The 53842-nt window shown below is 64.4% G+C and carries 62 protein-coding genes, 5 tRNA genes and 2 pseudogenes (1 of these 69 cut by a window edge); 35 read left to right on the top strand and 34 right to left on the bottom strand.

Annotated elements, in window-relative coordinates:
* From AC5Y4D_RS23190 to AC5Y4D_RS23160, 7 genes are all read right to left on the bottom strand, one after another.
* A protein-coding gene (locus AC5Y4D_RS23190) for an NUDIX hydrolase (protein ID WP_500038318.1) crosses the window boundary here: on the bottom strand, positions 1 to 236 show its 5' portion. It extends 775 nt beyond the left edge of the window; 236 of the gene's 1011 nt are visible here — the first part of the coding sequence; it begins with the start codon at positions 234 to 236; the stop codon falls past the left edge of the window.
* Positions 236 to 1360, bottom strand: coding sequence for a glycosyltransferase family 4 protein (locus tag AC5Y4D_RS23185; protein ID WP_500038317.1), 1125 nt, complete (start codon positions 1358 to 1360; stop codon positions 236 to 238). Before AC5Y4D_RS23185 ends, AC5Y4D_RS23190 begins: the two co-directional genes overlap by 1 nt.
* On the bottom strand, positions 1360 to 2310 hold the full coding sequence (locus AC5Y4D_RS23180; RefSeq protein WP_499992891.1) for a phosphatidylinositol mannoside acyltransferase: 951 nt from the start codon (positions 2308 to 2310) through the stop codon (positions 1360 to 1362). Before AC5Y4D_RS23180 ends, AC5Y4D_RS23185 begins: the two co-directional genes overlap by 1 nt.
* On the bottom strand, positions 2310 to 2963 hold the full coding sequence (gene pgsA, locus AC5Y4D_RS23175) for a phosphatidylinositol phosphate synthase (protein ID WP_499992843.1): 654 nt from the start codon (positions 2961 to 2963) through the stop codon (positions 2310 to 2312). Before pgsA ends, AC5Y4D_RS23180 begins: the two co-directional genes overlap by 1 nt.
* The gene (locus AC5Y4D_RS23170; RefSeq protein WP_499946691.1) at positions 2960 to 3523 is read right to left on the bottom strand and encodes an ATP adenylyltransferase; all 564 of its coding nucleotides are present in this window, start codon (positions 3521 to 3523) and stop codon (positions 2960 to 2962) included. The genes pgsA and AC5Y4D_RS23170 overlap by 4 nt, the downstream gene beginning before the upstream one ends.
* The gene (thrS, locus tag AC5Y4D_RS23165; RefSeq protein WP_499992840.1) at positions 3507 to 5537 is read right to left on the bottom strand and encodes a threonine--tRNA ligase; all 2031 of its coding nucleotides are present in this window, start codon (positions 5535 to 5537) and stop codon (positions 3507 to 3509) included. Before thrS ends, AC5Y4D_RS23170 begins: the two co-directional genes overlap by 17 nt.
* 61 nt (positions 5538 to 5598) lie before the next feature.
* Complete coding sequence (locus tag AC5Y4D_RS23160) at positions 5599 to 6213, bottom strand: PaaI family thioesterase (RefSeq protein ID WP_500038316.1); 615 nt, start codon at positions 6211 to 6213, stop codon at positions 5599 to 5601.
* Positions 6214 to 6306: 93 nt separating this feature from the next.
* Between AC5Y4D_RS23160 and AC5Y4D_RS23155 the strand changes: the two genes are divergently transcribed.
* Positions 6307 to 6810 carry a DUF1990 domain-containing protein gene (locus AC5Y4D_RS23155; protein ID WP_500038315.1) on the top strand — a complete coding sequence of 168 codons (504 nt, stop codon included), beginning with the start codon at positions 6307 to 6309 and terminating at the stop codon, positions 6808 to 6810.
* Between the two features lie 3 nt (positions 6811 to 6813).
* Here the strand turns inward: AC5Y4D_RS23155 and AC5Y4D_RS23150 are convergent, their stop codons facing one another.
* The 6 genes from AC5Y4D_RS23150 to fdxA form a co-directional block, all read right to left on the bottom strand.
* Complete coding sequence (locus AC5Y4D_RS23150) at positions 6814 to 8034, bottom strand: alpha/beta hydrolase family protein (protein WP_500038314.1); 1221 nt, start codon at positions 8032 to 8034, stop codon at positions 6814 to 6816.
* 86 nt (positions 8035 to 8120) lie between these two features.
* On the bottom strand, positions 8121 to 9041 hold the full coding sequence (locus AC5Y4D_RS23145) for an NAD(P)H-dependent flavin oxidoreductase (protein ID WP_500038313.1): 921 nt from the start codon (positions 9039 to 9041) through the stop codon (positions 8121 to 8123).
* A 2-nt stretch (positions 9042 to 9043) separates the two neighbouring features.
* Complete coding sequence (locus tag AC5Y4D_RS23140) at positions 9044 to 9391, bottom strand: cupin domain-containing protein (RefSeq protein WP_499946696.1); 348 nt, start codon at positions 9389 to 9391, stop codon at positions 9044 to 9046.
* A gap of 11 nt (positions 9392 to 9402) precedes the next feature.
* Entirely contained in the window at positions 9403 to 9828 is a 426-nt protein-coding gene (locus AC5Y4D_RS23135) for a hypothetical protein (RefSeq protein WP_499992836.1), read from the bottom strand.
* Positions 9825 to 10481 (bottom strand): helix-turn-helix transcriptional regulator, encoded by a 657-nt coding sequence (locus tag AC5Y4D_RS23130; RefSeq protein WP_499992834.1) that lies wholly within the window; start codon positions 10479 to 10481, stop codon positions 9825 to 9827. Before AC5Y4D_RS23130 ends, AC5Y4D_RS23135 begins: the two co-directional genes overlap by 4 nt.
* A 12-nt stretch (positions 10482 to 10493) precedes the next feature.
* A complete protein-coding gene (gene fdxA, locus AC5Y4D_RS23125; protein WP_499946699.1) occupies positions 10494 to 10835 on the bottom strand; it encodes a ferredoxin in 342 nt (113 codons plus the stop codon).
* A gap of 52 nt (positions 10836 to 10887) precedes the next feature.
* Here fdxA and AC5Y4D_RS23120 point away from each other — a divergent pair, with 52 nt between their 5' ends.
* Entirely contained in the window at positions 10888 to 11490 is a 603-nt protein-coding gene (locus AC5Y4D_RS23120; RefSeq protein WP_499992832.1) for a DUF2249 domain-containing protein, read from the top strand.
* Positions 11490 to 12296, top strand: coding sequence for a class I SAM-dependent methyltransferase (locus AC5Y4D_RS23115; RefSeq protein WP_499992830.1), 807 nt, complete (start codon positions 11490 to 11492; stop codon positions 12294 to 12296). Before AC5Y4D_RS23120 ends, AC5Y4D_RS23115 begins: the two co-directional genes overlap by 1 nt.
* On the opposite strand, the gene AC5Y4D_RS23110 is transcribed toward AC5Y4D_RS23115, so the two are convergent.
* Genes AC5Y4D_RS23110 through pcaH form a run of 3 tightly spaced genes read right to left on the bottom strand, consistent with a single transcriptional unit; the run spans position 12293 to position 14821 of the window.
* Entirely contained in the window at positions 12293 to 13510 is a 1218-nt protein-coding gene (locus tag AC5Y4D_RS23110) for a lyase family protein (protein WP_500038312.1), read from the bottom strand. The two genes, AC5Y4D_RS23115 and AC5Y4D_RS23110, sit on opposite strands and share 4 nt — an antisense overlap.
* Positions 13507 to 14076 (bottom strand): protocatechuate 3,4-dioxygenase subunit alpha, encoded by a 570-nt coding sequence (gene pcaG, locus AC5Y4D_RS23105; RefSeq protein ID WP_499992826.1) that lies wholly within the window; start codon positions 14074 to 14076, stop codon positions 13507 to 13509. The genes AC5Y4D_RS23110 and pcaG overlap by 4 nt, the downstream gene beginning before the upstream one ends.
* Positions 14069 to 14821: a protocatechuate 3,4-dioxygenase subunit beta gene (pcaH, locus tag AC5Y4D_RS23100; RefSeq protein WP_500038311.1), complete on the bottom strand. Its 753-nt coding sequence runs from the start codon at positions 14819 to 14821 to the stop codon at positions 14069 to 14071. Before pcaH ends, pcaG begins: the two co-directional genes overlap by 8 nt.
* 211 nt (positions 14822 to 15032) lie before the next feature.
* Between pcaH and AC5Y4D_RS23095 the strand changes: the two genes are divergently transcribed.
* Genes AC5Y4D_RS23095 through phtC form a run of 5 tightly spaced genes read left to right on the top strand, consistent with a single transcriptional unit; the run spans position 15033 to position 18581 of the window.
* Positions 15033 to 16310 (top strand): aromatic ring-hydroxylating dioxygenase subunit alpha, encoded by a 1278-nt coding sequence (locus AC5Y4D_RS23095; RefSeq protein WP_499992889.1) that lies wholly within the window; start codon positions 15033 to 15035, stop codon positions 16308 to 16310.
* Positions 16307 to 16828 (top strand): 3-phenylpropionate/cinnamic acid dioxygenase subunit beta, encoded by a 522-nt coding sequence (locus AC5Y4D_RS23090; protein WP_499992823.1) that lies wholly within the window; start codon positions 16307 to 16309, stop codon positions 16826 to 16828. The genes AC5Y4D_RS23095 and AC5Y4D_RS23090 overlap by 4 nt, the downstream gene beginning before the upstream one ends.
* Entirely contained in the window at positions 16825 to 17076 is a 252-nt protein-coding gene (locus tag AC5Y4D_RS23085; RefSeq protein WP_500038310.1) for a dihydrodiol dehydrogenase, read from the top strand. The genes AC5Y4D_RS23090 and AC5Y4D_RS23085 overlap by 4 nt, the downstream gene beginning before the upstream one ends.
* Positions 17060 to 17866, top strand: a complete 807-nt coding sequence (gene hcaB, locus AC5Y4D_RS23080) for a 3-(cis-5,6-dihydroxycyclohexa-1,3-dien-1-yl)propanoate dehydrogenase (protein ID WP_500038309.1) — start codon at positions 17060 to 17062, stop codon at positions 17864 to 17866. The genes AC5Y4D_RS23085 and hcaB overlap by 17 nt, the downstream gene beginning before the upstream one ends.
* Positions 17859 to 18581, top strand: coding sequence for a 3,4-dihydroxyphthalate decarboxylase (gene phtC, locus AC5Y4D_RS23075; RefSeq protein WP_500038308.1), 723 nt, complete (start codon positions 17859 to 17861; stop codon positions 18579 to 18581). Before hcaB ends, phtC begins: the two co-directional genes overlap by 8 nt.
* On the opposite strand, the gene AC5Y4D_RS23070 is transcribed toward phtC, so the two are convergent.
* Positions 18569 to 19354, bottom strand: a complete 786-nt coding sequence (locus tag AC5Y4D_RS23070) for an IclR family transcriptional regulator (protein ID WP_500038307.1) — start codon at positions 19352 to 19354, stop codon at positions 18569 to 18571. The genes phtC and AC5Y4D_RS23070 overlap by 13 nt on opposite strands.
* 202 nt (positions 19355 to 19556) lie before the next feature.
* On the opposite strand from AC5Y4D_RS23070, the pseudogene AC5Y4D_RS23065 reads away from it, so the two are divergent.
* The 3 genes and pseudogenes from AC5Y4D_RS23065 to AC5Y4D_RS23055 form a co-directional block, all read left to right on the top strand.
* Positions 19557 to 20564: pseudogene (locus tag AC5Y4D_RS23065) on the top strand (PPE family protein); the annotation flags it as partial.
* Positions 20565 to 20606: 42 nt separating this feature from the next.
* Positions 20607 to 21422, top strand: coding sequence for a hypothetical protein (locus tag AC5Y4D_RS23060; protein WP_500038322.1), 816 nt, complete (start codon positions 20607 to 20609; stop codon positions 21420 to 21422).
* Positions 21423 to 21502: 80 nt separating this feature from the next.
* Positions 21503 to 22162 (top strand): DedA family protein, encoded by a 660-nt coding sequence (locus AC5Y4D_RS23055; RefSeq protein WP_500038306.1) that lies wholly within the window; start codon positions 21503 to 21505, stop codon positions 22160 to 22162.
* A 1-nt stretch (position 22163) separates the two neighbouring features.
* Here AC5Y4D_RS23055 and AC5Y4D_RS23050 read toward each other — a convergent pair whose 3' ends face one another.
* Positions 22164 to 22781: a TetR/AcrR family transcriptional regulator gene (locus tag AC5Y4D_RS23050; protein WP_499946711.1), complete on the bottom strand. Its 618-nt coding sequence runs from the start codon at positions 22779 to 22781 to the stop codon at positions 22164 to 22166.
* A 158-nt stretch (positions 22782 to 22939) separates the two neighbouring features.
* Between AC5Y4D_RS23050 and AC5Y4D_RS23045 the strand changes: the two genes are divergently transcribed.
* Complete coding sequence (locus AC5Y4D_RS23045; protein ID WP_499992812.1) at positions 22940 to 23359, top strand: anti-sigma factor antagonist; 420 nt, start codon at positions 22940 to 22942, stop codon at positions 23357 to 23359.
* Positions 23360 to 23368: 9 nt separating this feature from the next.
* On the opposite strand, the gene AC5Y4D_RS23040 is transcribed toward AC5Y4D_RS23045, so the two are convergent.
* Complete coding sequence (locus AC5Y4D_RS23040; protein WP_500038305.1) at positions 23369 to 24013, bottom strand: TetR/AcrR family transcriptional regulator; 645 nt, start codon at positions 24011 to 24013, stop codon at positions 23369 to 23371.
* A 151-nt stretch (positions 24014 to 24164) separates the two neighbouring features.
* Here AC5Y4D_RS23040 and AC5Y4D_RS23035 point away from each other — a divergent pair, with 151 nt between their 5' ends.
* Complete coding sequence (locus AC5Y4D_RS23035) at positions 24165 to 25271, top strand: carboxylate-amine ligase (RefSeq protein ID WP_500038304.1); 1107 nt, start codon at positions 24165 to 24167, stop codon at positions 25269 to 25271.
* A gap of 7 nt (positions 25272 to 25278) precedes the next feature.
* On the opposite strand, the gene AC5Y4D_RS23030 is transcribed toward AC5Y4D_RS23035, so the two are convergent.
* The 5 genes from AC5Y4D_RS23030 to AC5Y4D_RS23010 all read right to left on the bottom strand — a co-directional run bounded on the left by AC5Y4D_RS23030 (position 25279) and on the right by AC5Y4D_RS23010 (position 28169).
* Positions 25279 to 26046, bottom strand: a complete 768-nt coding sequence (locus AC5Y4D_RS23030) for a sulfite exporter TauE/SafE family protein (protein WP_500038321.1) — start codon at positions 26044 to 26046, stop codon at positions 25279 to 25281.
* A gap of 107 nt (positions 26047 to 26153) precedes the next feature.
* A complete protein-coding gene (locus AC5Y4D_RS23025) occupies positions 26154 to 27020 on the bottom strand; it encodes a hypothetical protein (RefSeq protein ID WP_500038303.1) in 867 nt (288 codons plus the stop codon).
* A gap of 121 nt (positions 27021 to 27141) precedes the next feature.
* Entirely contained in the window at positions 27142 to 27432 is a 291-nt protein-coding gene (locus AC5Y4D_RS23020) for a hypothetical protein (RefSeq protein WP_499946716.1), read from the bottom strand.
* Positions 27433 to 27435: 3 nt separating this feature from the next.
* On the bottom strand, positions 27436 to 27729 hold the full coding sequence (locus tag AC5Y4D_RS23015) for a putative quinol monooxygenase (RefSeq protein ID WP_499946717.1): 294 nt from the start codon (positions 27727 to 27729) through the stop codon (positions 27436 to 27438).
* A 373-nt stretch (positions 27730 to 28102) separates the two neighbouring features.
* A tRNA-Ser gene (locus tag AC5Y4D_RS23010) sits at positions 28103 to 28169 on the bottom strand.
* A 174-nt stretch (positions 28170 to 28343) separates the two neighbouring features.
* On the opposite strand from AC5Y4D_RS23010, the gene AC5Y4D_RS23005 reads away from it, so the two are divergent.
* The 3 genes from AC5Y4D_RS23005 (at position 28344) to AC5Y4D_RS22995 (ending at position 31289) form a co-directional block, all read left to right on the top strand.
* Positions 28344 to 29876, top strand: coding sequence for a rolling circle replication-associated protein (locus AC5Y4D_RS23005; RefSeq protein WP_500038302.1), 1533 nt, complete (start codon positions 28344 to 28346; stop codon positions 29874 to 29876).
* Between the two features lie 114 nt (positions 29877 to 29990).
* Positions 29991 to 30362, top strand: a complete 372-nt coding sequence (locus tag AC5Y4D_RS23000; RefSeq protein WP_500038301.1) for a hypothetical protein — start codon at positions 29991 to 29993, stop codon at positions 30360 to 30362.
* 180 nt (positions 30363 to 30542) lie between these two features.
* On the top strand, positions 30543 to 31289 hold the full coding sequence (locus AC5Y4D_RS22995) for a DUF5131 family protein (RefSeq protein WP_500038300.1): 747 nt from the start codon (positions 30543 to 30545) through the stop codon (positions 31287 to 31289).
* On the opposite strand, the gene tcmP is transcribed toward AC5Y4D_RS22995, so the two are convergent.
* Entirely contained in the window at positions 31279 to 32478 is a 1200-nt protein-coding gene (gene tcmP / locus AC5Y4D_RS22990) for a three-Cys-motif partner protein TcmP (RefSeq protein WP_500038299.1), read from the bottom strand. The two genes, AC5Y4D_RS22995 and tcmP, sit on opposite strands and share 11 nt — an antisense overlap.
* A gap of 209 nt (positions 32479 to 32687) precedes the next feature.
* Here tcmP and AC5Y4D_RS22985 point away from each other — a divergent pair, with 209 nt between their 5' ends.
* The 6 genes from AC5Y4D_RS22985 to AC5Y4D_RS22960 all read left to right on the top strand — a co-directional run bounded on the left by AC5Y4D_RS22985 (position 32688) and on the right by AC5Y4D_RS22960 (position 40863).
* A complete protein-coding gene (locus AC5Y4D_RS22985; protein WP_500038298.1) occupies positions 32688 to 34520 on the top strand; it encodes an N-6 DNA methylase in 1833 nt (610 codons plus the stop codon).
* Positions 34517 to 35767: a restriction endonuclease subunit S gene (locus AC5Y4D_RS22980; protein WP_122503306.1), complete on the top strand. Its 1251-nt coding sequence runs from the start codon at positions 34517 to 34519 to the stop codon at positions 35765 to 35767. The genes AC5Y4D_RS22985 and AC5Y4D_RS22980 overlap by 4 nt, the downstream gene beginning before the upstream one ends.
* Complete coding sequence (locus tag AC5Y4D_RS22975; protein WP_500038297.1) at positions 35764 to 38709, top strand: type I restriction endonuclease subunit R; 2946 nt, start codon at positions 35764 to 35766, stop codon at positions 38707 to 38709. The genes AC5Y4D_RS22980 and AC5Y4D_RS22975 overlap by 4 nt, the downstream gene beginning before the upstream one ends.
* On the top strand, positions 38709 to 39104 hold the full coding sequence (locus AC5Y4D_RS22970; protein ID WP_500038296.1) for a M48 metallopeptidase family protein: 396 nt from the start codon (positions 38709 to 38711) through the stop codon (positions 39102 to 39104). The genes AC5Y4D_RS22975 and AC5Y4D_RS22970 overlap by 1 nt, the downstream gene beginning before the upstream one ends.
* An 827-nt stretch (positions 39105 to 39931) precedes the next feature.
* A complete protein-coding gene (locus AC5Y4D_RS22965) occupies positions 39932 to 40249 on the top strand; it encodes a WhiB family transcriptional regulator (protein WP_500038320.1) in 318 nt (105 codons plus the stop codon).
* Between the two features lie 137 nt (positions 40250 to 40386).
* On the top strand, positions 40387 to 40863 hold the full coding sequence (locus AC5Y4D_RS22960; RefSeq protein WP_500038295.1) for a YbaB/EbfC family nucleoid-associated protein: 477 nt from the start codon (positions 40387 to 40389) through the stop codon (positions 40861 to 40863).
* Between the two features lie 10 nt (positions 40864 to 40873).
* Here AC5Y4D_RS22960 and AC5Y4D_RS22955 read toward each other — a convergent pair whose 3' ends face one another.
* The gene (locus tag AC5Y4D_RS22955) at positions 40874 to 41173 is read right to left on the bottom strand and encodes a WXG100 family type VII secretion target (protein ID WP_500038294.1); all 300 of its coding nucleotides are present in this window, start codon (positions 41171 to 41173) and stop codon (positions 40874 to 40876) included.
* Between the two features lie 5 nt (positions 41174 to 41178).
* Complete coding sequence (locus AC5Y4D_RS22950) at positions 41179 to 41469, bottom strand: WXG100 family type VII secretion target (RefSeq protein ID WP_500038293.1); 291 nt, start codon at positions 41467 to 41469, stop codon at positions 41179 to 41181.
* Between the two features lie 127 nt (positions 41470 to 41596).
* Here AC5Y4D_RS22950 and AC5Y4D_RS22945 point away from each other — a divergent pair, with 127 nt between their 5' ends.
* The 4 genes from AC5Y4D_RS22945 (at position 41597) to AC5Y4D_RS22930 (ending at position 45187) form a co-directional block, all read left to right on the top strand.
* Positions 41597 to 42940 (top strand): WXG100-like domain-containing protein, encoded by a 1344-nt coding sequence (locus AC5Y4D_RS22945; protein ID WP_500038292.1) that lies wholly within the window; start codon positions 41597 to 41599, stop codon positions 42938 to 42940.
* Positions 42941 to 43079: 139 nt separating this feature from the next.
* Positions 43080 to 43874 (top strand): pentapeptide repeat-containing protein, encoded by a 795-nt coding sequence (locus AC5Y4D_RS22940; protein ID WP_500038291.1) that lies wholly within the window; start codon positions 43080 to 43082, stop codon positions 43872 to 43874.
* A gap of 222 nt (positions 43875 to 44096) precedes the next feature.
* Positions 44097 to 44267, top strand: a complete 171-nt coding sequence (locus AC5Y4D_RS22935) for a hypothetical protein (RefSeq protein ID WP_500038290.1) — start codon at positions 44097 to 44099, stop codon at positions 44265 to 44267.
* A gap of 272 nt (positions 44268 to 44539) precedes the next feature.
* Positions 44540 to 45187 carry an HAD family hydrolase gene (locus AC5Y4D_RS22930; RefSeq protein ID WP_500038289.1) on the top strand — a complete coding sequence of 216 codons (648 nt, stop codon included), beginning with the start codon at positions 44540 to 44542 and terminating at the stop codon, positions 45185 to 45187.
* Here AC5Y4D_RS22930 and AC5Y4D_RS22925 read toward each other — a convergent pair.
* Positions 45180 to 46445, bottom strand: a complete 1266-nt coding sequence (locus AC5Y4D_RS22925) for a helix-turn-helix domain-containing protein (protein ID WP_500038288.1) — start codon at positions 46443 to 46445, stop codon at positions 45180 to 45182. The two genes, AC5Y4D_RS22930 and AC5Y4D_RS22925, sit on opposite strands and share 8 nt — an antisense overlap.
* Before the next feature lie 168 nt (positions 46446 to 46613).
* On the opposite strand from AC5Y4D_RS22925, the gene AC5Y4D_RS22920 reads away from it, so the two are divergent.
* The 5 genes and pseudogenes from AC5Y4D_RS22920 to AC5Y4D_RS22900 form a co-directional block, all read left to right on the top strand.
* Positions 46614 to 47033: a hypothetical protein gene (locus tag AC5Y4D_RS22920; protein ID WP_500038287.1), complete on the top strand. Its 420-nt coding sequence runs from the start codon at positions 46614 to 46616 to the stop codon at positions 47031 to 47033.
* Positions 47030 to 48355: a cell division protein FtsK gene (locus tag AC5Y4D_RS22915; RefSeq protein ID WP_500038286.1), complete on the top strand. Its 1326-nt coding sequence runs from the start codon at positions 47030 to 47032 to the stop codon at positions 48353 to 48355. Before AC5Y4D_RS22920 ends, AC5Y4D_RS22915 begins: the two co-directional genes overlap by 4 nt.
* Positions 48356 to 48419: 64 nt before the next feature.
* Complete coding sequence (locus tag AC5Y4D_RS22910; RefSeq protein ID WP_500038285.1) at positions 48420 to 48818, top strand: hypothetical protein; 399 nt, start codon at positions 48420 to 48422, stop codon at positions 48816 to 48818.
* Positions 48815 to 49048 (top strand): helix-turn-helix transcriptional regulator, encoded by a 234-nt coding sequence (locus AC5Y4D_RS22905; RefSeq protein WP_500038284.1) that lies wholly within the window; start codon positions 48815 to 48817, stop codon positions 49046 to 49048. The genes AC5Y4D_RS22910 and AC5Y4D_RS22905 overlap by 4 nt, the downstream gene beginning before the upstream one ends.
* Positions 49048 to 50211 (top strand): annotated as a pseudogene (locus tag AC5Y4D_RS22900) (site-specific integrase); the annotation flags it as partial. The gene AC5Y4D_RS22905 and the pseudogene AC5Y4D_RS22900, both read left to right, overlap by 1 nt.
* A gap of 38 nt (positions 50212 to 50249) precedes the next feature.
* Here AC5Y4D_RS22900 and AC5Y4D_RS22895 read toward each other — a convergent pair.
* Positions 50250 to 50321, bottom strand: a tRNA-Val gene (locus AC5Y4D_RS22895).
* A gap of 179 nt (positions 50322 to 50500) precedes the next feature.
* Between AC5Y4D_RS22895 and AC5Y4D_RS22890 the strand changes: the two genes are divergently transcribed.
* The 3 genes from AC5Y4D_RS22890 (at position 50501) to AC5Y4D_RS22880 (ending at position 50766) form a co-directional block, all read left to right on the top strand.
* A tRNA-Gly gene (locus AC5Y4D_RS22890) sits at positions 50501 to 50573 on the top strand.
* Between the two features lie 28 nt (positions 50574 to 50601).
* Positions 50602 to 50675, top strand: a tRNA-Cys gene (locus tag AC5Y4D_RS22885).
* Between the two features lie 16 nt (positions 50676 to 50691).
* Positions 50692 to 50766, top strand: a tRNA-Val gene (locus tag AC5Y4D_RS22880).
* Positions 50767 to 50813: 47 nt separating this feature from the next.
* Here AC5Y4D_RS22880 and AC5Y4D_RS22875 read toward each other — a convergent pair.
* The 5 genes from AC5Y4D_RS22875 to AC5Y4D_RS22855 all read right to left on the bottom strand — a co-directional run bounded on the left by AC5Y4D_RS22875 (position 50814) and on the right by AC5Y4D_RS22855 (position 53583).
* Entirely contained in the window at positions 50814 to 51029 is a 216-nt protein-coding gene (locus AC5Y4D_RS22875) for a ribosome modulation factor (protein ID WP_499946718.1), read from the bottom strand.
* Between the two features lie 94 nt (positions 51030 to 51123).
* The gene (locus AC5Y4D_RS22870) at positions 51124 to 51432 is read right to left on the bottom strand and encodes a DUF732 domain-containing protein (RefSeq protein WP_500038283.1); all 309 of its coding nucleotides are present in this window, start codon (positions 51430 to 51432) and stop codon (positions 51124 to 51126) included.
* A 206-nt stretch (positions 51433 to 51638) separates the two neighbouring features.
* Positions 51639 to 52274: a hypothetical protein gene (locus AC5Y4D_RS22865; protein WP_500038282.1), complete on the bottom strand. Its 636-nt coding sequence runs from the start codon at positions 52272 to 52274 to the stop codon at positions 51639 to 51641.
* A gap of 134 nt (positions 52275 to 52408) precedes the next feature.
* On the bottom strand, positions 52409 to 53365 hold the full coding sequence (locus AC5Y4D_RS22860; RefSeq protein ID WP_500038281.1) for an alpha/beta fold hydrolase: 957 nt from the start codon (positions 53363 to 53365) through the stop codon (positions 52409 to 52411).
* Between the two features lie 83 nt (positions 53366 to 53448).
* Positions 53449 to 53583, bottom strand: a complete 135-nt coding sequence (locus AC5Y4D_RS22855; protein WP_500038280.1) for a hypothetical protein — start codon at positions 53581 to 53583, stop codon at positions 53449 to 53451.
* A gap of 60 nt (positions 53584 to 53643) precedes the next feature.
* Here AC5Y4D_RS22855 and AC5Y4D_RS22850 point away from each other — a divergent pair.
* A partial coding sequence (locus tag AC5Y4D_RS22850) for a hypothetical protein (protein WP_500038279.1) occupies positions 53644 to 53842 on the top strand: 199 nt, incomplete at its 3' end.

The raw sequence follows: 53842 nt of genomic DNA, 5'->3' as shown, positions 1-53842 counted from the left end.
GCGCGTTCGGCGGCGTCGGCCAACTCAACCAGCCGCCTACCTTCGGGCGCGCTGCCGTAGGCGTCGATCGCGACCGCACGCGCCACCACCGCGCGTCGCGCCAGCGCACCGTCCAGCGCCTGCCAGGACAGGTCGTAGCGCACGTGCAACCGGTCCAGCCGGTTCGCGCGCTGATACCCCCAGGCAGCGAACGCCAACAGGACCACAACGACGAGCGCGGCGATCAGCCACGCCATCAGCTGGCCACCTGCACCTTGACGCCCGACCCGGCGACCGTCTCGTAGACGCGCATGATCTGGCTGGCCACCACCGACCAGTCGTAGCGGCGGACCGCCTCGGCGCCGGCCGTCACGTATCGGCCGCGCAACCCGTGGTCCCCCAGCACGGCGACCAACGCCTCGGCCAGCGCGCCGCTGTCGTCCACCGGGACCAAGCGCCCTACCGCACCGTCCTGCAGCACCCGCCGGAATGCGTCGAGGTCGCTGGCCACCACCGCGGTGCCGGCGGCCATCGCCTCCACCAAGACGATGCCGAAGCTCTCACCGCCGGTGTTGGGCGCGCAGTAGACGTCGGCGCTGCACATGGCCGCGGCTTTACCGTCCTCGTCCACCTGACCCAGGAACCGGATATTGTCGACGAATCCGCTTGCCTGAGAACGCAATTCGTCTTCGTCTCCGCGACCGACGATCAGCAGTTGCAGGTCGGGAAAGCGCTCCAGCACCGCGGGCATGGCGGCCAGCAACGTCGCCATACCCTTGCGGGGCTCGTCGTAGCGCCCCAGGAACAGCACCGTCTTGCCGGGTCGCGGGTAGCCGTCCAGCGCAGACGCGGACGCGAAGAAGTCGACGTCGACGCCGTTGGGGATCTCCACCGCGTCAGAGCCGACCGATTCCATCTGCCAGCGCCGGGCCAGGTCGGACACCGCGATCCGACCGATGATCTTCTCGAACCGGGGACGCAACATGCCGCCCAACACCGACATGGCCACCGACTTGGTGGTCGAGGTGTGAAACGTCGCCACGATCGGCCCCTCGGCGATGTTGAGGGCCAGCAACGACAGGCTCGGGGCGCTGGGCTCGTGCAGATGCAGCACGTCGAAATCGCCTTCGGCGAGCCACTTCTTGACCTTGCGGTGGGTGGCCGGCCCGAACCGCAACCGGGCCACCGACCCGTTGTAGGGAATGGGGACCGCCCTGCCGGCGGAGACGACGTAGTCGGGTAGCGACGTCTCCGACGAGACCGGCGCGAGCACGCTGACGTGGTGCCCGCGGGCGGTCATCACGTCGGCCAGTTGCAGTACGTGCGACTGCACCCCGCCCGGCACATCGAACGAGTAGGGGCAGACCATCCCGATCCGCATCAGCCGCCCTTCAACCACGCCCGACGGTCGTCCGACAGATCGGCCAACCACTGCGGTTGCAGCATGTGCCAGTCTGCGGGATGGGCGGCGATATTGCGCGCGAACTCGTCGGCCAGCGCCTGGGTGATGGCGCGGACATCGCCGCTGCTGGTGTCCAGCGGCGTCTGCATGTTGCAGGCCCAGTCGTTGCCTTCGAACCAGCAGTGCGACGGCAGCAGGGCGGCCCCGGTGGCGATCGCGAGCTTGGCCGGACCGGCAGGCAGCCGGGTGGGTTCGCCGAAGAAGTTGACCTCGACCCCGGTGCGGGTGAGGTCGCGGTCGGACATCAATGCCACGATCTTGTTGTCGCGCAAGCGATCACACAACGTCTCGAAGGGCGGCCGCTCCCCGCCGGAGTGTGGGATCACCTCGAAGCCGAGGCCTTCGCGGTAGTCGATGAAACGGCGATACAGCGACTCCGGTTTGAGCCGCTCGGCGACGGTGCTGAAGGTGCCGTGCGTCTGCGCCAGCCACAGCCCGTTCATGTCCCAGTTGCCGCTGTGCGGCAGGGCGAGCACGACGCCACGTCCCGCGGCCAGCGCCGCATTCAGGTTGTCCTGGCCGTGCGTCCCGACGTCGAGTTGCCGCGTCAGCTCGCGGTGGTCCATGGTGGGCAGCCGGAACGCCTCCCGCCAGTACCGGGCGTAGGACTGCAGCGAGGCGCGCATCAACGACTTCGGCACCCGGTCGGGCGGCACCCCGATCACCCGGGCCAGGTTCTTGCGCAGCTGCTGCGGCCCGCCGCGGCGGGCGGCGTAACGCGCACCGGCGTCGAATGCGTTGCGGGCGGCGAACTCCGGCAACGCCCGAACCGCCATCCAGCCGGTGGCGTACGCCCAGTCGGAGGCGGCACCGGTGACCAGTTCACGGGGCCGGCGACCGGGCAGACTCACACTTCCCGACGGCGGTATCACGGCTCACTCTTTCCCGGTAGCGCCAGGTGGTCGACGGCACCCGGCGAGGTTCGCACCGCGTACAACCGCTGCCCGCAGGTGATCACACTCAACACCGCCAGCACCCACATCGCGATCGGCAGGGCCGGCGGCCAGGCCACGAACGGGAAGTCCGATACTCCCGCACCGACCAGCACGATGATCAGCCGTTCGGGCCGTTCGATGAAACCGCCGTCGCCGCGCAACCCACTGGCCTCGGCGCGGGCCTTGATGTAGGAGATCACCTGCGAGGTCACCAGGCAGATCAGCGTCGCCACGGTGAGCCACTTGTCGTGCTGGTGGAACGCGATCCACCACAGCAACCCGCAGAACACCGCGCCGTCGCCGAGACGGTCGCAGGTGGCGTCCAGGACGGCACCGAATCGGGTGCCGAACCCGCGTTCCCGGGCCATCGCCCCGTCCGCCATGTCGAACAGCGTGAAGAACCAGACCACACATCCGCCGTAGAACAACTGACCCATCGGAAACAACACCAACGCGCCCGCCATCGAACCGACGGTGCCGACGACGGTGACGATGTCCGGCGTCAGACCGACCTTCAGCGCTGTCCGGGCCACCGGGTCGGTGGCGCGAGCGAAGAACGCCCGGGACAGAAACGGGAGTTTGCTCATGGCTGCCGTGCCCACTCCTCGGCCAGCAGCCGACGGGTTTCGCGCAACAACTGCGGTATCACCTTGGAGCCGCCCACGATGGTGATGAAGTTCGCGTCGCCGCCCCAGCGGGGCACCACGTGGATGTGCAGGTGCTCGGCCAGCGAGCCGCCCGCCGACGTGCCGAGATTGATGCCGACGTTGAAGCCGTGCGGACGCGACACGTTCTTGATGACGCGAATCGCCTTCTGGGTGAACGCCATCACCTCGGCGCTCTCCGGCTCCGTCAGGTCTTCCAGCTCCGACACCCTCCGGTAGGGCACCACCATCAGATGGCCGGGGTTGTACGGATACAGGTTGAGCACGGCGTAGACGAGTTCGCCGCGCGCCACCACCAGGCCGTCTTCGTCGGACATGGTCGGGATGTCGGTGAACGGCTGGGAGGGGTTGTCCTCGTCGCGCTTGAGCGGCCCTTCGGCCAGGTAGTTCATCCGATACGGGGTCCACAACCGCTGCAGGTGGTCGCGGCGTCCCACGCCGCGGTCGTGGATCGTGTCATCCTGCTCAGCCACCGTCGGCAACCTTCACCAGTTCCGCTGTCGGAGTGGCGTTTTGACGACTTGCGATCCAGTCCGCGATGGCCGCGACGGCCGTCTCCCGCGGCACCCCGTTGATCTGGGTGCGGTCGCCGAACCGGAAGCTGACCGCGCCGGCCTGCACGTCCCGGTCGCCGGCCAGCAGCATGAACGGCACCTTCTGGTTGGTGTGGTGCACGATCTTCTTGGCCATCCGGTCGTCGCTGAGGTCCACGTGCGCCCGCACCGCGTGCGACTTGAGTTGAGCGACAACGTCTTCCAGATAGTCGATGTGCTCGTCGGCCACCGGGATACCGACCACCTGGACCGGTGCCAGCCACGCCGGGAACGCACCGGCGTAGTGTTCGGTGAGGATGCCGAAGAACCGTTCAATCGACCCGAACAGCGCGCGGTGGATCAGCACCGGGCGCTGCCGGGTCCCATCGGAGGCGGTGTATTCCAGCTCGAAGCGGTCCGGCATGTTGAAGTCGACCTGCAGCGTCGACATCTGCCAGCTGCGGCCCAGCGCATCCTTGACCTGCACCGAGATCTTAGGACCGTAGAAAGCCGCGCCACCCGGGTCGGGCACCAGTTCCAGCCCGGAGGCCTCCCCCACCTCCCGCAGGACCTGGGTGGCTTCCTCCCACACCTCGTCGGAGCCGACGTACTTGTCCGGGTCCTTGGTGGACAGCTCCAGGTAGTAGTCGTCGAGGCCGTAGTCGGCCAGCAGGTCGAGCACGAAACGCAAGACCGACGTCAGCTCGTCGCGCATCTGATCGCGGGTGCAGTAGATGTGCGCGTCGTCCTGGGTCATGCCGCGCACCCGGGTCAGGCCGTGGATCACACCGGACTTCTCGTAGCGGTAAACGCTGCCGAACTCGAAGAGCCGCAACGGAAGTTCGCGATACGACCGTCCGCGGGCCCGATAGATCAGGTGGTGCATCGGGCAGTTCATCGGCTTGAGGTAATAGTCCTGGCCGGGTTTGCGCACCGAGCCGTCCGCGTTGAATTCGGCGTCGAGGTGCATCGGCGGGTACATGCCGTCGGCGTACCACTCCAGGTGGCCCGAGGTGAGGTAGAGCTGTTCCTTGGTGATGTGCGGGGTGTTGACGAATTCATATCCCGCCGCGGCGTGCTTCTGACGCGAATACTCCTCCAGCTCGCGACGCACGATCCCGCCGTTGGGGTGGAAAACGGCCAGCCCCGAACCGATTTCGTCGGGGAAGCTGAACAGGTCGAGCTCCACCCCGAGCTTGCGGTGGTCGCGGCGCTGCGCCTCGGCGATCAGTTCGAGGTGGTGGTCCAGCGCTTCCTGCGACTCCCACGCGGTGCCGTAGATGCGCTGCAGGCTGGCGTTCTGCTGGTCGCCGCGCCAGTACGCCGCCGAGCTGCGGGTGAGCTTGAACGCCGGGATGTGCTTGGTGGTGGGGATGTGCGGCCCGCGGCACAGGTCACCCCAAACCCGTTCGCGGGTACGGGGATTGAGGTTGTCGTAGGCGGTGAGCTCGTCGCCGCCGACTTCCATGACGTCGGGGTCGCCGGACTTGTCGTCGACGAGTTCGAGCTTGAACGGTTCGTCGGCGAGTTCTTCGCGGGCAGCGTCCTTGGAGGCATAGACCCGCCGGTCGAACAGCTGACCTTCCTTGACGATCTGGCGCATCCGTTTCTCCAGCGCCTGGAGATTTTCGGGTGTGAACGGCTCGGGGACGTCGAAGTCGTAGTAGAAGCCATCGACGATGGGCGGACCGATACCCAGCTTGGCTTCCGGGAACATGTCCTGCACGGCCTGGGCGAGCACGTGGGCGGCGGAGTGCCGGATCACGCTGCGCCCGTCTTCGGTGTTGGCGGCGACCGGGGTCACCTCCGTGTCGGCCTCGGGCACCCAGCTCAGGTCGCGCAGCTTGCCCTCGGCATCACGCACCACCACGACCGCGTCCGGTGTCCCGCGGCGCGGCAAACCCGCCTCGCCGACGGCGGCAGCCGCGGTGGTCCCGGCGGGGATCCGGATGGGGGCGCTCATGGGGTTTGGTCTCCAATACTGAATGCGAGGCGATCGCGGACAATGCTATCGGGGCGTCGCGTCAAGGCTGCCCCGGCTTGAGCCGCACGAACAGGGCGTCGGCTTCGGTGAGCAGGGTGTCGCCGTCGCGCAACCGGCCCGATACGAATATCTTGCGGCCATCCACGCTGTCGATTCCGGAGTCGAACTGCAACTCCTTTTCGATCGGCACGATGTTGCGGTAGTTGATCTTCAGGTATGCGGTGCGCTGGCGCTTGCTGCCGGTGAGCACCGATGCCGTCAGGCCCAGCACGGTGTCGAACAGCATGCCCAGCGAGCCGCCGTGCACGGCGCCGTTGCGTCCCAGGTGAAACCGGGCGAACCGGGCCCACCCCTCGATGCGGTCGTCCTCGGTCTTGCGAGCGTCCATCGGCACCGTCAGGACGTTCCCCCGCACCGGCAGGTCCATCCGGCGGCCCGACGGCGACAGCCATTCGTCGGCGTCGTAGGGAGCCAGCAACGCCGAAAGCTCTTCCAGCCGGTCGGCGGCCTGGCTGATGACGTCGTCGGGCGCGTCGACGGCGCGGGCGTGGTCCTGCAATTTGCGCACCGCATCGACGAACCTGCCGTAGTCCGGTCCGCCCTTGGTGGTGGGCTCGGGCGGGTTGAATCCGCCGCCGGGATGAGCGTGTGTCACCAGGACACCGTATTGGGCGAGTCATCGTCCCATGGCGGTGCAGGGTGCAGCGGCTCGCGGAGGATCTGCCCGGACACGTGGCAAGCTGGCCGGGTGGACCTGGATGCGTATACCGACCAGCAGCTGACCTATCCGGAGGTCGGCGCGACGGCCGCCGCCCAACTGCCTCCCGGGTACACCCATCTCGCCGCGTCCGCCCCGATCGGGACGGGCCGGGAGCGCTTCGAACAGGCCGCCGACGCCGTCATGCACTGGGGGATGCAGCACGGGGCCGGACTGAAGGTGCAGGCGAGTTCCGACGCCGCCACGGTGTCGTCGATCGTGGTGGTCAAGATGATGGGTGTGCTGCGCGCGCCGTGCCGCGTGGTCTATGTGGTCGACGAGCCCGACGTGCGCGGATTCGCCTACGGCACGCTGCCGGGCCACCCGGCCTCCGGCGAGGAACGCTTCGCGGTCCGTTACGACCCGGGCAGCGGGGCCGTCTATGCGGAGGTGTCGTCGTTCTCCCGGCCCGCGACCTGGTGGAGCAAACTGGGCGGACCGTTTGTCGTGGTGGCGCAGCGACTCATCGCCAAGCGCTATCTGCGCGGGGTGTGACGGCTAGCCGTCCAGCAGGCCCGACTGCTGCAGTGCGTCCCGGATGAACGCCTGCACCGGGCGGGAGCGGATGAAGCCGGCATGGCCCCCGCGGTACCAGACGATCTCGGGCTTGCCCCAGTGCTCCCACAGCCGCACCACCTGCTCACGGGGATGCACGACCTGGTCGGCGACACCGGCGTAGACGAAGCGGCCCCGCATCGGCACCAACGGGGTGAACGACAGCGGCGAGGTCATGGCGCCGATCGGCTCGGCCAGCTGCATCGTGTCGCGGCGCGGATCACCCCTGCGCAACCCGGCGTGCCGGCTCAGCAACTCGACCAGGTTGGCCGGCGGCACGCCCAGAATGGCGCAGGTCAGATCGGTTTCCAGACTGGACAGCAACGCCGCGACGTAACCGCCCAGCGAGATGCCGTTCAACCCGATCGGCGAGTCGGGCTCTTGGGCGCGCACCCAGGACAACAACCGCCGGATGTCCCACACTGCCTGCGCGGTGGCGTGCACGTCGTCCATGACGTCTTCACCCGGGAACACCACACCCTTGGGCAGCCCGCGCGCCCGCCGGCCGTGCATGGGAAGGACGGGCAGCACCACGTTCAGGCCCAGTTCCTCGTGCAACTTCCAGGCCCGGAAGATCCTGAGATCTATTGCCGATCGGCCCATTTCGGTGCCGTGCACGCAGATCAGCCAGGGCCGCGGCTCCGGATGGCGTAGCAGCACTGCGTGTTCGCGCTGCAGCGCGGTGTATCCCAGCCACCGGTCCCGACCAGGTTCGCCGGGGTGCGGGGTGTATCCGCTGTCGAAGGACAGGAACTGATGAGAACGCCCGCGTCCCTTGACGTCCCGGATCTTGACGTCCGAAAGCGGCGGCGGCGCAGTGAAAAAGCCCTCGGGCTTCTCGAGCCAGCCACGGTTGCCGTAGAAGTCCAGCGCGGCAACCACTTCGTCGTTGATCCGCGCGAACGCGGCGGGTTGGCTGACCGGCCGGCGCACTTTCAGCCCTGCCAGCACCACCTCGTCGCGGAAGGCCTGTGCCGCCAGGGCGACGGTCGGACGGGCGATCGGAAGGTCTGCGACGTCGCTGCTGTCGGATTTGCGGTAGTCGCGCCACGAGCGCGCGAAGTACCGGCCGGTGCGCGTGAACGGCCGGACCGTCTGCCCGACGGCGCCGGTCAGGTTCAGCCCGCGCGGTCCTGACATGCCCTCTTTGGCAGGTACTGACATGTCTCAAACGCTAACACCGGGTAACGACCCCACCGGGCTACCCGCACCTCGATATCGGTCACTTCGGGCCGCGAATGCGGCGTCGGTCACGTCGCGGGATCCGACCAGGCCGCAAGCAGCCGCTGCGCACCCGCGCACATCGCCTCGATGACCTGCGCGACCGGGGCGTCGTCGCCGATCATCCCGACGCCCTGACCGGCGTCGACCGCGGTGGTTTGCGTGACGTCGGGCCGCCCGGCCAGTTCCTGTTCGTGACCCGTCCAGCGCGCGACGAACTCGTCGTCCAGCACCCGCGACGGGAACCGTTCCGGCCAGGGCAGCCCCGCGGCGACGTCGAAGACCCGGGTGATCCGGGTGTCGGTCGCTGCGGCATCGATGAGCGCCCGGCGGCTCGCGTCGCCGGTCAACGCCTCCGGGCAGGCCGCCAGCCGGGTGCCCACCCACGCGCCGCTCGCACCGGCGGCCAGCACCGCGGCCAGGCTGCGGGGTGACGCGACGCCACCACCGGCCAGCACCGGTACGCACACCGCGTCCAGGACGGCGTCCAGCAGCGGCAGCGTCCCGAGTCGCACCTCGCCGTGCCCGCCGCCTTCGGCACCGCGCGCCACCAGGATGTCGACGCCGGCGTCGGCCGCCCGACACGCCCCTGACGCGTCGTAAACCTGTGTGACCGTTGCGATTCCGGCATCGCGTGCCTGTTCGACCCAGGACCAGTCGGTACCGAAGCTGACCGACAGCAGCGCCGGGCCCGCGGCCAGGGCGTCGTCCAGCAGCCCGGGCCGGCTACGCATCACCCAGTCCACCAGACCGATCCCGAACCGCCCGCGGACGTGTTGGAGTTCGGTGGCCAGCGACGTCCTGGTCGCCGTGCTGCCCATCCCGACCATGCCCAGACCGCCGGCCGCGGTGACCGCCGCCGCCAGTCGTCCGCCGGCCACGCCGCCCATCGGCGCGTTGACGATCGGCACCCGCAGGCCGAAGTCCCGCGACCAGGGCGTGACCAGCACGTTCAGTGGGCGGCGCCGGGCTGGGACTTCAGCACGGTCAGCATCACCACCGAATCCTCGACGGCGTACAGCGCGTGACGCACCGGCGGGATGGCGAGGTGATCGCCGGTCTTGCCGTCCCAGGCGTCCTCACCGGCGGTGAGGCGGACATGGCCCTGCAATACCTGCAGCGTGGCCTCCCCCGGACTGTCGTGTTCGGACAGGTCGTGGTCGGCGAGCAGGGCCAGCACCGTCTGGCGCAGCTCGTGGTTGTGTCCGCCGTGGATGGTATGGGCGGCGCGGCCGCTGTGCGACTTGCGCGCCTCGGCCAACTTCTCGGAGGCCAGGTCGGTCAGCGAGATCGATTCCATGATGAGTCCTTTCAGACGCTTAAGAGGAGTATGCCCGCCACGATCAGCGCGATGACCTTGACCGCCTCCAGACCGACATAGACGTAGTGGGCATGGGAGCGCGGACCATCCGAGCCGGCCAGCACCCGATCGGAGCGGCGGGTCAACCGGGGCCGAACCGTGACCAGCTGGATGGCCAGCACGACGGCGACGACCGAGTATGCCGCGATGATCCGCGTCGGCGTCGGCCCGGCGACCAGGAGCGCGAGCAGCACGAGCGCGAACCCGACCTCGACCGTGTTCAGCGCGCGGAAGACCAGCCGCCCGATGCCCAGGCCGATCTGCAGTGTCACATTGGGCGCCCGGAATTTCAGCGGAGCTTCCAGGAACGAGATGGCCAACACCATGCCCAGCCACACGAATGTGATCGCGATCTCCACTGCGCGTGCGGTACTCACCGCTGCACTCCTTCCACCAGATGGGTCAGGCACAGATCCGGTTCCACGAACGCCTCGAGCCGATCGACGGTGATCGGTGCCGCCCAGCTCTCCAGCGCGCCCTGCATCAAGCCCAGATGGATCGGACACACGACGCTGGATTGGGCCTCGGCCAGCTCCAGGAACGGGCAGTGCCGCAACCCGACCTGTTGCCTGCCGTCGGATTCCCGGCGTTCCGGGGCGAAGCCGAGCTCGTCGAGCAACCCGATCAGGTGGTCGATCGAGCTGTCGACACTCGGAGTGTCCGGCGCCGGCAGGCGTTCGCCCCACGCCCGCCCCGCGGCCATCGCCCGAACACTCGAATCCGGTTCTGCGGCAAGGCCGTTGGCGAGTATTTCGGCGAGCAACCGGTAGTGCCGGGCACCGCCGCGGTCCATCTGCCGGACGGCCTGGAACATCAGCGGCGGACGGCCCGGACCGCGGCGCGCGGACTCGACCCGTTCCACTTGGCCGTCCGCAACCAGGCTGTCGAGGTGGAAGCGAACCGTGTTGGGATGTACACCCAGCTCCTCGGCGATCGCGGCGATGCTCAACGAATCCCGGGACGCCCGCAACACTCGTAGTACCGCGCGGCGGCGGCCGGCGTCCTCGAGTGGCGCGGTCTGGTCACTCACTGGCATATCCCCTTAGGCAGTCTTGGGCTGGCTGGCCACCAGCGGCGCGTCGGCAGCGATCGGGCCCACCTTGGCGGCACCACCCGGTGAACCCAGCGGCGCGTCGCGCCCAGGCAGAGTTTGACTGAAGAACGCATCATTGTCGGCCAGATACGGCTGCAGATCCTCGGGCAGGTCGTCTTCGTAGTAGATCGCCTCGACCGGGCACACCGGCTCGCACGCGCCACAGTCCACGCACTCGTCGGGATGGATGTAGAGCGCCCGGCCTCCCTCGTAGATGCAATCGACCGGACACTCTTCCACACAGGCCCGGTCCATCACGTCGATGCATGGCTTTCCGATCACGTATGTCATGCGCTAGATTTTACACAAGACGACTTGTATAAACTAGAGGTTGGGAATAACTATGGCCGACAACGAACTTGACGTCCGAGCGCTACGCAAGCCGGACAAGCATCCCACCATTTTCGCCACCTACAACGCGCTTTCGCCCGGTCAGTCGTTCGTGTTGGTCAACAACCACGATCCCAAACACCTACGATCCGAGTTCGACGCCGAATACCCCGGCAGTTACGGCTGGGAGTACCTGGACAAAGGGCCGCAGGTCTGGCGCATCAGGATCAGCAAGCGCACCACCACTCCCCTGCCCCGGGTGCTGGCCGACACGTCCGACCTGGCCGCGCAGACAACACCCGACGTGACCGGGGCGGTGTGGAAACTCGAGATGCGCGAGCGTGATCTGGACGCCAACATCATCGCGCTCGGACCGGAAGGCAGAATCGACGCACATACTGGACCCGATCTGGACGTCCTGATCCATGTGCTGTCCGGCGAAGGCCGGTTGACCACCGAGGAGGGCATCATCGACCTCTACCCGGGCGCCATACTCTGGCTGCCACGACGTTCCCGGCGGCAGTTCGCCGCCGGCCCGGCCGGGCTGCGCTATCTCACCGTGCACAAGCGGCGCCCGGCGCTGGTTCTGGAGCCGCCAGCGCGGCAGGCAATCTGATGGCGGACAAGAAGGAGCCGCTGCCGTCGTCGAAGCGCGACGACGAACACGTGCAGGGACACTGGCTGCTGGCGCGGCTCGGCAAGCGGGTGTTGCGGCCCGGGGGCGTCGAACTCACCCGCACGTTGCTGGCCCGCGCCGATGTCACCGACGCCGACGTCGTCGAGCTGGCACCGGGGCTGGGCCGCACCGCTGCGGAGATCATCGCCCGCAACCCGCGGTCCTATGTCGGCGCGGAAGGTGACGCCGACGCGGCCAACCACGTGCGCACCGTGCTGGGCGGCAGAGGCGAGGTCCGGGTCACCGACGCCGCCGAAACCGGCCTGCCCGACGCCAGCGCCGACGTCGTCATCGGCGAGGCGATGCTGACCATGCAGGGCGATTCGGCCAAGCACGCCATCGTGGCCGAGGCGGCGCGGGTGCTGCGACCGGGCGGCCGCTACGCGATCCACGAACTGGCACTGACTCCCGACGACGTCCCCGCCGAGATCAGCACCGAGGTCCGCCAGTCGCTGGCGCGCGCGATCAAGGTCAACGCGCGCCCGCTGACCATTGCCGAGTGGACTGAGCTGCTCGCCGGGCACGGGCTGGTGGTCGAAAACGTCGCCACCGCACCGATGGCACTGCTGCAGCCCCGCCGGATAATTTCCGACGAAGGGCCGTTGGGCGCCTTGCGGTTCGCCAAGAACGTGCTGACCCAACCCGACGCGCGCAAGCGAGTCCTGATGATGCGCAGCACTTTTCGCCGGCACCGCGAGCGCCTGGCCGCGGTCGCGATCGTCGCGTGCAAGCCCGGCCGGGCTTAACCGGTCAGCGTCCGCCGGGCGCGCTCGACGCTCTGCTCGATCAGCCGGTCGACGGCACCCAGGTAGCTCGCCGACGGCGCGTTCCCGGTGAGTTCGGCGATGGTCCGTTGTTCGCCGAGAACGTCTGCGCCGCCGAGGTTTTCGGCCATGGCAGCGGTGTGCACCCGCAGACCGTCCAGCAACTCCGCACACTGGGATCCGGCGACGACGGTCCGGCGCGCCAGGGTCCGCAGGGTGTCCCATTCGGCATGCCACGAGCCGTCCGGGCGTTCGTCGTTGGCCAGAGCCGCGGCGGTGTGCAGGGTGGCGGCCAACGGGGGCGCGGTGAGCGCGGCACGCCGAATCAGGATGGACAGCACGGGATTGCGTTTGTGCGGCATCGACGACGAGCCGCCCCGCCGGTCACCGGCCGGTTCGCTGAGTTCGGCGATCTCGGGACGCGCGAGGGTGAGGACGTCGGCGGCGATGCGGCCCCAGCAGTCGGTGCACGCGACCAGTGCGTCGCCGACGGCGGCGACCGGCGTCCGGGTGGTGTGCCAGGGCGGGCGGTAGGTCAGTCCCAAAGTAGCGGCGGCACTGCGGGCTACCTGTTCGGCCAGCTGCGCAGGATCGGTTGTGGCGGTGCGCAGCGTGGCCAGTTCGACCGTGGCCGACCATGTCCCGACGGCCCCGCCGAACTGGGCCGGGATGGCCAGCGTGCCGAATCGGGCGTAGGCGTCGACAACGCCGTCCAGCCAGCCCGCGACCTTGGCGCCGAACGTGGTCGGCGCGGCGTGCTGGGTCAGGGTGCGCGCGAGCATCGGGGTGGCGCGATGGCTTTCGGCCAGCGCCGACAGTGCCCAGATCTGTTGGGCCAGTAGCTCGGTCACTTTGCCGATGACGTCGCGGGTGGCCAGCATCAGCGCGGTGTCGACGACGTCCTGGCTGGTGAGGCCGCGGTGGATCCACGGAGCCACCGCCGGGACCGCCCGCTGGCGCAGCAGCGCCACCAGCCCGATCACCGGGTTGCCGCCGTCCTCGGCCGTCACCGCAAGTTGTTCGCAGTCGTGCTCGAGGACCAGATGCGCAAGGTCGGCACCCGCGACCGGAGCCAGACCGGCAGCGGCCAGCGCGTTCAGCCATGCCGATTCGACCGCGACCATCGACCGCAGCAGGGTGTGGTCGGTCATGTACTCCCCGGCCCGCTCGTCGCCGGGCCACAACAGGTTGGTCATCGCCGGCCTTCCTCGTACGCCAGGAACACCGTCTCGCCAGGACCTTGGAGACGGATGTCGAAGCGGAATCGTCTTCCCGCGCCGTCGGTTTCGTCGATGCACAACAGGGTGGTCCGGCGAACCGCGGCCACGGCGGACAGTGCCGGCTCGCTGCCCAGATCGGTGCCGGGCAGGTAGGCGCGAGTGAACAGCCGGTGCAACAGCCCCCGCGCGAACACGGCGACCGTGAAGAACGCCGGTCGCTGCGGATCCGTCGAACCCGGAGCGACCGTGGTGAAGGAGTAATGCCCGTCGGCGTCGGTCGCTGCCCTGCCCCACCCGGTGAACGTCCAACCGTCGCGCCGCAATGAACCGGAAGCCCGCGGAATCCGGCCGGCGCTGTCGGGCTGCCAGATCTCGACCAACGCATCGGGCACCACCACGCCCGCCCCGTCGTAGACGGTGCCGTGCAACTCGAGCGCACCGGGAAACTCCGCGCCCACCAACTGGCTGTCCCGCGAGAAGGACGTCCCGATGCTGAAGAACGGACCGACGGTCTGCCCTGGGGTGCAAGCCATTTCACTCATCGTGGGCACCGTCGCTCAGCACGATGTCCCAGCGGTAGCCGGTGGCGTATTCGGGTTCGGTGAGGTCGTGGTCGTAGTGCGCGATGAGCCGTTGTCGCGCAACGGGATCGACGATCGACTGGTAGATGGGATCCAGCGCGAACAGCGGGTCACCGGGAAAGTACATCTGGGTGACCAAGCGTTGCGTGAATGCGGTGCCGAAGACCGAGAAATGGATGTGTGCGGGCCGCCACGCATTGTGGTGGTTGCGCCACGGGTAGGGGCCGGGCTTGACGGTCTTGAACCGGTACGAGCCGTCGGGCCCGGTGAGGCAGCGCCCGGCGCCGGTGAAGTTGGGGTCGAGCGGCGCGGGGTGCAGGTCGCGCTGATGGCGGTAGCGGCCGGCCGCGTTGGCTTGCCAGATCTCCACCAGCTGACCGGCCACCGGGCGGCCCTGCCGGTCCAGCACCCGTCCGGTCACGATGACCCGTTCCCCGATCGGCTCACCGGGGTGACCGGCCGTCAGATCGGCGTCGAGCGGGTGGACATCCTGATGGCCGAAGCACGGTGCCCAGCGTTCGATCTCCTCGGGGTCGACCGTCAGCACCGGATTTTTCGGATGCCGCAGGATGCTGCTGCGGTACGGCGGGTAGTCCAGGCGCGGCTGTGTTTCCGGACCACCCACGCACGCGTAACCGGTCGCGATCGCGGCGATCTCCGCCGAGACGTCGCGCTGCGACGAGACGCGCTCCGGTGCGGCGTTCACCAGCGTGAGGCTACGCCGCCCCTTCTCGTTGACTCTGCGCACAGGGCGACAAAGTGCGAGTAGACACCGCCCTCAGCGCAGAGTCAACGAGCAGGATGCGGGTTTCTCTCTTTCTAGCGGAGTTATTCTCTGTAGAGCAGACGCCAGTACTGGGGAGATTCCGGTGACCACTCTTGTAGACGACAACCTCTTCGAGGATGTGCGCCGCGGCATGATCCCCGCCCACATCTACAACGACAAAGACCTGTTCATGCTGGAGAAGCAGCGGTTGTTCAGTCGGGCGTGGATGTTCGTGGCCCACGAGTCGGAGATACCGCAGGACGGCGACTACGTGGTGCGCCGGGTACTCGACGATTCGTTCATCATCACCCGCGACTCCGACGGACGGGTGCGCGCTCTGTTCAATATGTGTCTGCACCGCGGCATGCAGGTGTGCCGCGCGGAGATGGGCAACGCGTCCAATTTCCGTTGCCCCTACCACGGCTGGACCTACCGCAACGACGGACGGCTCACCGGTTTACCGTTCCACCGGGAGGCCTACGGCGGTGACGACGGGTTTCCGAAGAACCAAACGCTGCTGCCCGCACCGAATTTGGCGATCTACAACGGGTTGATCTTCGTCAGCCTGGACCCGCACGCGCAGCCCCTGACCGACTTCCTCGGCGATTTCGCGTTCTATCTGGATTTCTACACCCGGCAAAGCGCACACGGGCTGGAGGTTCGGGGTCCGCAACGGTGGCGGATCAAGGCGAACTGGAAGATCGGCGCGGAGAATTTCTCCGGCGACATGTACCACACCCCGCATACGCACGCGTCGATCGTCGACATCGGACTGTTCCGCGAACCGAAGGCGCAGAAACGCAAGGACGGCGCCACGTACTGGGCGCACCGGGGCGGCGGCACCACCTACAAACTGCCACCCGGTGACTTCGGTGAACGCATGCGCTACGTGGGCTATCCCGACGAGATGATCGGCCGGATCAAACAGGTCTGGTCGCCCCGGCAGCAGCAGGTGATCGCCGAGGACGGCTTCATGTTCTCGGCGGCGACCTGCTTTCCCAACCTGAGCTTCGTGCACAACTGGCCGAAACTTCCCGGCAGCGAACAGGTGCTGCCGTTCATCTCGATCCGGCAGTGGCAGCCGATCAGCGAGAACGAAACCGAGGTCTGCTCGTGGTTCGCGGTGGACGCGGCGGCACCGGAGCAGTTCAAGAAGGATTCCTACAAGGCCTACCTGATGTGCTTCGGGTCCACCGGCATGTTCGAGCAGGACGACGTGGAGAACTGGGTGTCGCTGACCACCACCGCGGGTGGTTCGATGGCGCGGCGACTGCTGCTGAACAGCCGGATGGGACTGCTCGCCGACGACCGTCCGGTGATCGACGCGCTGCCCTCGGACTCGTTCCACGGCCCCGGCCGCGCTCAGGTCGGTTACAACGAATACAACCAGCGCGAGTTGCTCAAACTCTGGGCGGAGCACCTGCGATGAGAAAACCTCTGCCATTCAACGATATTCGCCACCTACAGGCTCATCAGTTCCTGGTGGACGAGGCCTACCTGCTGGACGCGCAGCACTACGAGGCGTGGCTGGACACCATGACCGACGACATCCGGTACGTGATGCCGGTGCGCGTGACGACCGCCCGCGGCGCCGGGTTCGACACCTCCCCCGGCATGGATCACTTCGACGAGGACATGTACTCGTTGCGCCAGCGCGTCGCGCGGATGGGCACCGAACACGTCTGGGCCGAGGACCCGCCGTCACGGCTGCGGCACTTCATCACCAACGTGCGCACATTCGACGACGATGCAGGCCAGCTACTTGTGGAGTCCGCGGAACTGCTGTTCCGCAGCCGCGGCGACGTCAACGAGAGCGCCCTGCTGTCCTGCAGCCGGGAGGACCTGCTGCGTTGGGACGACGACATCGAGGCCTGGAAGTTGGCCCGCCGCACGATCATTGCCGACGAGTCGGTGCTGCGCATGCAGAATCTGGCGGTGTTCCTGTGAAGCCCGTCGGCGAGCCAATCAGCGTGGCAAATGAATTCACCGAAGTCATGGTCCAGCGCGTGGAAACCCGCAACGGATCACGACTGCTGATCACCGCGCCCCGAACCGGCCAGTGGATCACCCTGGACGCACTCGAAGTCGAGGCGCTGACCTGGCAGAACCCCCGTACGCTGGCGGCCATGGTCGGCAACTCGAACGCGCCACTGCTGCCCGAGGAGCCGGAGAGCGACGATGACCGGTTGGCTTGACGGCAAGCGCGCGCTGGTGGTGGGCGCCGGGTCCGGGATCGGCCGGGCGGTGGTCGACGCTTTTCTCTCCGAGGGCGCACAAGTGGCTGTGCTGGAACGGGATCCGGACAAGTGCGGGCGGCTGCGCGACGAGCTTCCCGGAACCGAGGTGATCCACGGCGACGCCACCGTTCGCGAAGCCAACGACCGCGCGGTGGCCGCCGCGGTGCACCGCTACGGTGGTCTCGACACCCTGGTCAACTGTGTCGGCGTATTCGACTTCTACCAGGGGATCGACGACATCGGCGCCGACGAGTTGTCCGCCGCGTTCGACGAGATGTTCCGCACCAACGTGCTCAGTCACCTGCAATCGGTCAAAGCCGCACTTCCGTGCCTGCGGGCACAGCACGGCGCGTCGATCGTCTTGACCGAGTCCACCTCGGCCTACTATCCCGGCCGCGGCGGTGTGCTCTATGTCCCTTCGAAATTCGCGGTGCGCGGGTTGGTGACGGCACTGGCTCACGAGTTGGCCCCGCAGATCCGGGTCAACGGGGTGGCGCCGGGCGGGACGCTGAACACCGACCTGCGCGGGCTGGCCAGTCTCGGTCTCGCCGATGTCCGCCTCGACGACTCCCCCGGCCGGGCAACCGATCTGGCCGCGCGCACGCCGTTGCGGGTCGCCCTGTCCGGAGCAGACCATGCCTGGAGTTATGTGTTCCTGGCCTCCGACCGGTCCCGCGGGATCAGCGGCCAGACCATCCACCCCGACGGCGGGTTCGGAATCGGAGACCGTCGGGGCCGAGATGCTTGACCAGCAGCGCGCCCTGGTGGCCCAGGCCTGCCGGGTGGCCGCGGCCCGCGGATTGGTCGACGGCATCCTCGGCCACCTGAGCCTGCGGATCGACAACGACCACCTGCTCGTCCGCTGCCGCAGCGACGACGACACCGGGGTGGCGTTCACCCGCCCCGACGACGTCCGGCTCGTCACCTTCGACGGAAACGCGGGCGCCCCAGGCGAACTCGACGGCTATCGGGTGCCCAACGAGTTGCCCATCCACCTCGAAACCATGCTCGCCGACACACGGTACGGGGCCGTCGCGCACCTGCACCCTCCCGCCGTCGTCGCCGCGGATCTCGCCGGCATCGAACTGCGACCCATCTACGGCGCCTACGACATTGCCGGCGCCTGGCTGGCCCGCGGCGGCGTGCCGGTCTACGAACGGGCCGTGCTGATCCGAAACTCGTTGCTGGGCAAGGAAATGGTGGCCGCGATGGGCAACGCGCCGGTGGTCGTTTGCCGCGGCCACGGCATCACCAGCGCCGCGGACAGTGTGCAACGGGCGGTTTTGCAGGCGATCAGTCTCGACGAGCTGGCACGCATGTCCCTGCGGATCCGCTCGGCCGGCGGCACGCTGCGCGACATCCAGGACGCCGACTGGGCCGACCTACCGGACCTCGGGTCCGGCTTCCAGGTGGACGCCGCCTGGCGGCACGAGGTGGCCCGGCTCACCGGTCAACCCAGCTGATCGCCGATTTCCTTGCCCGCGTTGACAAGTGCGGCGGCCACGGTCGAGTACCTCGACGTCGGCAGGCGGTTCTGCGGCGCCGCGGCGTTCAACGCAAGCAACAGGCCGGGCACACGGGTGGGGATCGGCACCGCGACCGACGCGACGCCCTCCTCGCTCTCTTCGCGGTTGGTTGCGTAGCCGCGCTCCCGGATACGGGACAACTCGGACTCCAGCTTGGCGCGGCTGACGATCGAGCGCGCCGTGACAGCGTCCAGTTCTTCCCGCGGAATCAATTGTCGCAGTTCGCTTTCCGGAAGTTGCGCCAGCAACGCCTTGCCCGTCGACGTGCAGTGCGCGGGCATGGAGCGCCCCAATCGCGATGCCACCCGGACCGCTTTCGGACCTTCGACCGCGGCGACGAAACGGACGTCGGCACCGTCCAGCGTCCCGACGTGGATGGTCTCGCCCAACTGCTCGCTGAGCACACGCATGACGGGCACGGCGGTGCGCTGAATGTCGATGCGCCCGAAGATGGCGAAGGCCACACTGGTCAAGGCCGCTCCGGGCAGATATGCCTTGGACTCCGGATCCTGGCGGACGAAGCCGCGGTAGGTCAGCATCGCCAACAGTCGGTGCGCGGTGGACGAGGCGACGCCGAGGTAGCGGGTCGCCTCGCTCAATCGGATCTGTGGTCGTTCACCGAAGAGCAACAGCAGCCGCAGGGCGTTGTCGACCGACTCGATCGGATATTGCGGCGCAAGCGAATCGGAGGCCGGCCCCTGCCGTTTCATGACAGTGACGCTACTCGGCGTGCCCCCGGGAACACCCGGAACGAAGCTTCTAGCCGAAAACCGCATATGGCGCGCAAATGACAGCTACGGTTTCCGCAGCGTCGCGTTGCCCGGTGGTCGGGGAAATCATGGCTGGTAGGCAACGCGGCGCGCTCTTGTGCTGGCCCTCTGGCCGTGACCAGCCAGCTGAAAGGACCAACTCGTGAGCTATTTCGTCTTGCCTCCGGAAATCAATTCGCTGCGGATGTTCGTCGGGGCCGGTTCGGCGCCGATGCTGGAGGCCGCCGCAGCGTGGTCCGGCCTGGCCGACGAGCTGGGCACGGCCGCGGAGTCGTTCGCCTCGGTGACGTCGGGGCTGGTAGAGCAGGCATGGCAGGGACCGGCGGCGCGCGCAATGGGGGCCGCGGCGGCACCGTATACGGGGTGGCTGAGCGCGGCAGCGGCCCGCGCGGCCGGGGCGGCCAGCCAGGCTGGGGCAGTGGCGAGCGCATTCGAGGCGGCTCGAGCAGCGACCGTGCTTCCCGAGGTCGTGGCCGCCAACCGCAACGCGTTCGTGCAGCTGGTGCTCTCGAACCTGTTCGGGCAGAACGCGCCGGCCATCGCGGCCGCCGAGAGCATCTACGAAGAATTCTGGGCCGCCGACGTGGCCGCGCTGGTCGGCTACCACGGCGGCGCGCAAGCCGCGGCGTCGCAACTGGCGTCCTGGCAGGACGCACTCAACGGTCTCACGACGCTGAACACCAGCATCGGCAATACGGGCGTGTGGAATCTGGGCATCGGCAACCTGGGCGACCGCAACCTGGGCAGCGGGAACTGGGGCAGCGCCAACTTCGGCAGCGGAAACGACGGCAACGCGAACTTCGGCAGCGGCAACCTGGGCAACGCCAATCTGGGCAGCGGGAACTGGGGTAACGCGAACTTCGGCAGCGGAAACGCCGGCTACACCAACTTCGGCAATGGCAACGTCGGCAATCTCAACTTCGGCAGCGGCAACGGGCACTGGGACCAGTACTCGGGTTTCTCCAACAACGGAAATATCGGTAGCGGAAACTGGGGCGACAACAACCGCGGCTTCGGAAACTTCGGCAACACCAACTTCGGCAGCGGCAACCGGGGCTCTTTCAATCTGGGCAGCGGCAATATAGGCGACAACAACGTCGGCTTCGGCAATATCGGCACGGCCAATTTCGGCTTCGGCAATCACGGCACCAACAACGTCGGCTTCGGCCTCAGCGGCGACAACCAGGTCGGAATTGGCGCACTGAACACGGGATTGGGCAATCTCGGATTCGGCAACACCGGCAACAACAACATCGGCTTGTTCAATTCGGGCGACAACAACGTCGGCTTCTTCAATTCAGGCAACGGCAACTTCGGCTTCGGCAACGCGGGTAGCACCAACACCGGCTTCTGGAACGCCGGGTCGGTCAACACCGGTTTTGCGAACGGCGGTGACTACAACTTCGGAAGCGGCAACGCCGGCAGCCAGAATGTGGGGTTCGGTAACGCTCTCTTCGGCAACGTGGGCTTCGGAAATTCGACGTCGGGCAGCACCGGGGCCTTCAATAGCGGTTATTTCGGCGAGTACGACCCCGGGAACCACTTCGACACCGGACTCGGAAACAACACGGGTTTCTTCAACTCGGGTTACTTCAACACAGGCATGTTCAACTCGGGCAGCGTCAATACCGGTCTTTTCAACTCAGGCAACTTCATCACCGGTATGGGGCACTCGGACACTCCGGTCGGAGTAGTCAATTCGGGATTCGGCACATCGGGAACGTACGTTTCCGGCTTCTTCAATTCCGGCAGCGCCACCTCCGGCTTCTACAACGTGTCCCAGCAGCCGTTCTACGGTTTGACGTCGGGCTTCTTCAATAACGCGACGGACCGGGGCCTCGCCGGTTTCAACAACACCGGCGTGGGTTCTGCCGGGTTCTTCAACTCCGGTGATCACGTCGCAGGATTCTTCAACCCGGGCATTTACAGCTCGGGTGTGAACGTTTCCGGAGTCGGCAGCTCCGGCGGCTGGAACCAGGGCGACAACCAATCGGGCTTCTTCCACTGACCCCCCGCGAAGGTGCGGGTGGCCGTACACTCGGCGACGTTCCCGCGTGCAAACCCCGTCCGTCAGGCATCCTTTAACCCATGGATGTGGGTGCCCTGCTGCAGACAATCCCGCCGCTCGCGGTGTATCTGGTGGTCGGTGGTGTGGTCGGGCTGGAAAGTCTGGGCATTCCGCTGCCCGGGGAGATCGTGTTGGTCAGCGCCGCGTTGATGTCGTCGCATCACGAGCTGGCGGTCAACCCGGCCGGTGTCGGGGCGGCCGCGGTCATCGGCGCGGTCGTCGGCGACTCGATCGGCTATTCGATCGGTCGCCGGTTCGGGATGCCGTTGTTCGACCGCCTAGGCCGCCGCTTCCCGAAGCACTTCGGCCCCGGCCACGTGGCCCTGGCCGAGCGAACGTTCAACCGGTGGGGTGTGCGTGCGGTCTTCTTCGGCCGGTTCATCGCTTTGTTGCGGATCTTCGCCGGGCCGTTGGCGGGCGCGTTGAAAATGCCGTACCGGCGCTTTCTGGCGGCCAACGTCGCCGGCGGCATCTGCTGGGCCGGGGGCACCACCGCGCTGGTCTACATGGCAGGCGAAGCCGCCGAGAAATACATGTCCCGGTTCTCCTGGATAGCGCTGGTCGTTGCCGTCATCTGCGGTGTCACCGCCTCGATACTGCTGCGCCAACGCACCGCGAAGGCGATCGCCGAACTCGAGGCAGAGCACTACCGCAAGACCGACACGGCCGCCGCGTCCTGAGTCAGCCGACCGCCTCATCCGCCGCTGGACGGTGCTGCTCGATCAGAACGCGGGCCATCGCCTTGGCGCGGTGAGCGGCATCGGGGTCGCCGACCGCGGCGAGGATGATGGCGCCCTTCATCAGGATGTGCCACGACCAGGCGAAGTCCTCGACGTCGAGTAACCCCGCCGCCACGGCGCGTTCCCGCACGATCTGGCGGACGTTGTCGATGTGGGAGATGCTGGCCTGCCCGGCGGGATGCTCGGGACCCAGCTCGAGCAGCACGTTGATGAATGAGCAGCCCTCGTAACCGTCGCGGTTCTGGAACCACTCGTGCAGCACCTCGAAGATGGCCAGCAACTGTTCCTCGGGCGTGCTGCCCAGCTGCGCGGATTTCTGCTCGATCAAACCGTGGGTCCAGACCTCTTCGCGACGCGCCAATACCGCCAGAACCAGGTCGTTCTTGGTGGCGAAGTGACGGTAGAGGGTGGCTTTGGCAACCCCGGCCCGCTCGATGACCTCGTCGGTTCCGACGGCACGTATCCCGCGTCGGCTGAACAGTTGGTATGCGGCGCCCAAGATTCGCTCGCGGGCGGGCACGGTCGGCGCGGTAGGCCCCGTGACGTCGGGCGTTGTCATCGCCCGCCTTACCATACTCTTAGCCTGCGCCATGTAGACAGACCGCCCTGTCTCGTTATAGAAATGAGACTCACACAAGGCAATAATCTGTCTGTCTTCAGACCGCAGGACGGGCATCCATTCGCGGCGTTCCGACGCCAGTCGATTAGGAGTGCACGATGAGCCTGGTCATTTCAGAGGCGTTTTCCACCCACCTGACGCTCAGTACTCGGCTGGTCTACGAACTCGGCGAACCGCGCAGCACGCTACGCGCGATGACCGACCGCAGTGGCGATGCGGTGATCATCCACGCCGGCGGCGAAATCGACGCGTGCAACGAGCACACCTGGCGTCAGCTGGTGGCCGAGGCGGCCGCCACCGCTACGCCGCCGGGACCTTTCGTCGTCGACGTCGCCGAGGTCGACTTCATGGGGTGCTGCGCGTATGCCGTGCTGGCCGAGGCCGCCGAGCAGTGCCGCGAACGAGGGGTCGAACTGCGCCTGGTCAGTCCCGCCCCGGTCGTCGCGCGCCTGGTGCGCGCGTGCGGGTTCGATGCCCTGTTACCGATTTACCCGACGGTGGATGACGCGCTGATCTGAGCGACGGTGTTATGCCGCGCCGTTGGCGGCCAACTCCCGACCGGCACTCGTCGGCGGCGGCCCCACTTCCAGCACCGATCGCACCGCAGCGCGCAGATAGTCACGCAAGGTGGGCATGCTGTAGTGCCGCCCGCGCAAGCCGATCCACTTCGGCAGATCGATGATGCACGTTGCGATCAACTCGACCGCGCCGGAATCGCTGCGCTGCCAAAGACTTTCGGCCAACTGCGACATGACCGCATCGAGTTCGGCCTGCAGGAGTTGCAACTGCTGGGCGATGTCGCCCGGCATGGGCTGGCTCACCACCTCTTCGCGACGCACCGTCATCAGGCAGGCTGACGATCCCGGGAACATCTCGGGGTACAACAACGACGTCTCGGCCGCCGCATACACCGCGTCCAACGGCTCGCCGTCAAATTCGGCGCGGGCCTCGTCGACCAGACTGGTCAGCAGGTCGAGAAAGCGGCGCTCCGCGCGCACCCACACCCGGCCGAGCACACCCCCGCGAGATTCGAACGTCCGGTAGATGGCGCCGTTGGAAACACCGGTGGCCTTGGTGAGGGCGCGGATCGTCACCGCTTCGATGCCATCCTGGGCGACCAGGTCCTCCGTCGCATCGAGGACGTCGTCGTGGCCGCGCAACCGGGGACTCACCACTGCTCAATCACTCCTTCGTGGGACTGCATTGCGGCCATTGTCCACAACGGGCCCGATTCCTACAGCGAAATCGCCGACACTCATAAAGTCTTCGGCACGTCGAAGCCCCGAGACTTGCCGCGCCGCGGCGCGGGGGTAGCTTGCGGGAATGAGCCCACAACGCTCGAACGGCGACCTGCCCACCGTGGGTGTTGAGGAGGAGTTTCTCCTCCTGGACCCGGAGACCGGCGAACCCGCGCCGCGCAACAACGAAGTAGCCATCGAGGCGGGACGCCGGGGCGTCAAGCTGGACCGGGAGCTGAGCAGTTGCCAGGTCGAAGCCACTTCCAGCGTGGCCAGAAACAGCCAGGAGCTGCGCGAAGAACTTGCGGCGTTGCGGCGCACTGCGGTGGAGGCGGCCGACGCCGTCGGGGTCCGGCTGCTGGCGCTGGGCCTGCCGCCGGTGACGCCGCACGAGTTCCCCGTCACCGACTCCGCGCGGTACAAGCAGATCGGTGAGCAGTTCGGGATGGTCGCGCATGAGCAAGGCATCTGCGGGTGCCATGTGCACGTGCAGGTTCCCGATCGGGCGGCCGCGATCCACGCGAGCAACTGGCTGCGGCCGTGGCTGCCGACACTGCTTGCGCTGTCGGCGAATTCGGCGATCTACCGCAATTCCGACACCGGCTACGCGAGCTGGCGCAGCGTGCTGTGGCGGCGTTGGCCGGTTGCGGGTGCACCGCCGTTCTTCGCCTCCCCCGACGAGTACGACCGCACGGTGCGGATGCTGCTCGACACCGGGGTGCTGCTGGATCAGGGCATGATCTATTGGGATGTGCGGCCGTCGGCGAATTTCCCGACGGTCGAGGTCCGTGTCGCCGACGTGCCGGCGACGGTCGCCGAGACGGTGTTGCAGGCCACGCTGGTGCGGGCGGCGGTGATGACCGCGGTCGACGAACAACCCGACGGTGCCGACCGGCTGCCGCCGGCCGCGTTGCGCGCGGCGTACTGGAAGGCCGCCCACGACGGATTATCCGGGAACACACTGGATTTGGTGAACGGCCGGGGAGCGGTGCCCGCTCGCGAACAATTGTCCGCACTGGTGGAGCGGGTGCATCCAGCGTTGGATGCGCTCGGTGAGTACCAGACCGTCGTCGACGAGATCGACCGGGTGACCACGCTGGGCAATGGGGCGATGCGGCAACTGCAGGCGTGGCGGCAGCGCGGTGAGGCGATGGACGTCATCGAGGCGGCGGCCGAGGCCACGCTGGAATGAGCCAGGTTTACAGGGCGAGTAGACGGCACAACCCGATCGAACCGACCACGACGATGGTGGCGCGCAACGCATTCGGTGACAGCCGACGTCCGTAGCGGGCCCCGATCAGGCCCCCGACCAGCGATCCCGCGGCGATCAACCCGGCGCCCGGCCAGCTGATCCGGTCCCAGGCCACCAACGTATACCCAACGGCGGCAACGATATTCACCACCGACGTGAGCAGGTTCTTGGCGGCGTTCATGCGCTGCACGGATTCCGGCAGCAACGCACCCATCACGCCGACCAACAGGATCCCCTGCGCGGCAGTGAAATAGCCGCCGTAGGCGCCGACGGCAAAGGTGCCGAACAGCAGCGTCGCCGTCTTGGCCCTGGAGAGATGTTCGGTTGACTGACCCGCGTCCTCGGCCCGTCGCCGCGCCCACGATTGAATCCAGGGACCGGTCACGACCAGGATCAAGGCCAGCACCAGCAGCACCGGCACGACCCGGGTGAACTCCTTTTCGGGCAGATGCAGCAGCAGGTAGGCGCCCAGAACCCCGCCGGCCAGCGATGCCGGGATCTGCCAACGCAATCGATCCCATTGCCCGCGCAGTTCGGCGCGGTAGCCCCAGGTGCCCGACACTCCGCCGGCCACCAGCCCGACGGCATTGGACATGGTGGCCGTGACCGGCGGATAGCCGAGCGTCACCAGCATCGGGAACGTGATCAGCGTGCCGGATCCGACGAGGGCGTTGATTGCTCCGGCACCGAGTCCCGCCAGCGCGATGAAGACCATGTGGGAAACCGCCACCCTGAGAACCCCACTGGCGTAGTAGCGACACCGAAAACAGCGGGTGCCCGGGATTCACCCGAGCACCCGCTGCTTCGGTCTGACGGTCGGCGTTACGAACCCAGGTACGGAACGCCCGGCAGGTTGGGGATGTTGTGCCAGTTCGGCAACGGGCCGCCCTGCTGGAACAGCTGGACCGCCGCGTTCTGGCCGTTGGCGTTGGCAACCCATTCGCGGATCGTGAAGTACAGATCCGTACTGGCCCGAGTGGCCAGCTGGGCCGCGACGTCGTACTCGTTCATGTTGGTTCCCGGCACGGGTGTGCCGCCGCGCGGCGTGTGCGGGCCGTCCTTGTTCAGCAGCGTGTGGCACTCCTGGAAGCCGGGCGGCGGACCACCGGCGGGGCAGCCCTCGAGGGGGAACTGCTGCGCGAAATCGATGCTGTAGTAACCGGTGTGCAGGTCGGCGGGGAAGTCGGCCGGGTTGCAGACCGGGAAGATCGGCGGGGCGATCCGGTCCAGTTGGCCGATGGCGATGTTGTCGTCGACCCAGTTGGAATGGGCGTAGAAGTCCTGGAGGGTGTGCAGCAGGGCTCCGAACGCGGCCCGGGCGCCGGGTCCGTCGGCCTCCACGTCGCCGTTGACCACCGACCCGCTCAGGATGATCGGCGAGAAGGTGTCCCAAGCCACGCGGGCCCGGTTGCAGATGTCGACGGGATTGATCGAGTTGTCCAGATGGCGGAACTCGTCGGTGGCGAAGGCGTCACTGCCCAGCGCCCCGCCGCCCGGCGGGGGGCCCACCAGGATCTGGTTGACAGCCAGCTGACTGACCTGGTCAGCGGGCAGAGCGTTGCGGGTGATCGTCTCGTGGTACTTGACGTAGAACGCGTGAGCCGTCGGCGTACCGAAGGATACGACGGCAGCGACTGCCGCCAGTATCGCGACGAGGACGCCCAGCGGGTGCCTGCGGGGTAGCGTCATGACAACTCCGTGCTAGTAGGGACTCGGTTTCGTGCGCATTCGTAGACGTTTCCTCATGAACCTTACGAAATCAATAAAGACTCGGCGATATCAGCATCAACGCATCTATTGAACAAACGCTCTATAGATACGGCAGCGTCGCTGTTCCGTAGGTCTCGGAGGTGTGGGCCAACAGCTCGGCGAACTTGGCTCTCAAGGTCGCCGTGTCGTCGCCGACCGGCTTGTCGCAGAACCTGCACCGCGCCGCGAAGCGGGTCTGCTCGTCCTCGTCCGGCCAGAACCGGCGGGGGCCCACCGCGGCGCCGGGGTCGTACTGGACGGCCTGATGGGCGCTTTCGCGCAGGATCCTGCCGACCGGATGTGCCTGCGGGCATTCGAGTTTCAGCGTTCCGATGCCCTCAGAAAAGCTCATCGCCTAGACGTCGCTGGTGAGATAGCGGGTCTTGACCGGCGGCGCGGCAAGCAGCGGCGGCAGCTGCGTGAGCTTGCCCTCCCCCGCCCGGAAGCTGCGGTAAGCCTCGTCGTGATCCACGGACTCCCAGACCTCGTAGATCAGCCAATGCGCTTCGTCTTCTTCGTCCACCCACACGTCGGTCTGCAGATTGCCCTCGAATGCGCGGGTGTCCTGCAGAGCCCGGCCCATCAGCTCTCGGCCCGCTGACACTTCATCGGGCTTGAAGCGCAGTTCGAGAATCACCGTGATCGGCATCGTCGCCTCCCCTTCTGCCGCGTGGTGCGGTCACCAGCGGCATCGTACTTCGCCGGGTGTGGCGCTGGCCCGGGTGCTTAAAGGGCGTACGGTTTTCTCAACCGGCACATGGTGATTCGGCCTACGTCGCAGAGCGGTTACTACCGCCAGCGCGCAAATAACCGATCGGGTTTCGGCCCAGGCGGCCCAGCTCGGCGCAGCATGCTCGGTAGACATTCCCGTGCCTGGTCAGTCCGGGAGTGTTCCAGCGGGACGTTTTCTCTCGCAGAAGAAGCAGGTGACGGTCCGGACGCACCAACCCTGCACAGCCATCGCCGTAACTTGCGCGGGTGACACCCCGACGGCGTGAACAATCGATACAGGCGTGTATCTGTGGTGGTCCCGGCTGGGATCGAACCAGCGACCTTCCGCGTGTGAAGCGGACTGAATAGCCGTCGACCTGTGCTTTATGTACTTCCATGCGTCATATACGACGCATTGAGCAGGGCTGACGCAGGTTGCCCGTCTAACAACCGGACGCAAACCGGACACGGTGAAAGCACTCCTGACAGGGGACCCTTCATCGCCCGTCACCGAGTGATGCGCGCCTTGGGTTTCCCGGGAGTAGGTACCCGATGCCCAGCGCCACGGGATCGACTGCGCGTCCAACGAGGACGACAGCGGAGCGACCCACTCTTGGACCGACCACAAACCGGGCGGCCAGCCGGAACACGGACGAAGCCGCGGACGCCGGTAGGCCGCGAGCGCCCGAGGCCGCCAAGGCCGCAGGGCGCGAGAGCGATAGCGGTCGGTCGGATGGCGGTAGCGGCGTAGGCCGTGTTCCGGCTGGGACCGACGGGCTTGTTATATGTGCCAAAAGTGTCCGCGACCCACTTGCCGACGGGATCGCAGCCGGCGAACTGCGGGCGATCGACGCATTGGGGCTGCGGTTCCCGAGCCCCGAGATGGCCGCCGCGGCTGCGGCGCTGTTCGAACCCGCAGCGCCTTGGGCTTGTGGTCCTGGGCGCCGCGGTACCGAGCCGGAATCCGGCCGGTTTCGGATCACTGTTGGCCCAGGTGTCGTGCGGCTGGGGTGGACCAATCCCGTTAGGGCCGAGAAAACAGCAGAACGGGCCGTCGGCCATCACCAACGTGACGTTGACGACGCCAAGCTGCACATAAGAAACGATTCCGCCCTCACTGCCGGGAACGGTGATCAGGCCGTCGTGTCTTCGACACGACGGAGGTCTACGGAAAACGAGCAGCGCAGGGCTGGTGGTGTCATCACCGAGTGGTCCCGTAAATCACGGTCGGCAATGTGCCGGACCTTTGCAGAACTCGACTACACCCCCTTGGTGGAGTCGGGCCGTGTCCCGGCCATGATCACCCTGACCTATCCCGGCGACTGGGAGGTCGTCGCCCCAGATGGGGCGAGCGTGAAGCGACACATGGTGTTGTGGCGCAAGAGGTTTCAACGCGAGTATGGCGAACCCGCTCGCTACATCTGGAAACTGGAATTCCAACGTCGCGGCGCACCACACATTCACCTGTGGATGGCACCGCCCATGTCGCCGGGTCGCTCGGGCCGGAGTTTCAGCCAATGGTTGTCAGAGACGTGGGCACAGGTCGTAGATCACCCTGATCCGGAGCAGAAGGCTCGCCATCGGCTTGCCGGCACTGCCATAGACGTACGCAACGGACTGAGGGCCTGCGACCCCAAACGCCTGGCCATCTACTTCACCAAGCACTCGTCGCCAAACCTGCACGGCGACAAGGAATACCAGCACATCGTGCCCGAAACTTGGCGGCAGCCTGGCCGCGGCCCCGGCCGGTTCTGGGGCGTTTACGGGGTCAAGAAGGCGATCGCCCTCGTCGAGGTCGCCCAGGACGCATACCTCGCTGCTCGCCGAATCCTGCGGCGATGGTCACGCAGCCAAGCGATCTACGGCAATCCCGCCAGCAGCTTCCCCACCGCCGTCGTGCCGCGCACGGCCACTTGGTTGGTCCCCCGTGTTGGTCAGGGCACCGGTGTCGTGACCCATCGGAGGGTGCGACGACGACGAGCCTTCTGCAACCAAGGCGGCCTTGCCGGCGGATACGCGCTAGTGAATGACGGTCCAACCTTTGCAGCTAATCTAGCCGCGGCATTGTCGCTGAGCCTTCCGTAGGTCAAAGCCGGTTAATCTCACCACTGCCGATGAGCGCAAGTCTTTTTCGTCGCCCGATACATTCTTTCGTACGACCGTAGAAAACTGCCGGTTTCGCGTCTTACAGTTGCGACCATGGCTACTCCTCCGGTCTCGCTCCCGACATCATCGCGACGCCCACCGGCCTGGCAACGCTGGTTGCTCAACGCGATGTACAACTTCGATCGCTACACGATCGATGACTGGCGGGGTCTCATGGGAGACCATCTCCAGCGGCCCAAAGGTGCCACCGCGATGCAGACTGCTCATTACACGGTCGATCTTTTGCGCCACGTTAGAGCGCTCACCTCGGCGACCGCGATCCTTGCTTCACACGGCCATCCCGCAGCCCGCTCCCAATTAGCCGACGCCGCACTCGACCTCAAGAGCGCTCTTGACAGACTTTACGAAGCGCGGGATGAGCTACTGAAATCCGCTGGCGCCGAACGCGTTACTGATGCTGATTAGGAGCAATCTCCGTCAACCAGCCAAACCCGAATAATCCAGCACCACCAAAGCGAAGCACAATCGCAACTTGAAGCCCTGGACGCAGGCGACACAGCAGCGAATTACATCGATGTAATTTTTCCGTCGGTACCCGACCATAGGGTGACGGAGCACGGAAACATAGCTAGCTGAGGAGGCCCGATGGCGGATCGATCGGCGATCGAATGGACCGAGGCGACCTGGAACCCCGTCACCGGATGCGACCGCATTTCCGCCGGATGCGACCACTGCTACGCGATGACATTGGCCAAGCGGCTCAAGGCGATGGGCTCGGCGAAGTATCAGGTGGACGGAGACTCGCGCACCTCGGGCCCCGGCTTCGGGCTGACGGTACATCCGCAGGCGCTCGACGAGCCGCGGCGGTGGCGCAACTCCCGGGTGGTGTTCGTGAACTCGATGTCCGACCTCTTCCACGCCCGGGTGCCGATTGAATTCGTTCGCGACGTGTTCGACGTCTGTCGCGACACCCCACAGCACACCTACCAGGTGCTGACAAAGCGTAGCCTGCGCCTGCGCCGCGTAGCCGACAAGCTCGATTGGCCGGAGAACCTCTGGATGGGCGTGTCTGTGGAGAACGCTGACGCCCTGCCCCGCATCGACCACCTCCGCGAGGTGCCGGCCGCGGTGCGGTTCCTATCCTGCGAGCCGCTGATCGGCCCGCTCGACGGTATCGATCTCACCGGCATTGGATGGGTAATCGTCGGTGGCGAATCCGGTCCTCGGTACCGGCCGATCGAGCTGTCGTGGGCACGGGGGATCCGGGACGCTTGCACCGAGGCCGAGGTGCCGTTCTTCTTCAAGCAGTGGGGCGGCCGCACCCCGAAAGCGGCGGGACGTGAACTTGACGGTCAGCTGTGGGACGAGATGCCCGAGGCCGCTACGGGTTAGGAGCCGTGGTCTTGCGGATAACGTGCTGGTGCGGCTTCGACACCTTGGTCACGTGTTCGATCTCGCCCGACTTCACCAAAGCGCGAACCGCCGCCGTGTACGCAGTCTCCTTGGCCTCACCGTAGAGGTCTCCGTACACCTCCTTCACGTGCCGGACCACCTCTTTCGGTTGACCGTCGGCAGTGAGCCGCCGCAAGTTTTCGGTGATGTGCGCAATCGCTTGAGTGTGTTCCCTCTCAAACTGATCTGCCACGGCGTCCCACAGTGTTCCCTGCGGTTCATCGGGGTCCGGCCCCAAGAACTCAATCCATCTCTGTCGCGCCTTTGCGCTGGCAGCTCCGAACACCCAGAAGCCGTGTGGGTCCTGGGTGAGGAATATCAAGTAGTAGACGGGCTGGTGATGGACCTGGCGCCGTACCGGTGCGACGACGTATCCGTACCCGGTTCCGTCGATCAGATGTTTGGCGTACTCGATCGCGACGTTCTCCGCGGCTGACTCCCAATCGCGCCCGCCAGATGCCTCATGCGACCTCAGCGCCACACCTCGCCACCACTCACCGCCACACACGGCGTCTGCCTTCGCGACACCGCCGAGGTCCAGTTGGCCCTTCTTCAACTGACCGCCTGCTCGCCGTATCAGGTCGGCGCTGAAGTTCAACAACAACTCGGTCCGCGGCCATTTGCCCCGCGTACGGAGGATGTCCCTGATGGAACTCATCGGGAGCACGCCCCCGCAGGGATCAAGGAAGACGAACAGACTGGCTCCGGCGGCCAACTGCAACGCCTCGTCGATGTAATCCCCGCATTCGCCGTGGTGGCTGTCGATGCGGATACCTCGGGCGCGGTACTCGTCGGCCACCGCGTCGAGGGACTCGTAGTCCCGACGGTTCTTCTCAATCAGGAGAAGATCGATCTGGGTGGTGTTCTTGGCCTTCTGAGAGGCGAGCATCATGTGCTCAGCGGATCCTGCTTCACCGGTGTCGAAGCGACCTCGACCGGCGAACCCGTCGAAGAGCACCGCTCGCTTCGGCTTGAGCTTGCTCGCTGTCATCGTCGCGAATCTGACGACGTACTGCTCGAGGATCGCATGCTTGTAGACCGATTGCGGCCTGGGGCTTTCCAGCAACCCTGCGTCGGTACCGGTGGGCATGGGCTTTGCATCCTGGCCGATCAGCGCCGCATCGACCAAGCCATCGATCCGGATGATCGAGTCGATGCGGTCAACATGCGAAGTCTCCGAAGTTTCTTCATGCGTCCAATCGAGCAGCTCTCGCGCGTCTCATCGGTGTCCATCGCCATCCATCATCTGATCCACATCCATCACGTCCGCCTCGAAGCTCCTTGGCGACCCTCAGACCATGATTGCATTTGTCATATCACTGTGCAAACGTAACATACATGACGGATCCACAGACGATTGCGGTGCTCCTCCAGGCCATCCGTGCTGCACTCGACCTCACGCAGGCCGAGTTGGCCGAGCGGCTCGGTGTCTCCTTCGCCACGGTGAACAGGTGGGAAGCCGGTTCCAGCAAGCCACAGAGAGCCCAACTCGCCAGGATCAACGCTCTGGCCGAGGATGCTGGCGTCGACGCCAGCGATGCCCCGATCACCGGTGGAGCAGTAGTAGCCCGTCGCCGTGGCCGCCAAGCTAAGCCAGCGACTCCGACCACAAAGCCAATGGAGCAGATGCTGTGGGACGCCGCTTGCTCGATCCGAGGCGAGAAGGACGCGCCGAAGTTCAAGGACTACCTGCTGCCGCTGCTATTCCTTAAGCGCCTTTCCGATGTCTTTGACGACGAGATCGACCGACTCGCCGAGGAGTACGGCGACCGTGCCGTCGCCCTGGAGATCGCGGACAACGACCACGACCTGCTCCGCTTCTATCTCCCGGCCGAGGCACGTTGGTCCGTCATCAGCGGACGCGTGCCGTACGACTGGCCTGACGACGAGCGCGGTCGGTCTACACGACCACGCGACATCGGTGAACATCTCACCAAGGCCGTGCGTGCCGTCGTCCGATTCAACCCGAGCCTCGCCGGAGTCATCGACGTCGTCGACTTCGCGGCCGAGCGCAACGGTGAGCGAGACATCAACCCCGCCAAGCTCAATGGCGTCGTCGAGACATTTTCCGACCCGCGTTATCGCCTCGGCCTCGCAGACGTGCAGCCGGACTTCCTTGGCCGCGCATACGAATATCTTCTCCGGAAGTTCGCAGAAGGCTCGGGCCAGAGTGCGGGCGAGTTCTTCACTCCAACCGAGGTCGGATTCCTCATCGCGCGCATCCTGAGGCCGAAGCCAGGACAGACCTGCCATGACTACGCTTGCGGTTCCGCCGGCCTACTCATCAAGCTCCAGCTCATCGCGCGCGAGCTCGACCCGACCGCCAAGATCCCACTCAAACTGTTTGGTCAGGAGCTACAGGCCGAGAGTTACGCCGTCGCGCGGATGAACGCGATCATCCACGACATGGACGTCGACCTACGCCGGGGCGACACCATGATCAATCCTAAGTTCCGGACATCGTCGGGATCACTCGACCAGTTTGATCTTGTCGTCGCGAACCCGATGTGGAACCAGCCTTTTGACCCGAGCATTTTCGAGGACGACCCGTACGACCGGTTCATCAAACACGGTGGCGCAACGTCAGGCAAGGGTGACTGGGCCTGGCTCCAGCAGACGCTTTCGGTGCTCAAGGACACCGGCCGTGCGGCGGTCGTCCTCGACACCGGTGCCGTAACTCGTGGCTCGGGCTCGAAGAACGAAGACAAGGAACGCAACATCCGCAAGTGGTTCGTCGACCGCGACCTCGTCGAGGGCGTCATCCTGTTGCCCGACAACCTCTTCTACAACACGACGGCCGCTGGCGTCATCGTGGTGCTCAACAAGCGCAAGCCCGAGCCTAAGAAGGGCAAGATCACCCTGCTCAATGCGAGCAAGCGGTTCACCAAGGGCAAACCCAAGAACCACCTCGCTGACGAGGACGTCTCGGATCTAGCGAGGCTCTACAACGCAGGCGATCCCACCGAGGGGGAAGTTGCGGTCATCGACCTCGCGCAGGTCGCCGACGCGGATTACAACCTCAGCCCCAGCCGGTGGGTTTCTGCTGTCGCCACCGATGAGACAGGCGACCTCGTTGATTTGCTGACTGAATTCGAGCAGTGCATGAGTGCAGAAGCGGATCTCGAGGGCAAACTCCATGAAGCACTCGCGAGTTTGAGGAAGCTGGCATGACCGAGTCGGCTGCCCTCCTCAGTGATCTCTGTGACTTGTTCAGCCTCCAGGTCGACCCGGCGACGATGCCGGACTCCCCTTATCTGGGCCTAGAGCACCTTGAATCTGGCCGTCTTCGAGCGACCGGCTTCGGGAGAGCGAGTGATGTTACGAGCCAGAAGGCCGCATTCGAGCCGGGTGATGTGCTCTACGGAAAGCTGCGGCCGTACCTCGACAAGGCGGTGCTCGTGGATCGCGCAGGAGTTGCCACCACGGAGTTGTTAGTCCTTCGACCCAAGTTGGGCGTGAGCCCTGAGTACCTCGCATGTGTTGTTCACTCACCCGCTTTCATCGAGTTCGCTATGCAAGGTGTGACTGGAGCCCAACATCCCCGAACTTCTTGGGCGCACATCAAGTCGTTCGCTGTGCCCGCCTACGACCGATCGGAGCAAGCATCCATCGCGAAGCTCCTGTGGAGCTTGTTTGACCTTTGTATGGCAGCGGAGCGCGGCGCCACGAGTGCTTCCTCCCTGAAGCGAGCCGCGATGGAGCAGGTATTCACGCGGGGTCTACGAGGAGAAAAACTGAAGGAGACCGAGAGCGGCCCAATCCCTGAGAGTTGGAGCATCGGTGCGTTCGGCGAGGTTCGTGAGTTCCTCCAGTATGGAACGTCGGTGCATTGCACCTCGGATTCCGAAGGGTACCCCGTTCTAAGAATCCCGAATATTCAGCCCGGGCGTGTGAATAGCGCTGAGCTAAAGTATTGCGGTCTCGCGCCTGCGCAGGCGAGCAAGTACCTGCTTCAATACGGCGACCTACTGTTCATCCGGACGAATGGTGTGATTGACCGATTGGGGTCATGCGCGGTCTACGAGGGTGACCCAGGCTCAGCGCTTTTCGCGTCCTACTTGATCCGTGCCCGCCTGACGACGCGTGTACTGCCGAAGTTTGCAGCGTACTTCTACGGCTCGTCCCGCGGGACGTCCTTGGTTGCCGGCCGAGCGACTCCCGCATCCGACGGCAAATACAACCTCAATACGGGAACCATTGACGCGCTTCCACTTCCGATGCCGCCAACAATCGACGAGCAGCAGGAGATCGTCGATGTGCTAGATGCTCTCGACCGCAAGATCGACCTGTACCGCCGTAAGCGCGACGTGCTGGACCGGATCTTCAAGTCGTTGTTGCACAAGCTGATGACCGGTACGGTGTCGATCGACGACCTCGACTTGAGCGCGTTGCCGTCAATCGACGGGACTCCAGCATGAGTCAGATCAAGATCTCCGAGGCCAAGTCGGTTCAGTTCCCGATGGTGGTGCACGCATCAGCCGTCGGCTGGCAACAACTCACGCCAGAGGAAGCCGAGGGCATGCGTCGTGGTCGGGCGAACATGCTGTTCCCCGTGGTGCTGGAGAACAAACTCCGGCAGTTCAACCCGTGGCTTACCGAGGACCAGGCCCGCGCGATCGTCGAGAGCATTGAAGCGCTGCCCGCCACGATCGAGGGCAACCGAGAAGTGTTGCGTTGGCTCCGCGGCGAACGTCAATGGCACGACGAAAACGAACAGCGGCAGCGCCCCGTTCAGGTTGTCGACTTCGGTCTACCCCACGAGAACGCCCTGCACGTCACATGGGAGTGGAAAATCGAGCCGCCGGCCCGGGCAAAGGGCAACCGCGCTGACGTCATGTTCCTCGTCAACGGCATCCCAGTCACCATTGTCGAGCACAAGAACCCGAAGGACCGCGACGCGCTTACCAAAGCCGTTACCCAGCTTCGACGTTACGAGATGGAGACGCCAGAGCTTCTCGCTCAGGCGCAGCTTCACAACGAGACCCACCTAATCGACTACTGGTACGGCGTGACGTGGAACATCAACCGCCGCATGCTATTTAGGTGGAAGCACACGAGCGACGAGTCCTACCGCGATGCCGTACAGGCGTTCTTCGAGCCGCGTGACTTCCTGCGCACCTTGCGCGAGTGGGTGCTCTTCTATGTCGAAGATGGTGAAACTAAGAAATCGGTCCTGCGCGAGCACCAGCGCGGTGCAGTCGATGCGGTGGTTGAGCGGTGTGCCGACCAGGCGAAGAATCGGGGGCTAATCTGGCACACACAGGGTTCCGGCAAGACCTTCACATTGCTAACGGCGGCGCAGTTGATCCTCAGCCAGAAGGACCGCTTCAACAACGCAACCGTCATCCTCGTCGTTGACCGCACCGAGCTGGAGGGCCAGCTCAAGGAGTGGGTCGAGAGACTGCTCGGCGAGATGCAGGCCAACGACATCCCGGTTCGGCGTGCCAACAGCAAGGATGACCTGCAAGACATCTTGGATTCCGACTTCCGTGGCCTTGTTGTGTCGATGATCCACAAGTTCGAGACAATCCGGAAGGACAGCTCCAACCGCGAAAACATATTTGTGTTCATCGACGAGGCTCACCGGTCGGTCGCTGCTGACCTCGGCTCATACCTCATGGCGGCCGTCCCAAACTCCACCATCATCGGCTTTACGGGTACCCCGGTCGGCGGGACAAAAGGCGGTGGCACAAGTTCGTTCCAGATCTTCGGATCACAGGACGAAATGGGCTACCTGCACAAGTATTCGATTATTGAGTCGATCGAGGACGAGACGACTCTGCCGATCAAGTACATGCTTGCGCCGTCGTCGATGTCCATGGCACCAGAGGACTTAGACGAGCAGTTCTACGCACTTGCGTCCGACGAGGCCGTCACTGACATCGATGAACTCAACAAGGTACTGCAGCGAGCAGTTGGATTGCGCACCTTCCTCGGCTCTGACAGCCGCGTGGCGCAGGTGGCTGAGTTCGTCGCGAACCACTTCAATGAGAACGTAGATCCGCTGGGGTACAAGGCTTTTCTCGTCGCGGTCGACCGTGAGACGTGTGCGAAGTATAAGCGGGCGCTCGACAAGCTGCTGCCGCCCGAGTGGTCGGAGGTGGTCTATAGCAAGAGTGCGAGCGATGTCGTCGACCGTCCCGACGTACATGAGCTCCAGCTTTCCAATGACCGCGAGAAAGAGGTGCGCCGGCAGTTTAAGAAGGCGCATCAACAGCCCAAGATCCTGATCGTCACTGACAAGTTGCTCACCGGTTACGACGCGCCGATCTTGTACGCGATGTATCTCGATAAGCCGATGCGTGACCACGTCCTCCTCCAGGCGCTTGCGCGCGTGAACCGACCATATGTCGACAGTGAGGGTGTGCAAAAGAAGGTGGGTCTCGTCGTAGACTTCGTTGGCATCTTGAAAGAACTTCACAAGGCGCTGCGGTTCGATTCCGCCGATGTGGAAGGCGCTCTGCAAGACCTCGATGTGCTGATGGCAGATCTGCTGCTGAAGATCGACGCTGCTTCCACCGAGTATCTGCAGGTCACGAGCGGGCAAGGCGATGACGAGCAGTTAGAAGGCATCGTTTACGGCAAATTCGTATCGGAGGACGAGCGCAAGAAGTTTTTCGACGACTACCGCGACATCGAGGCGTTGTGGGAGATCCTCTCCCCATCGGCGGAACTGCGCGATCACATCACGACGTACAAGCGCCTATCGGTCCTTTACGCAGCCGTTCGCGCCGCCTACTCCGAAGCGACCAGCTTCACCGCCGATTTGGAGCACAAGACGAAGCGTCTGATCGAGGTGAGCGCGACTCAGGAAGGTCTGGGTAGGTTCACCAAGGTTGCCACGTTCGACGTGCCAACGTTGGAAGCATTGGGCAACGACGACGGACCGCCCGAGGAGAAGGTCTTTAACCTGTTGCGTGGCTTACGCAAGGAGATGGAAGACAACCCGGCCGCGGCGGTGGCGCTCCAGAGCATCAAAGAAAGGGCCGACCTCGTCATCGAAAATCTCGAAGAGCGAAAGGTCAACGGCCTTGCCGCACTAGATGAGCTCAAGGCAATTGCGGAGGAGAAGGACAAACTGCGCGAGTTCGCCAGGCAGAGCGGACTGTCGGATCGCGCCTTCGGTATTTATTCCGCATTGAGAACCGAGCATTCGTTGCGTGGGCTGAACCTCGATATCCAGCGGGTCGCAGTGAGCATCGACGTAGCGGTGGATCAGTTTCCGCACTGGCGGCAGAATCCCGACGAGCGGCGCCGCCTGCGCAGCGGACTCTACAAACCGCTGCTGGATAGTCAGGTGCCTGCCAAGTCCTGCGCCGAGATTATCGACAACGTTATGACTGTGCTGGAGAAGGTCTAATGGCAAGGCCGAAGATGCCGCTGACCGCCGATCAAGCGCTCGCTCGCAAGGCGATGGCGTGGGCGACCAAGATTCGGGTGAATCCTTCCCGCATCGTGATCGCCGAGCTGACTACGAAGTGGGGCTCGTGCGCGCCAGACGGTGTGATCACACTCGCGCAAGACCTAGTCGACATGCCCGCCGCTTTCCAGGATTATGTCGTCGTTCATGAACTGCTCCACCTGCGCTACCGCTCCCACGGCAAAGCCTTTACGGCGATGATGACCGCCCTGGTTCCTGGCTGGCGCGAGTTGGAGGCATCGAGCCCGGTCAGGGAAGTGCGCGGGGACCAGGTTAACGCTCGCAACCTTGTCACCTCCCCCGCATACCTTTCCGGTCATGACAACACCGACTAGCTAGCATTACAGTCCATTTTGGCCGCTGGCGTTCATCCGGTTCACGCTGTGGAATGGAGGCCGGCTGTTCTGTCAATCGATTGGCGCGGTGGTGGATTCGGCGATCGGCCGATTATAGAGGCGGGCCACCTAGTGCTTCGTTGACTGTTTGATTCGGGTTGTAAACGCACATGGTGTCCGCCAGAGTCTCTGCCAGCTCGGTATTACTGGGGTTGATCTTGGTCCGCCACCCCGCGATAACTGCGCCCACCACGGCTTTTTTAGTGGGCGGGTCCAAGCTCTTGAATTCCGTACAGGTCATCGTCAGAGCATTGACTGGTGCCGCCGCAGTGGGCGTAGATGCAGGTGTCGCCGTAGGTTCGGTGCCGCTGTCTCCTGCTGTCGTGGTGACCGCGGCAGAAGGAATCATGCTCGTGGAGGCCGGCGACGTGCCGCTCGCCCTTGGGATGGGTGGTGCAGCGGTTGGGGAGTGCACACCACAGCCCGCAGCGGCAAGCGTATGCACGCTGAGCAGGATCGGCGCGATGAGACGCATTCGGAGCATAAGCGGGCATGGTATATCAGCTGATCTCACTGGTTCGATCGTGCATTTGCGCCAGTTGATCGCGACATGCAGCGCCACTGACGTGGTCGAGGTGCGAGGCAGTGACGTCTTCGATAACCTCGTCTGGCGATTCGAACTGATGGTCTGTGATCTCGCGTTTGGGTGCGTGGAGTCGCGCGACCTGAGGCAATCGGTGATGGCCGACGAGCGTGCTGCGATTATGACGCACTTGGTCGGTTCGCGGCATCCAGAGCCGGCATGGGCGGAAGGTGGGAGGGAAGCGATGACCGCGGCGGCGATCCCGTTGTCTGTTCCGCTAGACGAGTATCTTCCGGTCTGCACCGCCCAGCCCGAGCGATGGACGACCACAACACCCGACGAGTACGCCAAGGCGGCGTGCCAGGCGTGTCCGCGACGCTGGCTGTGCGCGAGTGAGGCGTGCCAGGTACCGGGCGTGGAAGGGCTATGGGCCGGCGTGGTGATCCCCGAGTCAGGGCGCTCACGGGAGTTTGCGCTACGTCGCTTGCGCTACCTGGCCGAACGCGGCGGCTACCAGGCTCGGCCGCGCCGCCGCGGTCGGCCTCGCGGTTCCAGGAACTGAGACGCCATCGTGCTCGTGGGGTGTACTACGGGAGCAGTTGCGCGGGCGGCTTAGGGGCCCGGCGCCGTCGGGGCGGTTCATTATGCTTCGGCGTCCTGGTGCATTAGGGCTGCTGTGCCATGTGGGAGGTTGATGGGATGGATTTCGATGCGGCAGTGGATTTGGATGCGGCGCGGAGGGTCGGTAAGTGGTTGGCAGATGCGCTGACGGAGGTTTCGGGGTCTGCGCGGGTCGCGACAGCGGCGGTGTCGGGCGGTGTGGGGCAGGTGACGGTTTCGGCGCATGGGCGGTTGTTGCGGCTGCAGTTGACGCCACAGGCGATGCAGTTACGTTCTGACCGTCTGGCGGCATGGATCGAGCAGGCGTATGTGGAGGCGTGCGAGTCCGCTGTGGGACAGGTGCGCGAGAGGATCAAGCAGGTCACCGATGCTAATCCGCAATTTGCTGACATGTTCGAGCAGTTGGACCGGGATTTTGGAAAGCTGATCACGGCGCTGCGAGCTCCGCAACCGCGCGCTGTCCGGGAACGTGAAGAAGAGGATCTGGGTCCGGGGTGGGAGAAGCCCGAGTGGGACCCGAGCTCGGATCCGCTCGGCCGGACTATTGGCCGTTGAAGAGCACGACTTATTGGCCCCACATCTTCAGGTTGGCGTTGATCGCGCTGGTGTAGTTCTGATGGGCGGTTGTGGCGCTTTCACGGATCTTGCGAAGGCCTTCTTGGAGGTCGTCGACACCGGAGCGCCATTGCGCTTGCCATTGTCGGTGAGCACGTGCGGTTTCGCCGTCCCAGGGCATTTTCGCCACATAGGCATCGATGAGGTCGACGTTGGAATCGGTGGCTTTGGTGAACTGGCCCATTTGGGCGATGAGGTCGTCGAGTGCCTCGAGGTCAACTGTGTAAGCGTCGTCGCTGCCGGTCGCCATCGCTGTCACACTTCGTCAGTGCTTTGAAATGTGTTGGCCGAGTTGATGACTAAGCCCGTCATATGCTCGAGTGCGACGACGATCTTGTGGATGCCTTGTTGCCATTGCTGCCAGCCCTCATCGAGCTTGGTGGCTGCGCTGCCTGTCCAAGATCCGTTGATTACCTCATCGCCCTGAGCTTTCAGGCGCCTGAAAGCGTCTTTGATGTCGGAGTTCACCTCGTCGATGTCCTTGGCGGAGGCAACCACCTCGCGGGGCTGAACATAGAGAACTCCATCGCCGCCTCGTTCTGCCATACCGGGTGTCCCTTGATCGCCGAGCTGGTCAGGCCGTGATGCCTGAAGACGTCCTCTACACTACTGTCGCTTTCGGCGATCGTGCGGCGCTTGTGCGGTTGTTGCGGCGCATTGGAGGGGGTGGCGGGTGGTTGATGTAGACCCGGAGATGTATTTCCGCTCGTCAACCTCGGTGCGGTTCAGCGGGCAGACCATCGACGGTGCACTGGACCACCTCAAGAACGGTCTGGCCGGTTCTGGGGGGATGGCTGGCTCAGACAACACCGGGCAGGAGTTCAGCGCCGGCTATGACCCGGTGGCCCAAGACATTGCAGCAGCTCTTGCGGGGCTGGTCGACATGTCGGTCAATGCCGCCGACTTGATTAGGGCCAGCGGTTTGAACCACCAGGCTGCCCAGCGCGCATCCGCTGACGGGAGCCCGCCGCCCCCGCCGGCGCCTCTACCAGACACTCCGACGACAGCCGTGCCGAGTATTCCGTCAGCGTATGGGGGCGGGGGCAGCGAACCGACCGGTGCCATTGCCACGGCGTGGCACTACGTCCAGCAGTTTGTCGGATATGTCTGGCCCAACGGCAGCCCAGAAAAGCTTGAAGCCGCCGCCCGAGCATGGACGTCCGCGTTCAACGTCATTAAAAGTGGTGATACCTCCCTTGAGTGGGCAACGAATGACCTGGCGGGACAGCAGTCGCCGGAAATCCCAGCGGCCACAGCACACCTTAATGACCTGAAGGGCAAGTTCGACAAGGTCGGTCAAGCCTGCCTACAAATGGCCACGAGCTGCAACAATCTCGCGCAGGCAATCCGAGATGCCCATCAGCAACTGATTGATGAGCTGGCAGAATTCGCGGCCGAATTCGTCGTCGGAGAGATCGTTTTCGGCGTCTTGGTTGAAGTCGGTGGCGAGCTGTGGGGGAACGCGGCGATGGCCGCCCGCGCCATGAATATCGCTCAGCGGTGCGCTCGGATCATTGAAAGACTTATCGAACTCGCAAGAGCGGCTGCGCGAGTCGCGAAAGCAGCCCGAGAGATAATTGCGAACGTTGTCAAGAACATCAAGGGTGTCGTCGCCGCTATCGTCAAGCGCGACCAGAACGTTAAAACTCTCATGAGCTACGCTGAGCAAGCGCTCAAGGACTTCGACCAAGGGTTGATTGGCCTCTCGCCTAAGCAGGCCGCCGCGGCGGCAAAAAACCCTTCACTCTATAATGCTTATAAAGGGCAAGTTCTCGATAAACGCTTCAAAGAACTCGTTGAGCAGAGTATGACTAATATCGATCCGACAAAACAAGGACTCGCTGGCCCAGATTTGATAAATATAATCCCTAAATCTAGCGAAGCGCCCTGGTATGATCTAACTACAATGAAGCAATGGGCTGCCCACGCCAAATACAACGCCGATTATGGAGGACCGGGCGGGGGAATAATTTGGGACCCGGCAGGAGGACCAGTGACGTATGTACCGCCAAAGTAAAGAACTGCGTGAGCGATGGGACACTGAGACGACTACGTTCGTTTTAGACTCATTACTCCGGGGCAGGCCAACATCGCCGTATGGAACCTTCGAGGGTCGAGTCGACTTGCGAGGTCTCGTTACTGAGAAGTCCGAGCGTGTGAGTATCAACGATAAGCTCGCAAGAATAGCGAAACTGTACGAGTTCGACCGCACTAAGGTTTACGATGTTGACCTGAGCTCGTCGATCTTGCATGACTGGCGCGTTGTCGACTCCACATTCGAGAATTGCGCCTTTGATGACGCCAAGCTGGCGGGATTCCGATCATACTCGGCGGTATTCAAGCGGTGCCGCTTCAAATCGTCAGTGCTTAGGGGAGCTACCTTGGGAGCTCATACAAAAGGACGCAGGACGGGCAGCCTGTACGAGGATTGTGATTTTTCGGGTGCCGATCTCCGGGATATCAGCACTGAGCATGGCCGCTTCGCGCGGTGCGCGTTCGTTAGTAGCCAGTGGTCGGGGACGCAGACACTCTCCGCCGTCTTCGAACATTGCGATTTCTGCGACGCGGAAATCAATGAAGTTTATTTCGATGGGCGGCGATTCGATAGTCATGGACTAGCCGGTCTAGGCGAAAATAAGATGGAAGGCTGCGATTTCTCTACATCGCGGTTGGAATACACTGGCTTCCTCGCTATCGACTTCAGAAACCTTATTCCTCCGCGTGCCGATAGATATGTGTTGGTAGGGAATTTTCCATCCAAAGTCGAGATTGCTCTTGATCGGCTGAAGGCTAACGGCAGCCGTGAAGCCGCGGGTCTGGCATTTATGTTTCAGATGGAATTTACTGCTGCAAAAGTAATGCCGCCTGACGCGGTTGGCATGCTTGATTTCGGACGGCTATCGGACACGGATGCCCGCCTGCTCGCGGCTGTTTTCGAAATCGAGCGATAACTCCCGAAACTTCAGCAACCTACTTGCCGATGACGGTTGCTTACGGTTGAAAGATCAGAGAGCACCAAAGGCGGGCCTGCGTAACATTCATATCGAGACGATCGTGATCATGGCGCTGAGTCAACTGACCGCCGCAGCTTGGTATAAGTTGATCGCCGTGGTCACGAACAGGCTGATAGTCAAAGCTTTGATGGCGCTTGCGGGCACGCTGGTCGCTGTGGCGTGCAGCGGCGAGTCCCCTCACACGGAGGCGTCTTCGGCGCCGGCCACATCGACAATCACAACGGCTCGCCCACCAAGTCCGGCTTCGGTGACGGCAGCACCATCCTCGTCGGCTTCGCCATCCTCTTCGCTGCCAGCGAACCATGTCCCACCAGGGCCGCGGCCAAGTGAGGACATCATGACGATGACCTGCCGGACATACCTCACGCTCCCGCCGGCACGACAGCAAGAGGTTGTTGTGGCGATCGGCAAGTACCACGGAGCCGTTTTGGCTTTTTCCAACGACAACGAATATCTGCTTGTTGCGAGTTTCTGCACAAACCCAGACGCACTCGTCTCGGAAAACCTCTTCCTCCAGTAAAACTTTTTGACACACCGAACGCACAGTCAAAGATCCGGTAGCGGACAGGTCCGGGTCTGTGAATAAAGGTAGGCTTCAACTCATGATAAAAGCGGTGGTTTTCGACGTCGGGGAGACGCTTGTGAATGAAACGCGCGAATATGGCACGTGGGCCGATTGGCTCGGAGTTCCGCGGCACACGTTTGTTTCCGTATTTGGCGCGGTTATTGCATCGGGCGCGGATTATCGGGACACATTCCAGGTGTTTAAGCCGGGGTTTGATCTGACCACCGAGCGAGAGGCGCGTGCGGCGGCCGGCCAGCCCGAGTGGTTTGGAGAAGACGATCTCTATCCAGATGTACGCTCCACGTTGGCGACTCTTCGAGCCGCCGGAATTTGGGTTGGTATAGCCGGAAATCAGACGGTGCGCGCTGGGCGTCTGCTACGCGATCTCGGCCTGCCCACCGATTTGGTTGCGACCTCTGACGATTGGGGTGTAGAGAAGCCCAACATCGCATTTTTCGAGAAAGTTGTTCAGGCTTCGCCGACTGACGATCCGGCAGAGGTCGTGTATGTCGGTGATCGCATTGACAACGATCTGAGACCAGCCAAAGCGGCCGGGCTGAAGACCGTTTTCGTTCAGCGCGGCCCCTGGGGATGGATATATCGTGACTCTCCCGAACTGAATCAGGCCGCGGATTGGCGCGTAAAAAGTTTGGATGAGATCTATGGAGTATTCTTCTCTAGCTAAATGAGTTTACTGTGGTATGCCAATCGTATAGCTTCGCATCCACATTTCGTACCGCTGGAAGTGCTTCATATTCGCGCAAGCTTTCCCTGACGGCCTTTATCCGATCCATTGCAGTCGCATACCACTGTTGGCTGATGTCTTCGATCGCGTCAATCAGTAGTTCGCAAGCGCGCTCGGGGTCCCCGTCGGCAACGGCAGCCGCAGCGAGGTCGGCCAGTGTGATGGACCGCTGCTTGCCGGCATCATCAGGCAGCTCGGCCAACACCTGGGCTAGAACCGCTCGGGCCTGATGCGGTCGACCAGCTGCTACCAAGGTATTTCCTTTGAATCCTTGCAGCCGGGTGAGCGAGAACCAATCGAACCAACCGGGTAGGTGTGCGTCGCCCTCTTGGTTGGCTACCTGGGTCTCAGCCTGGTCGATGAGTCGTAGCGCTTCACGGGTGTTGCCGAATCGGGTTTCGACTTCAGCCTCAACAGCATTCAGCCAGGCAGTGAGTTCTGCCGGTGCGTCGCCGCGGCGGGCGAAGGCACGCGCTGCACGAATCCGGTCTCGCGCTTCCTCGACCCTGGTCCGATCACCGGAAAACGCAGGCGCGAAAGCCATGTGCGCCAAGACCGCAGCGCCGAGCAAGGAGTCGTTAGCCTCATACGCCGCTTGTAGCGCTAGGACGAAATGGGGCTGCGCGGCGTCGGGCCGTTGAAGATCAAAGAACTCTAGTCGCCCCGCAAGCAGGCTGACTTCAGATAGCGCAGTTGCCAGGCCCTTTCGGCCCGAATCATCGATTGTGGAAAGCAGTGACGCGCCCAGGCCGGCGTGCCCGGCAACGAGTGGCAGAAGGTCAGTCGCGGGTACCGTCCAGTACAGATGACGATAGGCGGCGGTAATGGCCGCAAAATCGACCGCAACGCCGACTGGCAGGGTTGGACCGGTTCTGCGTAGAGGCAATCTTCCGTTTTGACGTGATTTGTTGGCCCGCAATACGTTTTGCGCAACCGGTTGATCACCCTGCCAAGGAGCGACAAAGCCTAAGTCGGTTATGGGGCGTTGAAAAAGAGCTTCTAATGCCGCTGCGTGTTCAGGGTGGGGCCAGGGTGGCGTGGCAGACTCCCATCGGCGGACTGTCCGAGGGGTCACTGAGATTTTTAGGCCAATCGATCGCGCGGTTTCGGTGACGGCGTCGGCCAACGCGGCCTGCGACCGCAAACCCAGTCCCTGACGTGCCGCGCGGAGCCGGGCATTGCCAATTGTGTCTGTCATGCGGCCCAGAGTAGGCCAATGCTCCAGTTTAAGACAATGGAACGTCCGCTAAAACGTCCGCGCTATGTCCCCTTACATGTCCTTAACAAGGACACAATGCTGCCCGATCATGGCCTGGCACTCCCAAGTGCGTCAAGGCTAACCAGACACTCAGGAGGTCGAAGTCACATGGATGTCAAGCTCGCAGGTGAGGTGTTGGGATGGGTCACGAAAGAGGCCCGGGAACGCTCGGTGTACTCCGGCCGCGGTGACAGCCGCGTAGTTACGGGACGCGAATACGACGTCAACGGAGCACCCGTGTCAGGCGTCGAGTCGGTGATCGTCAGCGATGCCCTGGGGGTCACGCCGGGCGCCACCGTTGTCATGCCAGATGCGTTGGCGGCTGACCTGCCGGTCGGCGCGGTGGTCGGCGTCAGCGGCAGCAACGGGCTGTCCGCGCGAATCGTTGGCGGAGATTACGGCAGCACGCGCGTCTCTATTCTTGGCGTCACCGAGGTCCGTGTCATTGCTGAGGGCGCAAAGCTGCTCCGCGACGCTGCCGCGAAACCCACGTCACCCGCTCGCAGTGGATCGGGAGCTCAGGCGTGAACCCCTACGACCCGTATCCGACTGAACCCGACAACCCCTACCCCAATGCTGGGTTCGATCTGAATTATCTCGAGCACCTGGTGCTCGTTGGTGCGGCATGGGTGCTCGCGTTGGTCATTGTGACCGCAGCGGCGCTGCTGACTTGGCGGTACAGAGATCCTCTGAGCTATGAGCGGTATTTCGCGGCGCCGGTCAGGCGTGCTCGCTGGCTGGTCTGGGCGTACACCTCGTGGTCGCGGCTTGCCAAGAGGTGCGGGTTGTCGTATTCCGAGCAGGTCACGCGGAGGGACCGCGAAGGCAAGCAGACTACGACCACGGTGTGGTCTCATCCAAGATTGTTGCGGGTCAAGACATCTAATCACTGTCTGCACCTAACGGTGCATACCCGAACCGGTCAGACAGTCGATGATTTGGAAAAAGCGGTGCCCAAAATCCGTGACGCCGCTGGTGCTCATTCGGCACGCTCAGTGGTGGTCGCACCAGGAAAAGTAAGGATGGAGTTCGTGATGCGCGAACACCTTACCGGAGTCGGGTACGCTCCCATACCTACCGAGGTGGCTACGACTACTGCGCGGGTGGGCCGCTGCGAGAATGGCACTCCCTGGAGCCTTCGGATCGCGGGACGACACACGCTCACCGTGGGCTGCTCGGGAGCCGGCAAGGGATCCGTATTCTGGGGAATCGCAGCCGGATTCGGCCCGGCCATCAATGCCGGGCTCGTGCACCTGGTCGCTGTCGACCTCAAGTACGGCATCGAAGTTTCGATTGGCGCACGGCTGTTTACCAAAGTCGCCACGACTGAAAGCGATGCGGTAAAAACCCTTGCGGGCCTTGAAAAGCTGATGGATGCCCGAGGCGCGGAAATGGCCGGAAACAGCCGTGAGCACACTCCCAGCACCGCTGACCCATTGGTAGTGCTGCTGATTGACGAACTGGCCGGTGTGACCGCGTATATGAGCGATCCGGCGCTCCGCAAGCAAGCCGCGGCGTCGTTGTCGCGGATCCTGACCAAGGGCCGTGCCCTCGGGATCGTGGTCGCGGCATTCCTGCAAGATCCTCGCAAGGAAATCCTGCCGATGCGGGGGTTGTTCACCCAAACCATCGCCTTGCGGCTTCGCTCACGCGATGAAGTCGCAATGGTCTTGGGTGAAGGCTTGGCCGACGCCGCGCCAGCGCACCGTATCAGTCCCGACTTGCCCGGCACCGGGTACGTAGTGGCCGAGGACGGCGCGGTGATGCGTGTGCGGGCCGACTTTTGGAGCGACGCCCAAATTCGCGCTACCGCAGCGCGGTGTCAGCCGCGGGTGCGCCCTACCGGCTGACGACATCCGTGACCACTCGCTGTCCGACCCGAAAAGCTAACGGCAAGAAAGGATTTCACAAGCAATGACAGGCAATGAATCACGACAATCTGTCAGTGAGTTCCTGATCGAAGCGTTCGGGCCGCTGAATGATGCACAGCTGCGCCGCCGCAAGGATGACCTATTGCGGCGTGCGGCTATGGTCACCGCATTTGGCTGGCATCAGTTCCGCTACCAGTGGTCCAGCGGCGAGGTCTTGGGCACGGTGCTCGTACTGCGCGATCATGCCGAAATGCTTCGGTGGAAGGAAACCGAGGACTCGATACAGGCCCGATGGGCATTCGACCTGTGGGGAATCGCCGGCGGGCAGGCAGATGTGGATGCCGGATCCCCCACAACTGTCGCATGGTTCGAGTCCATCCGCGTCGAGTTTGCGACTAAGCAATCCGCGTCGACGACAAGCCACGAAGAGGTGGGGTCGTGATTCACAGCACCCGGGAAGCCCTGGTGGCCTGGGGCGAGTTTCCGGAACTGTTGACGGCCGAACAGGTTTCGGCGCTCCTGGGGATTTCCTCGGCAACGCTCAATCGCTGGGCAGCGATCCGTGAACAGACCGGACAACAAATCGGGCCACCCTGCTATTTACTGTCGGATCGCGTACGCCGCTGGGACAGCGCAGAAGTTCGAAAATGGCTCAAGCAGGTCCGACGCTGATGGCCGGTAACACTCCGCGTGGTATTCGCAAACGCTTCAACGCCGCCGGCGCGCCCCGATACCAGGTCCGGTATTTGGTTCGTGACCCATCGTCAGCGTCCGGTTGGGTCGAAACCTCTGCCACCTTCGCAACGCTGCGAGAAGCCAAGGCGTTCAAGGCCGACCGCGACACGGAAGCCGCGGTCGGTGGCCGCCGCTTCGACCCACGGCTCGGCCGCGTCCCTCTCGTCCGGATTTGGGAACAGTACTGCGCCTCCAAAAAGCCGGCGGTTTCACCGAAAACATGGAGCGGTTACAGCCAACACTGGGAACTTCGTATCGGCCCGCAGTTGGGACACATCCCTGTTGACGAGATAAGCCGTGCCGATGTGCAGCAATTCGTCGACCGCCTCACTGTTGGCCCCTGGGCAAAGGTCTCCACCCTGCGGTTGCTGCGGTCGATCCTGGAAGTGGCCCGCAACGATGGCCGCATCCATAGCAACCCCGCCTACGGTGTATCAGCGGGTCGTATACCCGAACGAGAACACCACCGCTACTTAACTGCGCCCGAAGTCGCCGCCTTGGCCGCGGCCTGCAAAGACCAAGGCGATGTTGTCACGATCCTGGCATATACCGGCCTGCGCTGGTCAGAGCTCGTCGGCCTCCGCGTGGGCGATATCGACCTGTCCGCTCGGCGCCTCCACGTGCGCCGCGCCGCGCCTGAAGTCGAAGGCCGTATCATCATCGGCCCACCCAAGACGCGTGCCGCCAGACGCAGCGTGCCCCTCCCCCAAGTCGTCGTCGACGCACTCACACCCCGTATCGCGGGGCGTGGACCAGATGAGCCAGCCATCACATCCCCCAACGGCGCGATGCTGCGATCAAACAACTGGCGCAGGCACGCCCACTGGTCAGAAGCTCTGCGCACCACGAAACTTGCGCCGCTGACAATCCACGACCTACGGCATACCTACGCCAGCCTGGCCCGCAAATCTGGCGCTGACCTGCGCTACGTGCAGAAGACGATGGGCCACTCCACACCGACCGTCACCGCGAACATCTACAGCGACCTCTATTCCGATGAACTCGACCAAGTCGCAACCAACCTCGACCGACTCCAAACAGCCGAGACCGGCACTTCAGAGAGCGACAACGGACAAGAACCGGACAAATCCACACACCCACCGAGTGCAATCAACGTGTCCACGCAGGTCAACGGGTGTGGTCCCGGCTGGGATCGAACCAGCGACCTTCCGCGTGTGAAGCGGACGCTCTTCCACTGAGCCACGGGACCGGCGCCGAGAGGCGAACGACGTCGAAGATTAGCACGATCCCAACGCGACAGTGCGGGCCGCATACGCCGCGGGGCCGTCCGCGGTGGCCTGGACACGCTCCGTACCAAGGAATTTGTGTGCGCCCGCTCACTGGACTATCGTCGTGCTTCGCACCGGGCGACGATCTCGCTCGTTGCGCGCGGATGTAGCGCAGTTGGTAGCGCATCACCTTGCCAAGGTGAGGGTCGCGGGTTCGAATCCCGTCATCCGCTCGAAGGTGCAAATGGCATCAATCCCAGCGGTGGAGTGGCCGAGTGGTGAGGCAACGGCCTGCAAAGCCGTGCACACGGGTTCGATTCCCGTCTCCACCTCCAAGTTTTGATCCCCCCAGCGCGATTAGCTCAGCGGGAGAGCGCTTCCCTGACACGGAAGAGGTCACTGGTTCAATCCCAGTATCGCGCACCAGGTTTGACCTGCGGTTTATCCGCAAAGCGCGGCCGACACAGCGTTGATCACCTGAAGGACGCCCGTAAGCATCTGCTGCGGTAGAGCTGCATCGCCGGCCCCGTTTCGACCCTCACCCGCAGCATCCGCATGTACCCGCGCATCCACAGCTGCGCGAGCAACTGAGATTGGCCGGCATACGGGTTGCGGTCGCCGGGCTCAGCGAGTGAACCCTGATACAGGGCGAATATGTACTCCGCGCGCTTCGACACCCTGCCAAGCATGCAGGCATGGGCACCTAGAACGTCGGACCCACGCCGTCCGGGTGGACTAGGACGGAATCACCCGGCGGCGGCCACGCGGCACACGCCGAACGCGTCAGTTCCCATTCCGCTCATCCGGGCACAGTTCAGACACCGCCGCAGAGAACAGCTCCAAGTTCTGCGCGTCCGTCAGCACCACTCCCCCGATATGAGGATTGTTCGCTTCCAGAATCGCGGACTTGGGGACGCCGTTGCCGAGGTCCACACAGGTCGCCCGGCCCAGTTGGAGTGCTTTTTCGTCGGTCAGCGGCATCTCCGCGGCGTGCACCCGGTCCAGGAAGCTCACGTCGTCGGCGTGCGCTGTGGCCTGCGCGGGCAAACAGCACAGTGCCGCGACGATCATGGCAACCCTGAACACGGTCATGGCTTGATTGTGTGACGACCGGGTCACCGGTTCAAGCCATCCCGCATCTGTGATTCGCCGGAGCAACCGATGGCAGCAGCCCGGTCGCCGTACACATTCTCGACGGCGACCCGGCACCCGCCGAGACGTGCGGTGTGTCCCCAATCTGCCTGCAGGGCCTATTATTTCGCGTCGATGCGCCTAGAGTGCGGCGCGGGCCCGAGGTCTCAGGCCGGCACCCCGGCCTTGATCTTCGCGTCCTGCTTGCGCGCGAGTTCGAGGAGGAAGTCCTGGTTGACCGGATCGTCGGGCGCGCTTTCGAGCTCGATGAGGCCCAGCGCCTTGCCCTGGGTCCAGATCACCACTCCTTTGGCCTTGGTGCCCTCCGGCGACGGTCCGACGGCGATCACACCTCGGCTACCGACTTCGGCCGGGGTGGACGGCGCCTTCACGCTCAGTTCCTGGATGGACTTGGAGGTGTTGTCCAGTGCCGCACCCGCTTCGTCGGGGTTGCCGTAGACGTAGATCGAGATCTCGACTTTGCGAGAGTTGGTCTGGTTGTTGTACACGCCCTCGACGCCGGCAGGAGTGGAGATGGGTAGCGTCTGCGTCTGCGTGAAGGTGTCGCCCGGCACGACGATGTCGCTCGCCGGGATCAGCAGACCGGTGTAGTCCCCGGCCGGGGCGGCGGTGCTGGAGGCCGGAGCCGACGACGACGGCGCCGCAGCCGAACTCGACACCGAGGAAGACGCCGACGACGAGGGGTTGGACGACGTGTCGCCTCCGCAACCCGCGACCGCCACCCCCACTGATGCAAGTGCGGTGACCGCTACAGCGGCTCGCATGATCGAATTCTTCGTCACCATTGCTCCTTTGGATGTGGGCGCGACTCGCCGGTCGTCTCGCGCAACATAGCCGAACTTCGGGCCTTTAGGAATACATCGACTCACGTCCGATCCGAGAGCACCGCCGATGGCCGACTACGCGCCGATTGAATTCAAACTTCGCTGCTGCCAAAGGATTCGATGACCTTCACAAGTTCGCCGGGGGCCTCCCAGTTCAGCGCGTGCCCGGCACCCGGCACAGTAACCAGCCGCGCTTGCGGAATGCCGTCAGCCAGTCGGCGCGAGTGATTCGGCGGCGTGGTGCGGTCGGCCGATCCGACCATCACGACGGTGGGCACCGTAATCTCCCCCAGCCGCGGGTAGCGGTCCGCGCGGGAGAATGCCTTCACGATCGCCACGTGCGGCCCGTGCTGGTCGACGTGCTCCTGGAATCCCTCGACGAACACCTTGGCCATCGCCGGCGAGGGACGGGTGCCGCATTGCGCGGCCCCGAACAGCACCCCGAACGTCTTGATTCTGATCAACCGCTGCATGACACCCCACTCCAGCAGCGGGATCTGCAGCTTGTTCTGCGGCGCCCCGTCCAGCACACGGCCCGCCCAGGTGGCGAACAACACCAACCCGCGCAACCGCGGAGCCAGGCCGGCGTGCTCCAGCAAGGCGCGGATCGCAACGAACCCGCCCATCGAATGCCCGACGAGGACAGCGCTGCGAACGTCGAAGTGCTCCAGCACCGCGGCAATGTCGGCCGCCATCACTTCCGATCCGATGCCGTCTGCACCCAGCGTGGACCATCCATGACCGCGCTGGTCGAAGCCAACGACACGAAATCCCTTGGCCAGCAGTTCATCCCAAACGACATTCCATTCGGAAAGGTTGACGCTGTAACCGTGCACGAGGACCACGATGGGCCCCTGTCCGGCGGACAAGGCGCGCAGCAGTGTCCCGTCCGGGCGCGATATCAGCACCTCCTCGCCCTGCGGTTCGGCCAGAAGTTGTTCGCGCGTAAGCGGATCCGGGTTTTGTCTGATCCATGCAACCAGCGCTTGTAAACCACCCCAACCGGCCAGGCCGACCAGCGCCGCGCCCGCGGCCCACCTTTTTCTCACGCCACCTCCCGATCCGACCACCGCCTACGGTATCGACTTCGGAGTGCAGGTCCCGATCGGCACACCGGGCAGCGCGTAACGCCTTACTCCTCGGCGGAGGCCTGATCGCCTTTCGGCTTCGGGTCACCCGTGCCGGAACCACTTTCGGGTTCGTCGACCGAGGCGGCCTGCGGCGGTTGCTTGTCGCCTTCCGGCGGCGGCTGTTCAGCAGTAGTCACGATTGTCAGCTACCCCGGACCACGATGCGCGAAACGCCGTCGCCGTGCAGGATGGCGTCCGTGGTTACCCTGCTGATCGTGGTCGTGGCGGGGCTCGTCGGGCTCTGCTTCATCGCCGCCGTGCTCGTGCTGCTGGTCCGGCTGACGGACTCGTCGAAGTCGCAGTCCTACGTCCCGCAGGTGTGGCAACCGATGACGACGGCTGCCGCTGGCTGGTATCCCGACAACACGGACCCGAATGTGCTGCGCTACTTCGACG

The organism is Mycobacterium sp. NGS67 (assembly GCF_059812185.1).
The sequence above is the reverse complement of the archived record's forward strand: the minus strand, read 5'-3'. Positions and strand labels throughout refer to the sequence as shown.

Bases quoted from the DNA above. Each gene is read 5' to 3' on its own strand.
- AC5Y4D_RS23185 (WP_500038317.1), bottom strand. From the start codon at position 1,360: ATGCGGATCGGGATGGTCTGCCCCTACTCGTTCGATGTGCCGGGCGGG.
- pgsA (WP_499992843.1), bottom strand. From the start codon at position 2,963: ATGAGCAAACTCCCGTTTCTGTCCCGGGCGTTCTTCGCTCGCGCCACC.
- thrS (WP_499992840.1), bottom strand. From the start codon at position 5,537: ATGAGCGCCCCCATCCGGATCCCCGCCGGGACCACCGCGGCTGCCGCC.
- AC5Y4D_RS23150 (WP_500038314.1), bottom strand. From the start codon at position 8,034: ATGTCAGTACCTGCCAAAGAGGGCATGTCAGGACCGCGCGGGCTGAAC.
- AC5Y4D_RS23140 (WP_499946696.1), bottom strand. From the start codon at position 9,391: ATGGAATCGATCTCGCTGACCGACCTGGCCTCCGAGAAGTTGGCCGAG.
- fdxA (WP_499946699.1), bottom strand. From the start codon at position 10,835: ATGACATACGTGATCGGAAAGCCATGCATCGACGTGATGGACCGGGCC.
- AC5Y4D_RS23120 (WP_499992832.1), top strand. From the start codon at position 10,888: ATGGCCGACAACGAACTTGACGTCCGAGCGCTACGCAAGCCGGACAAG.
- AC5Y4D_RS23115 (WP_499992830.1), top strand. From the start codon at position 11,490: ATGGCGGACAAGAAGGAGCCGCTGCCGTCGTCGAAGCGCGACGACGAA.
- AC5Y4D_RS23110 (WP_500038312.1), bottom strand. From the start codon at position 13,510: ATGACCAACCTGTTGTGGCCCGGCGACGAGCGGGCCGGGGAGTACATG.
- pcaG (WP_499992826.1), bottom strand. From the start codon at position 14,076: ATGAGTGAAATGGCTTGCACCCCAGGGCAGACCGTCGGTCCGTTCTTC.
- AC5Y4D_RS23095 (WP_499992889.1), top strand. From the start codon at position 15,033: ATGATCCCCGCCCACATCTACAACGACAAAGACCTGTTCATGCTGGAG.
- AC5Y4D_RS23090 (WP_499992823.1), top strand. From the start codon at position 16,307: ATGAGAAAACCTCTGCCATTCAACGATATTCGCCACCTACAGGCTCAT.
- hcaB (WP_500038309.1), top strand. From the start codon at position 17,060: ATGACCGGTTGGCTTGACGGCAAGCGCGCGCTGGTGGTGGGCGCCGGG.
- phtC (WP_500038308.1), top strand. From the start codon at position 17,859: ATGCTTGACCAGCAGCGCGCCCTGGTGGCCCAGGCCTGCCGGGTGGCC.
- AC5Y4D_RS23070 (WP_500038307.1), bottom strand. From the start codon at position 19,354: ATGAAACGGCAGGGGCCGGCCTCCGATTCGCTTGCGCCGCAATATCCG.
- AC5Y4D_RS23055 (WP_500038306.1), top strand. From the start codon at position 21,503: ATGGATGTGGGTGCCCTGCTGCAGACAATCCCGCCGCTCGCGGTGTAT.
- AC5Y4D_RS23050 (WP_499946711.1), bottom strand. From the start codon at position 22,781: ATGACAACGCCCGACGTCACGGGGCCTACCGCGCCGACCGTGCCCGCC.
- AC5Y4D_RS23045 (WP_499992812.1), top strand. From the start codon at position 22,940: ATGAGCCTGGTCATTTCAGAGGCGTTTTCCACCCACCTGACGCTCAGT.
- AC5Y4D_RS23035 (WP_500038304.1), top strand. From the start codon at position 24,165: ATGAGCCCACAACGCTCGAACGGCGACCTGCCCACCGTGGGTGTTGAG.
- AC5Y4D_RS23030 (WP_500038321.1), bottom strand. From the start codon at position 26,046: ATGGTCTTCATCGCGCTGGCGGGACTCGGTGCCGGAGCAATCAACGCC.
- AC5Y4D_RS23025 (WP_500038303.1), bottom strand. From the start codon at position 27,020: ATGACGCTACCCCGCAGGCACCCGCTGGGCGTCCTCGTCGCGATACTG.
- AC5Y4D_RS23020 (WP_499946716.1), bottom strand. From the start codon at position 27,432: ATGAGCTTTTCTGAGGGCATCGGAACGCTGAAACTCGAATGCCCGCAG.
- AC5Y4D_RS23015 (WP_499946717.1), bottom strand. From the start codon at position 27,729: ATGCCGATCACGGTGATTCTCGAACTGCGCTTCAAGCCCGATGAAGTG.
- AC5Y4D_RS23005 (WP_500038302.1), top strand. From the start codon at position 28,344: ATGCCCAGCGCCACGGGATCGACTGCGCGTCCAACGAGGACGACAGCG.
- AC5Y4D_RS23000 (WP_500038301.1), top strand. From the start codon at position 29,991: ATGGCTACTCCTCCGGTCTCGCTCCCGACATCATCGCGACGCCCACCG.
- AC5Y4D_RS22995 (WP_500038300.1), top strand. From the start codon at position 30,543: ATGGCGGATCGATCGGCGATCGAATGGACCGAGGCGACCTGGAACCCC.
- AC5Y4D_RS22985 (WP_500038298.1), top strand. From the start codon at position 32,688: ATGACGGATCCACAGACGATTGCGGTGCTCCTCCAGGCCATCCGTGCT.
- AC5Y4D_RS22980 (WP_122503306.1), top strand. From the start codon at position 34,517: ATGACCGAGTCGGCTGCCCTCCTCAGTGATCTCTGTGACTTGTTCAGC.
- AC5Y4D_RS22975 (WP_500038297.1), top strand. From the start codon at position 35,764: ATGAGTCAGATCAAGATCTCCGAGGCCAAGTCGGTTCAGTTCCCGATG.
- AC5Y4D_RS22970 (WP_500038296.1), top strand. From the start codon at position 38,709: ATGGCAAGGCCGAAGATGCCGCTGACCGCCGATCAAGCGCTCGCTCGC.
- AC5Y4D_RS22965 (WP_500038320.1), top strand. From the start codon at position 39,932: ATGACCGCGGCGGCGATCCCGTTGTCTGTTCCGCTAGACGAGTATCTT.
- AC5Y4D_RS22960 (WP_500038295.1), top strand. From the start codon at position 40,387: ATGGATTTCGATGCGGCAGTGGATTTGGATGCGGCGCGGAGGGTCGGT.
- AC5Y4D_RS22955 (WP_500038294.1), bottom strand. From the start codon at position 41,173: ATGGCGACCGGCAGCGACGACGCTTACACAGTTGACCTCGAGGCACTC.
- AC5Y4D_RS22950 (WP_500038293.1), bottom strand. From the start codon at position 41,469: ATGGCAGAACGAGGCGGCGATGGAGTTCTCTATGTTCAGCCCCGCGAG.
- AC5Y4D_RS22930 (WP_500038289.1), top strand. From the start codon at position 44,540: ATGATAAAAGCGGTGGTTTTCGACGTCGGGGAGACGCTTGTGAATGAA.
- AC5Y4D_RS22925 (WP_500038288.1), bottom strand. From the start codon at position 46,445: ATGACAGACACAATTGGCAATGCCCGGCTCCGCGCGGCACGTCAGGGA.
- AC5Y4D_RS22920 (WP_500038287.1), top strand. From the start codon at position 46,614: ATGGATGTCAAGCTCGCAGGTGAGGTGTTGGGATGGGTCACGAAAGAG.
- AC5Y4D_RS22910 (WP_500038285.1), top strand. From the start codon at position 48,420: ATGACAGGCAATGAATCACGACAATCTGTCAGTGAGTTCCTGATCGAA.
- AC5Y4D_RS22875 (WP_499946718.1), bottom strand. From the start codon at position 51,029: ATGCTTGGCAGGGTGTCGAAGCGCGCGGAGTACATATTCGCCCTGTAT.
- AC5Y4D_RS22870 (WP_500038283.1), bottom strand. From the start codon at position 51,432: ATGACCGTGTTCAGGGTTGCCATGATCGTCGCGGCACTGTGCTGTTTG.